This window comes from Bradyrhizobium sp. AUGA SZCCT0431, from assembly GCF_018131065.1.
In the GTDB taxonomy this organism is placed as follows: Bacteria; Pseudomonadota; Alphaproteobacteria; order Rhizobiales; family Xanthobacteraceae; genus Bradyrhizobium.
Window position 1 is genome coordinate 1 of the sequence record NZ_JAFCLR010000024.1, and the last position, 57,671, is coordinate 57,671.

50 protein-coding genes and 2 pseudogenes (1 of these 52 running past the window's edge) are annotated in these 57,671 nt (G+C 57.8%); 30 read left to right on the top strand and 22 right to left on the bottom strand.

What is annotated here, in order from left to right; translation table 11 throughout:
* The first annotated feature begins 687 nt into the window (after positions 1-687).
* Positions 688-2,046 (top strand): integrase arm-type DNA-binding domain-containing protein, encoded by a 1,359-nt coding sequence (locus JQ567_RS22780; RefSeq protein WP_212440867.1) that lies wholly within the window; start codon positions 688-690, stop codon positions 2,044-2,046.
* Positions 2,047-2,894: 848 nt separating this feature from the next.
* Here the strand turns inward: JQ567_RS22780 and JQ567_RS22785 are convergent.
* The 9 genes from JQ567_RS22785 to JQ567_RS22825 all read right to left on the bottom strand — a co-directional run bounded on the left by JQ567_RS22785 (position 2,895) and on the right by JQ567_RS22825 (position 15,089).
* Positions 2,895-6,818, bottom strand: a complete 3,924-nt coding sequence (locus JQ567_RS22785; RefSeq protein ID WP_212440868.1) for an NACHT domain-containing protein — start codon at positions 6,816-6,818, stop codon at positions 2,895-2,897.
* A gap of 160 nt (positions 6,819-6,978) precedes the next feature.
* The gene (locus JQ567_RS22790; RefSeq protein WP_212440869.1) at positions 6,979-8,337 is read right to left on the bottom strand and encodes a hypothetical protein; all 1,359 of its coding nucleotides are present in this window, start codon (positions 8,335-8,337) and stop codon (positions 6,979-6,981) included.
* Positions 8,338-8,635: 298 nt separating this feature from the next.
* On the bottom strand, positions 8,636-9,862 hold the full coding sequence (locus JQ567_RS22795) for a DUF2235 domain-containing protein (RefSeq protein WP_212440870.1): 1,227 nt from the start codon (positions 9,860-9,862) through the stop codon (positions 8,636-8,638).
* A gap of 27 nt (positions 9,863-9,889) precedes the next feature.
* On the bottom strand, positions 9,890-11,266 hold the full coding sequence (locus JQ567_RS22800; RefSeq protein ID WP_249165634.1) for a hypothetical protein: 1,377 nt from the start codon (positions 11,264-11,266) through the stop codon (positions 9,890-9,892).
* 22 nt (positions 11,267-11,288) lie between these two features.
* On the bottom strand, positions 11,289-11,699 hold the full coding sequence (locus tag JQ567_RS22805; RefSeq protein ID WP_212440871.1) for a hypothetical protein: 411 nt from the start codon (positions 11,697-11,699) through the stop codon (positions 11,289-11,291).
* A gap of 272 nt (positions 11,700-11,971) precedes the next feature.
* Positions 11,972-13,099, bottom strand: coding sequence for an SAVED domain-containing protein (locus JQ567_RS22810; RefSeq protein ID WP_212440872.1), 1,128 nt, complete (start codon positions 13,097-13,099; stop codon positions 11,972-11,974).
* On the bottom strand, positions 13,092-13,541 hold the full coding sequence (locus JQ567_RS22815; protein ID WP_249165635.1) for a hypothetical protein: 450 nt from the start codon (positions 13,539-13,541) through the stop codon (positions 13,092-13,094). Before JQ567_RS22815 ends, JQ567_RS22810 begins: the two co-directional genes overlap by 8 nt.
* Positions 13,542-13,549: 8 nt before the next feature.
* Positions 13,550-14,731 (bottom strand): nucleotidyltransferase, encoded by a 1,182-nt coding sequence (locus JQ567_RS22820; RefSeq protein WP_312017448.1) that lies wholly within the window; start codon positions 14,729-14,731, stop codon positions 13,550-13,552.
* 136 nt (positions 14,732-14,867) lie between these two features.
* Positions 14,868-15,089, bottom strand: a complete 222-nt coding sequence (locus JQ567_RS22825) for a DUF2188 domain-containing protein (RefSeq protein ID WP_212440874.1) — start codon at positions 15,087-15,089, stop codon at positions 14,868-14,870.
* A 179-nt stretch (positions 15,090-15,268) separates the two neighbouring features.
* Here JQ567_RS22825 and JQ567_RS22830 point away from each other — a divergent pair, with 179 nt between their 5' ends.
* From JQ567_RS22830 to JQ567_RS22885, 12 genes are all read left to right on the top strand, one after another.
* Positions 15,269-15,484 (top strand): ribbon-helix-helix protein, CopG family, encoded by a 216-nt coding sequence (locus tag JQ567_RS22830; protein WP_212440875.1) that lies wholly within the window; start codon positions 15,269-15,271, stop codon positions 15,482-15,484.
* A 3-nt stretch (positions 15,485-15,487) separates the two neighbouring features.
* Positions 15,488-16,120 (top strand): GNAT family N-acetyltransferase, encoded by a 633-nt coding sequence (locus JQ567_RS22835; RefSeq protein WP_212440876.1) that lies wholly within the window; start codon positions 15,488-15,490, stop codon positions 16,118-16,120.
* A 20-nt stretch (positions 16,121-16,140) separates the two neighbouring features.
* Entirely contained in the window at positions 16,141-16,644 is a 504-nt protein-coding gene (locus tag JQ567_RS22840; protein WP_212440877.1) for a helix-turn-helix transcriptional regulator, read from the top strand.
* Positions 16,645-16,647: 3 nt separating this feature from the next.
* Positions 16,648-17,574: an ImmA/IrrE family metallo-endopeptidase gene (locus JQ567_RS22845; protein ID WP_212440878.1), complete on the top strand. Its 927-nt coding sequence runs from the start codon at positions 16,648-16,650 to the stop codon at positions 17,572-17,574.
* A gap of 338 nt (positions 17,575-17,912) precedes the next feature.
* Positions 17,913-18,536, top strand: a complete 624-nt coding sequence (locus JQ567_RS22850) for a hypothetical protein (RefSeq protein WP_212440879.1) — start codon at positions 17,913-17,915, stop codon at positions 18,534-18,536.
* The gene (locus JQ567_RS22855; RefSeq protein ID WP_212440880.1) at positions 18,518-18,844 is read left to right on the top strand and encodes a hypothetical protein; all 327 of its coding nucleotides are present in this window, start codon (positions 18,518-18,520) and stop codon (positions 18,842-18,844) included. Before JQ567_RS22850 ends, JQ567_RS22855 begins: the two co-directional genes overlap by 19 nt.
* 361 nt (positions 18,845-19,205) lie before the next feature.
* Positions 19,206-19,925, top strand: a complete 720-nt coding sequence (locus tag JQ567_RS22860; RefSeq protein WP_212440881.1) for a hypothetical protein — start codon at positions 19,206-19,208, stop codon at positions 19,923-19,925.
* A 137-nt stretch (positions 19,926-20,062) separates the two neighbouring features.
* Complete coding sequence (locus JQ567_RS22865; RefSeq protein ID WP_212440882.1) at positions 20,063-21,556, top strand: hypothetical protein; 1,494 nt, start codon at positions 20,063-20,065, stop codon at positions 21,554-21,556.
* Between the two features lie 243 nt (positions 21,557-21,799).
* Entirely contained in the window at positions 21,800-24,118 is a 2,319-nt protein-coding gene (locus JQ567_RS22870) for a TerB N-terminal domain-containing protein (protein WP_249165636.1), read from the top strand.
* Positions 24,115-25,431, top strand: coding sequence for an ATP-binding protein (locus tag JQ567_RS22875; RefSeq protein ID WP_212440884.1), 1,317 nt, complete (start codon positions 24,115-24,117; stop codon positions 25,429-25,431). The genes JQ567_RS22870 and JQ567_RS22875 overlap by 4 nt, the downstream gene beginning before the upstream one ends.
* On the top strand, positions 25,400-27,634 hold the full coding sequence (locus JQ567_RS22880) for a DEAD/DEAH box helicase (RefSeq protein WP_212440885.1): 2,235 nt from the start codon (positions 25,400-25,402) through the stop codon (positions 27,632-27,634). The genes JQ567_RS22875 and JQ567_RS22880 overlap by 32 nt, the downstream gene beginning before the upstream one ends.
* Before the next feature lie 55 nt (positions 27,635-27,689).
* Positions 27,690-31,088 carry a TM0106 family RecB-like putative nuclease gene (locus JQ567_RS22885; RefSeq protein WP_212440886.1) on the top strand — a complete coding sequence of 1,133 codons (3,399 nt, stop codon included), beginning with the start codon at positions 27,690-27,692 and terminating at the stop codon, positions 31,086-31,088.
* Positions 31,089-31,395: 307 nt separating this feature from the next.
* Here the strand turns inward: JQ567_RS22885 and JQ567_RS22890 are convergent, their stop codons facing one another.
* The 7 genes from JQ567_RS22890 to JQ567_RS22920 all read right to left on the bottom strand — a co-directional run bounded on the left by JQ567_RS22890 (position 31,396) and on the right by JQ567_RS22920 (position 37,494).
* Positions 31,396-32,064, bottom strand: a complete 669-nt coding sequence (locus JQ567_RS22890) for a hypothetical protein (RefSeq protein WP_212440887.1) — start codon at positions 32,062-32,064, stop codon at positions 31,396-31,398.
* Between the two features lie 99 nt (positions 32,065-32,163).
* A complete protein-coding gene (gene dinB / locus JQ567_RS22895; RefSeq protein ID WP_212440888.1) occupies positions 32,164-33,267 on the bottom strand; it encodes a DNA polymerase IV in 1,104 nt (367 codons plus the stop codon).
* A complete protein-coding gene (locus tag JQ567_RS22900; RefSeq protein WP_212440953.1) occupies positions 33,264-33,989 on the bottom strand; it encodes an SOS response-associated peptidase in 726 nt (241 codons plus the stop codon). Before JQ567_RS22900 ends, dinB begins: the two co-directional genes overlap by 4 nt.
* 56 nt (positions 33,990-34,045) lie before the next feature.
* A complete protein-coding gene (locus tag JQ567_RS22905) occupies positions 34,046-34,390 on the bottom strand; it encodes a thermonuclease family protein (RefSeq protein WP_212440889.1) in 345 nt (114 codons plus the stop codon).
* 96 nt (positions 34,391-34,486) lie between these two features.
* Complete coding sequence (locus JQ567_RS22910) at positions 34,487-36,550, bottom strand: ATP-dependent helicase (RefSeq protein WP_212440890.1); 2,064 nt, start codon at positions 36,548-36,550, stop codon at positions 34,487-34,489.
* Between the two features lie 61 nt (positions 36,551-36,611).
* Complete coding sequence (locus JQ567_RS22915; protein WP_212440891.1) at positions 36,612-37,061, bottom strand: hypothetical protein; 450 nt, start codon at positions 37,059-37,061, stop codon at positions 36,612-36,614.
* 37 nt (positions 37,062-37,098) lie between these two features.
* Complete coding sequence (locus JQ567_RS22920) at positions 37,099-37,494, bottom strand: hypothetical protein (protein WP_212440892.1); 396 nt, start codon at positions 37,492-37,494, stop codon at positions 37,099-37,101.
* Between the two features lie 145 nt (positions 37,495-37,639).
* Between JQ567_RS22920 and JQ567_RS22925 the strand changes: the two genes are divergently transcribed.
* From JQ567_RS22925 to JQ567_RS22935, 3 genes are all read left to right on the top strand, one after another.
* Positions 37,640-38,572, top strand: coding sequence for a Ku protein (locus tag JQ567_RS22925; protein WP_212440893.1), 933 nt, complete (start codon positions 37,640-37,642; stop codon positions 38,570-38,572).
* A gap of 164 nt (positions 38,573-38,736) precedes the next feature.
* Positions 38,737-39,351, top strand: coding sequence for a cell envelope biogenesis protein TolA (locus JQ567_RS22930; RefSeq protein ID WP_212440894.1), 615 nt, complete (start codon positions 38,737-38,739; stop codon positions 39,349-39,351).
* A gap of 324 nt (positions 39,352-39,675) precedes the next feature.
* A complete protein-coding gene (locus JQ567_RS22935; RefSeq protein WP_212440895.1) occupies positions 39,676-41,982 on the top strand; it encodes an NACHT domain-containing protein in 2,307 nt (768 codons plus the stop codon).
* Positions 41,983-42,375: 393 nt separating this feature from the next.
* On the opposite strand, the gene JQ567_RS22940 is transcribed toward JQ567_RS22935, so the two are convergent.
* A complete protein-coding gene (locus tag JQ567_RS22940) occupies positions 42,376-42,555 on the bottom strand; it encodes a DUF3072 domain-containing protein (protein ID WP_249165638.1) in 180 nt (59 codons plus the stop codon).
* A gap of 95 nt (positions 42,556-42,650) precedes the next feature.
* On the opposite strand from JQ567_RS22940, the gene JQ567_RS22945 reads away from it, so the two are divergent.
* From JQ567_RS22945 to JQ567_RS22965, 5 genes and pseudogenes are all read left to right on the top strand, one after another.
* Positions 42,651-42,944, top strand: coding sequence for a hypothetical protein (locus JQ567_RS22945; RefSeq protein WP_212440896.1), 294 nt, complete (start codon positions 42,651-42,653; stop codon positions 42,942-42,944).
* 153 nt (positions 42,945-43,097) lie between these two features.
* Complete coding sequence (locus tag JQ567_RS22950; RefSeq protein WP_249165639.1) at positions 43,098-43,286, top strand: hypothetical protein; 189 nt, start codon at positions 43,098-43,100, stop codon at positions 43,284-43,286.
* A gap of 323 nt (positions 43,287-43,609) precedes the next feature.
* Positions 43,610-43,828, top strand: a pseudogene (locus JQ567_RS22955) (ATP-dependent DNA ligase); the annotation flags it as partial.
* Between the two features lie 55 nt (positions 43,829-43,883).
* A pseudogene (locus tag JQ567_RS22960) lies at positions 43,884-44,378 on the top strand (TrbI/VirB10 family protein); the annotation flags it as partial.
* A gap of 7 nt (positions 44,379-44,385) precedes the next feature.
* Positions 44,386-44,628: a DUF2274 domain-containing protein gene (locus JQ567_RS22965; protein ID WP_212440898.1), complete on the top strand. Its 243-nt coding sequence runs from the start codon at positions 44,386-44,388 to the stop codon at positions 44,626-44,628.
* On the opposite strand, the gene JQ567_RS22970 is transcribed toward JQ567_RS22965, so the two are convergent.
* The 4 genes from JQ567_RS22970 to JQ567_RS22985 form a co-directional block, all read right to left on the bottom strand.
* Entirely contained in the window at positions 44,601-45,560 is a 960-nt protein-coding gene (locus JQ567_RS22970) for a LysR family transcriptional regulator (protein WP_212440899.1), read from the bottom strand. The genes JQ567_RS22965 and JQ567_RS22970 overlap by 28 nt on opposite strands.
* A gap of 101 nt (positions 45,561-45,661) precedes the next feature.
* Complete coding sequence (locus JQ567_RS22975; RefSeq protein WP_212440900.1) at positions 45,662-46,294, bottom strand: acyl-homoserine-lactone synthase; 633 nt, start codon at positions 46,292-46,294, stop codon at positions 45,662-45,664.
* Positions 46,295-46,358: 64 nt separating this feature from the next.
* Positions 46,359-47,123 (bottom strand): LuxR family transcriptional regulator, encoded by a 765-nt coding sequence (locus tag JQ567_RS22980; RefSeq protein ID WP_212440901.1) that lies wholly within the window; start codon positions 47,121-47,123, stop codon positions 46,359-46,361.
* 198 nt (positions 47,124-47,321) lie between these two features.
* Positions 47,322-47,717 (bottom strand): hypothetical protein, encoded by a 396-nt coding sequence (locus JQ567_RS22985; RefSeq protein ID WP_212440902.1) that lies wholly within the window; start codon positions 47,715-47,717, stop codon positions 47,322-47,324.
* Positions 47,718-48,095: 378 nt separating this feature from the next.
* Here JQ567_RS22985 and JQ567_RS22990 point away from each other — a divergent pair, with 378 nt between their 5' ends.
* Both JQ567_RS22990 and JQ567_RS22995 read left to right on the top strand, forming a co-directional pair.
* Positions 48,096-49,088, top strand: coding sequence for a zinc-binding dehydrogenase (locus tag JQ567_RS22990; RefSeq protein ID WP_212440903.1), 993 nt, complete (start codon positions 48,096-48,098; stop codon positions 49,086-49,088).
* 94 nt (positions 49,089-49,182) lie between these two features.
* The gene (locus JQ567_RS22995) at positions 49,183-50,088 is read left to right on the top strand and encodes a phosphate/phosphite/phosphonate ABC transporter substrate-binding protein (RefSeq protein ID WP_212440904.1); all 906 of its coding nucleotides are present in this window, start codon (positions 49,183-49,185) and stop codon (positions 50,086-50,088) included.
* A 304-nt stretch (positions 50,089-50,392) separates the two neighbouring features.
* Here JQ567_RS22995 and JQ567_RS23000 read toward each other — a convergent pair whose 3' ends face one another.
* Positions 50,393-51,409, bottom strand: coding sequence for an Ldh family oxidoreductase (locus JQ567_RS23000; RefSeq protein WP_212440905.1), 1,017 nt, complete (start codon positions 51,407-51,409; stop codon positions 50,393-50,395).
* 217 nt (positions 51,410-51,626) lie between these two features.
* Here JQ567_RS23000 and phnC point away from each other — a divergent pair, with 217 nt between their 5' ends.
* The 7 genes from phnC to JQ567_RS23035 form a co-directional block, all read left to right on the top strand.
* Positions 51,627-52,418: a phosphonate ABC transporter ATP-binding protein gene (phnC, locus tag JQ567_RS23005; protein ID WP_212440906.1), complete on the top strand. Its 792-nt coding sequence runs from the start codon at positions 51,627-51,629 to the stop codon at positions 52,416-52,418.
* Positions 52,342-53,211 carry a phosphonate ABC transporter, permease protein PhnE gene (phnE, locus tag JQ567_RS23010; RefSeq protein WP_212440907.1) on the top strand — a complete coding sequence of 290 codons (870 nt, stop codon included), beginning with the start codon at positions 52,342-52,344 and terminating at the stop codon, positions 53,209-53,211. The genes phnC and phnE (JQ567_RS23010) overlap by 77 nt, the downstream gene beginning before the upstream one ends.
* Positions 53,136-53,996: a phosphonate ABC transporter, permease protein PhnE gene (gene phnE, locus JQ567_RS23015; RefSeq protein ID WP_212440908.1), complete on the top strand. Its 861-nt coding sequence runs from the start codon at positions 53,136-53,138 to the stop codon at positions 53,994-53,996. The genes phnE (JQ567_RS23010) and phnE (JQ567_RS23015) overlap by 76 nt, the downstream gene beginning before the upstream one ends.
* Before the next feature lie 207 nt (positions 53,997-54,203).
* Positions 54,204-55,073 carry a phosphonopyruvate hydrolase gene (locus JQ567_RS23020; RefSeq protein ID WP_212440909.1) on the top strand — a complete coding sequence of 290 codons (870 nt, stop codon included), beginning with the start codon at positions 54,204-54,206 and terminating at the stop codon, positions 55,071-55,073.
* Positions 55,074-55,122: 49 nt separating this feature from the next.
* Positions 55,123-56,406 carry a histidinol dehydrogenase gene (gene hisD / locus JQ567_RS23025; RefSeq protein ID WP_212440910.1) on the top strand — a complete coding sequence of 428 codons (1,284 nt, stop codon included), beginning with the start codon at positions 55,123-55,125 and terminating at the stop codon, positions 56,404-56,406.
* Between the two features lie 39 nt (positions 56,407-56,445).
* The gene (locus tag JQ567_RS23030) at positions 56,446-57,261 is read left to right on the top strand and encodes an SDR family NAD(P)-dependent oxidoreductase (protein ID WP_212440911.1); all 816 of its coding nucleotides are present in this window, start codon (positions 56,446-56,448) and stop codon (positions 57,259-57,261) included.
* A 90-nt stretch (positions 57,262-57,351) separates the two neighbouring features.
* On the top strand, positions 57,352-57,671 hold the beginning of the coding sequence (locus JQ567_RS23035; protein WP_249165641.1) for a Na/Pi cotransporter family protein. It continues 1,369 nt past the right edge of the window; only the first 320 of its 1,689 coding nucleotides appear in the window; the start codon lies at positions 57,352-57,354; the stop codon falls past the right edge of the window.

Below are 57,671 nucleotides of genomic sequence, written 5' to 3' on the forward strand. Positions count from 1 at the left end.
CGGTGACAACGAGCACGGCCCGACCGGGGAGATCGCGTTATAAGCCGTAAAGCCATTGCGCAGGGAATGTCGGATGCTCTCCGCTGCCCTGTATGCTCGTGTGCAGCTTTCTATTGCACAATCGCACACGAGACCGCGGGTGCAGCGCGCATCCGGCATTCCCTGCGCCCTCTCATTTTCGAGGGCGAAACGATCCTTACAACTCGGGCGCTTCGCGCCGCGGGAACGTGAAGGTGTGTGTGGGCGTCATTGCGAGCGAAGCGAAGCAATCCATCCAGCCGCGCGAAGAAAGAATGGATTGCTTCGCTTCGCTCGCAATGACGGATCGGCGAGGGGATGCCTGGCTGTCTCAAATTCAAACCTGAACTCGTCCCGTCAGGACGATGGTGGACGCACAAGGGATCGAACCTTGGACCTCTCCCGTGTGAACCACAATCCGTAGACCATAGCTAACCTAATCAAGCCACAGTTTTGTTGTAAAAGTCCTTGCAGCGCAGGGTTTTGTGGCCATGTTGGCCCATCGGAGGCCATAGCTGGCCTTGCTACATTTTGTATGCCCCTGCCGTGCCCTTCATGAATTTTCCCGTGGGGCACAACAGAGCTGGGAACGTGGAGGGAACGGTTTGTGATCCGTTTCTTGGGTCTCCCTCGACGTGTCCCAGGGCACAAGGAGTAAGGGCACAAAGGATGGAAAACAGCGAGAAGGGTCTCAGAGCCGAAGTGACGACGAACTACCTGAGGCTCACTGACACAGCGATACGTGCAGCCACGCTGCCGCCAGGCAAGTCGCAGTACTATCTGCACGACACAGAGCAGCCGGGGCTTGCCATCAGGATGCGCGCGACTGGTGGGCGGACCTGGGTCTTCCTGTTCACCAAGCCTGGGACGAGAGGCACCCAACGCAAGACGCTGGGCGCATGGCCCAAGTTCAATGAGAAGGCCGCGCGCAAGGCCGCCACCGTCGCCGCCGGCGAGGTGGTCATTGGGGTCGATCCGAACGACGCCAAACGCGAGGCAAAGCGGCAGCAGCTGGCAGAGAGGCAGTGCACCACGCTGGCGACCCTGATCATTGAGGGCGGCCCCTACGAAACGTCCCTGACCGGACGCGAGGTAGTCAATTGGAAACCGGCAATGTCGGCGCTGCGACGCGGTCTGAAGGATCATTTCGATCTTGCCATCGGCGAGCTGACGCGACGACAAATCATGGCGGCGGTGGACAGGATCACCAAGACCGGCAAGCGCGGCGCAGCCAAGGATTTGCGGAAGCACACGCACACCCTTTTCGAATGGTGTGTCGGCGAGGGTTATGTCGAGCACAACGTGCTCGCCGGCTATCGCGCGCCCAAGGAAACCCGTGCGCAGAGAGTTGGGCGCCGAACGAAAGGCCGCGCGCTGACCGATGAGGAGATCGTCAAGGTCTGGCACGCATCCGGCAAGCTCGGGGCTTTTGGGCAACTAGCACGCATGTGCCTACTCGGTGGCCCACGCCGCAGCGAGCCAACCATGATCGAGTGGCGAAAGCACATCATGGAGGACCGCATCACCTTCGATGCGGCATGGACCAAGATGGGCCTGCACCACGACGTGCCGCGGACCCATCTCGTTGACGAGGTGCTCGCGGCCGTGAAGCATTTCCAGCGCGCGACGTCCGACTACGTCTTTCCGTCACCGAAGACAGGCGGCCAGATGTCGGGCTTCACCAAGATGGTCAGCCGTCTGATCAAGGAAGCGAGTGTCGCCAAGTTCACCATGCATGACTTAAGGCGCAGCTTGAGAACGATCATGTCGCGCTGCGGCTATGACAACGAAATCCAGCGGCTGTGTGTGGGGCAAAAGCCGCGTGGAATCGATCAGATCTACAATCACGACGAACAGTGGATCATCCGTAAGATGGCGTTCGAAGCGACTCATGACTACATCGCCCAGTTGGTCGGGGCGGAACGGGTCGGCAAGGTGGTGCGGCTGCAGCGGACGAATCCGCTCGACTCCATCAAGGCCGAGCTGCTCGGCCGTCTCCGCGAGCATTACGCGGCTGGGGCGGCTTAGTCTTATCGCATCTGGCCAGATAGTCGCGCACCGCATCGACACGATAAAGCGGGCGGCCATCGACGTAGCGCCATTTCAGCGGGTGGTTCGGATCTCGCCGCCACTGCTCCAGCGCTCCGGGCGTGCGCCGGATGACAGCGGCCGCCTCTAATGCCGTCAAATTAGAGCTGCCCGGCAGCGTATCGACATCGAACGTCGCGGGCGCCGGCATACCACGGTTCTTGCGATGGCGCTTCGTGCCACGTGGCATATTCCGACTTGCTGGCGAACCTATTGCCTCGATCCGAGTCTTTTCGTCCTTGCCGTTCATGCGTCTACCCCGAACCATGATCGGTTTTGAGGCAATAAGATCGTAAACGGCTCCAGTAAGAAAGAAATCTAGAACGTAGGTATGGGTGCTGGGTGGCTGTGGCGTACAAATAGGACGAATCGCAAGATTCTTCGCCGACAGCTAGGTAGATCAGTCGTCACTATTCTGGACCTTGCGATGGTAATGACCCGCCGAAGGACTGTCGCTTCAGAACAGCCGAGCTTCGACAATGTCACATGGACGGAGTAACAGGTGTCGTTCGACCCACGGACGCGAACGATAGTTCCTGACAATACGGCGGGCGAATGTCGAATGTTCCTCGCTATCGTCGATCAACCGGCAAATATGTTCGAAAAGATCGGTGAATGCCTTTTCTCGAGTTCGAGTCTTCATCACTCTCGACCTGCAAAACAAACCTACCCTGTCTTCGCTCAACCCGTTGAAGTTCGAAACACCGCGGATGAATCGCAGCTCGTTAGTGAGATCATGCCCAGAAGATTGCGCTGTGCCGTCGCAGACGTTGTCTTCGATGATGCGGCTATGGGAACCATTCTCCTGTGTCCTTAATTGCGCGCCAAACGGCAAGCAAAGTTGCGCCTTCCGACATCGTTGCCAAAAGCGAGTATTGCGCCGGAAACTCCTTCAAGACTTCGCGACGAAGACGTCCATCAGACTCGTCCAAAAACCTCCTAAATGCCGGCAATGAGTGGCTTTCTTGTTCGTCGGTCTCCCTGACTGTTTGTTTCGATGTAGCAAGCGATCTGCGTCTAGTAGACTCGAACTGAGCAGCATTGGGTGTCGCACCGAACCTACCTTTTGACGCATGATACAATTTTCCGCGTTCAGTTGTTCGCAGGGGTTCCGGCAGATAATCAAGAACCTTCGCGCGCAATGCGGTGTCATCGATTGAGGACACTAATGGTAGCAATTCGTGCATCTGCGACGGAGACAACTCATCAATCATCACGAATGCGAGGTTCGCACGATCCCTGTCGGCAAGCGATGCGTTTTCAAGGACAAACTCCAATACTTTTCTCAAAGCAAACGGCACAGTCAACTTTAAGATATCGGGCAGAACCTTCCTGCTTGCCAACTTTGTGAGTTGAAAGCATTCCTCTTGCTTTCCCGGCAAATAGCGTCCCAAAGCAACTAGCGCTATAAGTCGCTCGTCTGAATCGCCGATCGTTCTTGCAGCGAGTAACGCTGCCGCAATGTTACTTTCATTGTGAATTCGGTCGAGCTTGATCGACCGCATCGCTCTCTCGCGAGACGCGCCCTGCCTGATTGTCGTCGCTATTGCTCTTGCCTCTGCGATCAATTCAACGGGTAGGTGCGGGCCGAGCGCCACCAGCGCCTCGCTCTTGGCGAGCGTCCACTGCATCGCTGCTACAATCTTAATGGATTTTCTGAAATGATTGAGAGTACCAAGAGTGGGCGCCAACGTCGAAATTGCGAGTGTGCACGCATCTTCATCTCGAAGTGTTGCTGCCGTATCTAGAGCGTCGTCCAGAATGGCGTCGCGGAGTTCTGGAAGAGAAGCAGCTGCGACATCGCAAAGAGCTCGAACTCTCTCACTTTGATCGACCTCCCGAGCGGTTTGCAATGCTTCTACCAAAACTGAAGTTCTTAGGTTTACGCTTAGGCCCCGTGCCAATTCGGCTAGCCCTCTTGCACGTAGTTGCCCGTGTTCAATGGAGCGTGCAGATGCCAGTCCTTCAGCTGCGATAAGATCGTGAACTTCGACTGACAAATGCGGAATTAGGGCTGCCAGCAATCTTGTTCTTAGAACTGCTTCGCTAACCTGTCTTGCATGGAGAAGCACTCCGCCAATCATCGTGACAGGAATGTACTGAGATATTCTCGCCATCGTCTCCGCAAAAACCGGCTCCGCGCTGATCTTAGATGCGGCCGCGACTAGGGTGGGCCGTAAAGTTTCAGGAAGGTGAGGCATGATGGCGACAATGCATCTCGCGCGGAGGTGCTCTTTGTTTAGGGTGCCAAATATCTCGAGCGCTTTATCAATTGATGTCTTCGGTATGCGCGGGGCTAGTGAGACTAGCGCTGTTGCTCGCCAGTCTTCGTCAACGAGGAGTTCAATTGCATCAAGCATCGCCGGTATCAAGTGTTGTGGGAAGCGTGACGCGAGTGCCACATATATTCGTGCGCGGCGATGCTCACCCTTGAGTGCGCGGGCTGCGAGAAAGGAGTCGATAATAAGAGATAGCGACAATCGAGGCGCGAGTGCAACCATCGCCTGAGCGTGGAGCTCCTCGTCGTCCATGTCGAATGCGCGAGAAAGTGCCTCTTCGATCAACGGTTCGGATAAATGAGGAGCAAGTCGCGGGAGAGCCGAGACGTAATATTCGTCCGCCATAGACGATGTAAAGTTGAAGGCTTCCCGCGGACTCATAAGGCCGCACTCGACTGCCGCGCAGCACAGTGAGGCTGGTATATTGGTGGCGGCGTTTCGAATTGAAACTAAGCAGAGAGCGCATCTAATCTGGTGCGCAAGACTAACAGGCGAGCCATTGATGCCATCAGCTAATTTCGCAACATTCCAAGCGCGAGCCACGTCGGCCGAAAATCCGCCAAGACCACCTTCGAAGTGTTTCCAAGCCATGAGCCAGCCGCTCTCAACCATCTGCATATAGACGTCCAGCGGCGCGTGAGCATCGTCGAGATGTTGGCCATAGAACTGAAGTAAGTAGGGCGGTACGCTATGAGGTTGCGTAGTTTGCTCATTTACCCGGCAGGCCTCCTTATGTCCCCAAGCGACAAAACCTCTTACGGTTGCGTCAACGGTTGACTTATCAAGATAGTCGGTCCGTAAATAGCTCGCGATTTTAGGATGACTTAGTACGTACCCACTTTCTATGTCGCCTCGGCCAATGACAAAGCGCCGCAATGGTTCAAGGGATCCGCGGGTTGAAGGACCAAGCTTTATGCCGTGAATGTCTTCGCAGAGTTCGGCCAAGTGCTGTCGCTCAAGGGGACCAAGCGCGCACGCGAGTACGGCCAAGATTGCGTCAATCGATTTTTGATCAACATTCAAACCCTGTTCTCGCCAAGTTCGGCGTTCGAGGTCCATCCAACGATCAAAGAATCCTCCAAAGCCAGGTTTGATCGTTTCCAACTGATCCGGCCCAAACGATACGTTTGATGCGTTATTGGTCCAGAGGGATTCGGCGTAATACCTAAGAAGGAGCGGTTCACCTTCCGTGAGGTATTGGAGCTTGGCGACAACTGATGGCTTATTGCTCAAGCTATCTAGGGGGCTTCCCATTCTTTCGAGAATATCAGCAATCCCATCGGCCATTATTGGCTCAATCCCCATCGTCTCGACACGAGCGGTCCGGTCCCAATTCAATCGTTGCAGCCAACCACGCGGCCCATCGTCTCCTTCAAGCAGCCTCGCCGATAGCAGGACCTTTAAGTTAGGCGTAAGACGAGGTGGGAAAATGCTCGCGTCGAATTGGCAGCCAAGTGCCTCATCGATGCCATCGATAACAATCAGAATACGCTTCTCTACCGAGCCTATAAGGTCAATAAGCTCGGCAGCCTGATCAGAAAAATGAGCCGAAGTAGCGCTTCCGGTTGTGTGGAGCGTCTGGCCTAGAATCTCTGCAAGTCTGGAAGCGAGAGCTTCATAAAAAATAGCAGGATGGTTGGTGCCCGCTCGGATGCTGATTGGAACAAATACAACCTCCAATGAGGCCGTAGCGCTTTGTTGTTCCAGCGTCCGATTTTCCTGGAGGGTGGAAATCCAGTGGACAAGCAACGCAGTTTTGCCGCGACCAGCCGGCGCCGTAATGAGCAATCTTGCTGGTCGCTCGGAGTCGGCCAACCAATCACTTAACTGCGCAAGCTCCCCTTCTCGGCCTCCGAACGGTACAGGTCCATTCTCCGATTCGAGATATTCTTGAAGAAATCGCTTGACCTTACCTCTAAATTTCGACGCTGCCGTCGTGTAGCTAATTCTTACGCTAAGGTCGCGTCCGACCGAGAGATGCTCGAGGTCGGTAGCGATCCGACCACAGAGGATGTCCGCCCAAACCGGACCCAAAAACCTCGTAGTGATCGCGCGATGGTTTTGTAGTTTCGAAACTATTTGCTCTGGACCCCAAACTTCATAGTCTATTCCGAGTGCGTGAAAACGTTCTTTCTCGAGATCGATTTGATTTCTGAGGGCGTGGCTCGTGATATTGCGCGATGCTGTAACAAGAATAAACCGGCGTACCGCTTTATCCCACCAATAGGTATGCCAGTTGCTTAAGAACTCCTCTGACCAATCTCCCAGATCATGCGCGCGAACAGTTTGGTAGCACTTGCAGGAGCCTACTTCTATTCCGGTTCCATCTTTGCGCTTCGCGATTATGTCGATCCCATACTGCCGCTGGCCTCCAATGCCGAAAAGATCCGCCCCACTAACGGAAGTCTCGAGTCGGATCAGATTTTCTGTCATCCGCTCGAACCGTTTGGGATGCTCGCTCATCTCGTGAAAGGGAGGAGGGAGCGAACTATCTACTGGCGGCGTTAGCGGGGGGCAGGTCATTCACATACCTTAGATGAATATTTAAAATGCTGCATCATCCCGAAATAACGATTCGTAGAAGCGCAAGGCGCTAAATCCAATCGCCTCTGTTCAAATCCCATCTTCTACGTTTGGCTGACCACGGTCTGCTATGGATATAGGCGAGCCCGTCGCCCTGCATGACAAACTCTCGCCCTGGCAAGTCAGAGGGATCAGTTATCGGCGCAATTGCAAGTTCGACCGTGCGCGGCGGCGCGCTGCGGTTGTCTGCAGCAGATTTAAGTATCGACTCAGCAGATGGCTCATAAATTCCGAATTGATATGGCCACTCGCGAAGATCTCCCGTGAGAATCGGGTCGAGCGAGTCCAGAACCCAAAAATCCTGAAACAGCGTGTCCTTATGGACGGCGTCTTCGGAGACGCCAGAAAGAATGCGTCTTAAGAAAGCGGCAGCGTTGATTGCACCGCAGAGTAAGAAGACATTCTCATAATTTGCGAACGCGATTCGGCCGCTTGGTTGTGCTCGTTCACCTTCGCGGCGCCCTTCGCCGCCATCGCCACCGCCGCCGCTCCTTCGTACTTGCTGCTCGGGTATATACTGCCGTGTATGAACCTGTTGCGTATAAACGTTCTCCACCCCTGGCTGTTGCTTTTGTTGAGCTTGAGCCAGTCGCAGAAACCTAGCGCCACCGACAGCCGCCGCAGAAACGGAGACGGGCTGACGTCCCACTGGTACAGTCTGGGGGCTGGCAAGTGCAATTCGCGAAGTTTGTGTCCCGGGCACCGCCCCAAAGGCGATTGCAAATCCAGTTACAACGGATAGCCCTTGCGTTTCAGTCCCGACGAAATCTGCAACTTGCTCCTTGTAAGCCGAGCGCGCGCGGCGATTGACCGGCCCTTCTAGCGCTTCCCTTGCTGAGAGGCTTCCTTTTGCCTCGACGATCACGACGCTCCCGGGTTCGAAACCATGCCGACCTCCCGGATCGTAAACATAATCCGGTGTCTTCTTCTTTTTCCTGTCCGGGCTGGCGTCGCCGGCAGCTCGCAGTTTCAATTCAGCCGCGTTCGCACGCCAATGAAAGCCGAGCCTTTCCATGACCAAATCAGCGACAGCCGCGCCCACATTGCCTGCAAGCGACGGCCGTTCGTCATCTGGAAGCATGTAGAGTCCATCGCTGAACGAGAATTCTTGTGTTGTCTCATCGACATACACGTCTATCGCGTCTGCGATGCGGGCGCCGTAGCGTGTAAGGCGTTCTCGCTTTTCTAGAGATATGCCTTCGACCTGCGCCTGCATGCCCCGTGTTCGAGTTACGGACAGCACGAATTGCTCCCATCCGAACTCGACTTTCTCGGGTAGCGCGACGCCGCTTATTTCCCTTGCGATCTTTTGGTTTACACGGATCACATTGACGTTCAGGATGAGTTTCCCAGCCGGGGTCCATACCATCTCTCCCTCCAATCGCCCTCGCGCAATGCGTGTATCTCGTATATAGCGCTGCGGCTTGATTGTCACAATCATCGCTAAGTCATCCAGCCTAGGCGCCCATGCCTTGCCTCAGCCCCCGCCCAACAGCTCTAAACAGCGAGAACTAGCTGGGCGGCTTCGATCCCTAGGACAAGTTGGGCTAGCCCCAACGGCGGAAAATTCGGCGAGTATTGCAGAATCTGAACCTGTGCAGCTCGCCTCAAGTCCTGATCGCGCGGACGGAGCCAGCTGGTACCGAAGGCCGCGGCAATCACGCTAGTTAAGTTATCGCCTCAGCAGAGTCAGCTGAGACGGCTCCCACGAGACAGGCCGGATCAACCTGCATGAGAGTCGCCCAGGCAGCTAGATTCTGCGGACGATAAGCCGCATCGCTACGCCATCTGTGAAACACCGAAGCGTCGATAGTCTCATTGACCGATTTGACGTATCCAGGTGGCGACGCAACGTCGAAGCTGCCGGAACCGATCGAACGAAGATGTCGATGTCCGAACGTCGCGAGCTTATACAACCCGCCAGCAAATTGGGAGTATGAGTCCGCGACGGGGTCTCCGAACGAACCCGGATCGATTCGGACGGGATATTTGAAACTGAGGCCTGTAAGGGTCGCCTTTTCTACCAGCCAGGCGAGTGGTATTTGCGCGAGACGATCGTCAATATAGCCACCGCCGATGTTCGCGTGTGCGCCCGCAAACCAACGTTGCTCCACGAGCGGTTCAAATCTGGGTGTTCGAATTTGAGCTCCAGTTTGTAGTGGAGTGAATTTCGTCCAGATCGCCGGCGAAAAGTGGCGTCTATGTTCGTCAATCGCTAATGCCTGATAGGTCCGACGATAAAGATTGCTCAATCTGGTATGATGAAATTGAGAACGCTTGCTGGAAAACCAAAAATTGCCAAATGGAACACCCAACGAGCCTACGGTATCGAATACACCCGTGAATTCTATGTTGATTCTTTGTGAGTAGATAAGCAACCACTGTTCTTCCCGCGATGGCGGGAATATGGGCGGCTCGTCTGTTGCACTTCCGCCTCGCTTGAGGCGACGGCTCAGCTCGCGTTGCTCGAATTGCAATTGATAAATCGGGCGTATTGCTTTGCTGTCGATATACCGTTTGAAGACCTGCTCGACTGAAAGGGGAGCGCCTGGTTGGAGTAAGCCACACTTTGCAATCAAGCCGGTCAAGCTTCGGGCTGTGAACGCTCCCCGACTGAATCCAAATACAAAAACATCGTCGCCAGGCTCATAGTTCTCAATGAGCCAGCGATATGCAGAAATGACATTTGAATCGAGCCCGTAGCCAAACATGCCACCTCGAAGTTTCTCGCCTTTGCGAGATCCAACGCCTGTGTCGTAATAGACAACCTGCCGTGCACCATCGGCGGATTGCTCCGCGCAGAGGGCTCGCAAGCGCCAAACGTTTGTGTTGTCCCGCACGGTGTTCCACGTGCCGTCGAGAAATAACGCGATGCGTTTTGCGCCGGGTCGCATTTCCGGATCTCCTTGGTCGCCGCCGCACTATTCTTGGCAAACAATATAACCGAGCGCGTTCATTTCCGTGCAAGCAGAGAAGAATGACAGTAGCAACCAATACAGCTGCACAAAGTAGGGGTCGGGTGCGCGGCCGGCAGCGATGTCGGCTAGTGCGCGTTCGACGGCCCCGCGGCTCAATGAGGACGTGACGATAAAGACTCGACGAACCACATCCGGGGCACTCCGCGCGCGTTCGAATTCCCTTGCGAGCTCGCCGGAATTTCCGCGCGAGACGCGCGGGATCGATGTCTTCACACCACCATTGACATAATTTTTCTTCCAGCCTCGAATTTTTGCCGCCATCGCTTCTGCAGGCAAGCTCATCCGTTGCAAGTTCTTTATCGCCTGGCTCACCGAAATGTGGAATGGGCCAGCGCCTAGCGACAAGTTGCCATGCTTCGCATGGTAGAATGTGATGCGCGGCGGGCTACTTGTATTATTGAGGCCGATAAAGTCTGCCCACTCGTCGCCCAGATCGTCGCACACGAGCACCTCATCGCCCTCGGCTATCGCCGCTTCAATGGTACCGAATGTCGAGTCCGCATCGAATGTACGTTGCCTACTCTTGAAGGTTCCCTTTTCATCAGTTACTTCCGCAAGCAGGGGATGCGGGCGCAAATAGCGCAGGAAGGACTTTCCGCCATCGGCTAACCCATCATCACGAAACAGAGTTCCGTCGATATATGCGAGGGAGAGAGCGTCAAATAGCAAGATGAATCGGTTCTCGCGGTCGATATAGCGCCGAATTGACATCCGAGCTGGGTCTTGTCCGAGTGCGTATTTGGTGCTTTCTACCTCCACATTCACGGTATGCGGAAGTTGGAGATCGCGCAAAGCGACGCGGGATTTGTTGATTGCAATGGATCCCACCCTGACGTCTCCGGCACCAGTATGGATATCCATGATGTGCCCGTCGCCACTGATCTTGAGCACAGTATCAAGCTCTGCGAGCACCAAGTCACTTTCAGCTTTGGTCAGCGTAATAATTCGATCGCCGTTTTTACGCACAAGCCTTATCTCGCGGCTTTCATGCAATTCGTCAGTTAAGCTGGATACGTCTACGGCGAAAGTTGTTGGGCGTGCAGAGATGCTAGCCAAATCAATGGCACGAGCGAATGTACGGATGAAGGGCGCGGGCGGCTTCCCCCCATCGACCAGTTCGTTGATTACGCCCTTGGCGTAGTTGACCAAGGTAAGGTGATCGACGCGGTCCGAACGCTGAGCGATTCTCCCAGTGCTGGGAGTAGTCGAATAATGTTCTGCCCCCGACTGGACTGCGTAAGCTTGCGGTACATAACGATTTGCCCCCGCGGGACCAACGACCTCCCGCAGGTCATTGGCCTCGAACATCTTGTTTCGCATCGCGTGTTTCGACACTGACATGTTACGCAGGCGAATTTTTTGAAAAACGGCGTTCTTGTTTGGCGATCGCAATATCGATGCGTTCCGTGGGCACGCGGCCAAGATATCGCGTCACAAAGCCGGCGGGCATGTCGAGCTTCGACCTAAAGACTGCAATGTAGTCACGATGTTCGACCAAAAGCAGAAATCCACAGATCCGCTCGCGGACAGCGGCTTCTTCTAACAGAAACGCGGGCGAGCGAGCGTAGAGAAACGAGATTGCCGACCAAACAGTGTCGCCTTCTCGCTCACGTCGGTGGTGAAAAAGATTCTGAGATGCAGATGGTTGGGCTGAGCGGATGTGACGGAAAAGCTCATCCACGGCGGCATTGCTTAGTGCACGTTTCAGTCTATGAAAGTTGGCGGTTTTGCCAACGCGCAGATTGTTAATCAAACGCCATTCCTCCCGTGGCCGATTCTGACCCTCTGGCAGAGACTGTCGGATAGCATCTTAAGCCTTAGAAAACCGGGTAGAGTATTGTCGTTCAATGTAAGGTAGAATATATGCGTTCTACGCCGAGCTCTCGGCGAGCTCAATAGTCCTCAATGCCGGGTGAATGCCCCTATTGGCCGTTTACGCGCTTCTGGTCTTCGTTAGAATAGCCCGGATCTATGATCGCGAAATTCGTCTCGGGTCATTTGGTGCATACCCCAGGGTAGCCGTGCTCAGGGAACGTCAAAAGTCGGAATGAAGCCTCGGGATCGGTTGTTATCATAAAGGCGGAGCGCAAGATCCGACTTAGGCATCCACACGCGCCCGACCTCGACCGCGAGCGAGGCCGGAAGCGCTGGAAATACATGCAGTAGCGTTTCCTCGCCATGGCGAGCTTTGACGCGGTCGTAGAGATGTCGGAGGTCTCGGCGAAATGCTGCTTGGTCATCCGCCCGACGAAGAATGTCGTTGTGCGGCTGATCGGCGCAAAACGACCAGATTGCGACATCGGCTCCCAGCACAGCCTGCAACCTCGAATCAGTCACAGTCGCGCTGAACCCAAGTTTCAGGGCGACCGGGCCGGACAATTTGACATCGGGCTCTGTGATTCGAAAGACAATGGGCGGCCCATCGGAGGCCCAACGCCAGCTTGCCGGCTCGCGATGGCGCTGGTGAACGGTGGCAGGGACGATGTCGCCGAGCAATCTGCCGAGCTCAATAAGCAGGGGCTGTGGCGCGAGTGCAAAAACGCTGAGATGCCTGATCTCCTGGCGCTCAACGCGGCCTCGTACCTTGGCCTCGAACTGTCGTCTCAGATTCTCGCGCTGAGTACTCCAATAAGCCGGCTCGTCATCGCGAAAGGCGCACCCCACCATCTCGAGGTCCAGGGTCTGGTTGCTGGCAGGATGACGCTCAGGCGGCATCGCGGAAAAGATCGCCTGCGTCGATACGAGCGCCTCGTTGTCGCAGATGGTGGCGCCGAACCTGATGACGTGAGATGCGCGGTCAGCGTCGATGCCGGCGACGACCGCGATCCGAGCTTCATGCTCGGCCTTCATGGCCAGAAGAACGGGTTCGGGATGATCGGCAACGGCATCGAGATCGATGAGCTTATGGTGTCGCGCGCACATCAGCATGAGGTTCTCGAGGTTGCGGGCAAGGTGGGGAGATCGGATAGGATCGCCACGTGGGCCGCCCTCGACGTCCGCGACGATGTGCGCGATGAAGCCGAATATCCCATCCTGGCGGCCGGCGACGAGGTCGCCAACCAGATCGGCGTTGCATCCTCGGTATTGGCAGCGGCCCGCCGTGCGGGCCCACAGGGCCGATTGGATTTTCTGCGGGATACTGCTTTTAGACACCGGCGCCTCCCGCCTCAACGTGGCGGCCGCTCGCCGTCCATCGGCCCGTGGCGCGCCAACCTTCGTAAGCCGCGAGCCATTCGATTATCCAGGGCACGGTCGTATGCGCCAGACTGTCAAAGGGCGACCAGTCATCGGCATCGGGGTCGAGCATGCACAGCCTCACGTCACCATCCGAGGTGTAGTAGACGTGGGGAAGGGTTCCCAATGGATCGCCCGGCCGCCGCCTCAGCGGCGGCGACAGGACCCGTACCCGCGGCTGAAGGATGCGTACATCGAGCTGCTCGATGATGAGAGGCGCGCGATAGGTGATGTCCACCGCGAACGTCTGAAGGAGGGGCCGGACGGGCCCCTGCCAGGATGCGGTCGGACCGTCTCGGGCGGTTAGCCTGAACTCTGACCACACGGAGGCCATGTCCGCGATCTGGGCGTCGATGGTCATCACCACCTTCAGCGCCGCTCGCCCATGTTGGTGTGTGCACGGGCGGTGACCGGCGCCAAGCCCGTTGCCGTGCTGATGATCGCCGGCGCGGCCGGCGTGAACAGGCCACCCGAGCGCGTATAGCCGTGCTGCCTCCCCTGAACTTGACGCCCAATCCTTTGGTTGAATGCCTTGATCGAATGCGTGACGACGCGTTCGCCAAACTGCTCGCGCAGCCACTCCTGAAGATCTTCGAGTTGCACATTGCCGTTGCGGGCCGCCTCAAGGCCGTTTGCGAGCTGATGCAGTCTCCGGGAATAGGCGGTTTGCTGCACCTGCGACTCGGGCCAGCGGTCGGTGAACCGCTCCGCCGGAAACTCGGGGTTGGGAACCGACAACAACCGTCCTTGCTTTGCCGCAGCGTCAATCGCTCGAGCGGTCCAACGCGCTTGCCGGATCACCATGTCGGCCAGACCCAGGCCCGGATTGCTGGCATGACCGGCATGGCAGGACAGTACCACTGACGGCGGAATGCGGCGCGTTTCGTTGGCATAGGCGATGTTCCGATGCCGCTTGATGAGTTGCAGCGCCACCGTGGTGACACTCTTGATGATGAGCGGCGTTTGCGGCGGTACTTGTTCAACGTCTGCGGCTGCGAAGGCGATGCCGGCCTGCTCATAGAGCCGCTGGTTCAAGGCGAGCGCGAACCGCTCCTCGGTGGGTGTCCGGGCGCAATACCATTTGGCAAAGCCGTACGAGTTCATCGGCACATAGCGAGGCGGGTCGCCGGAAGCGCCCTTCTTCGCATGTGGGATGTCGCCCTCTTTCTCCTTCGGAGCCCGGCGCCGCGACGGAGTGACGTCGAGGTGCATGCCGTCGGCGTAGTAGAGCGTGATGCACCTCGTCTGGCGCACGATCCGGCTCACGGGGTAGCCTTCTAGCGCCGCTTCAAGATCATCGAGCAATGCCTCTGGACCGAAATCGGGCCCATCGATCTCGGCGACGAAGTCGAGATCGTATTCGTCGTCCGTGCCGCGCGTCGACGTGGTGGCATCGATCGCCATCGAACCCTGTGGGTAGAAGCAGGCGACCCGTTCTTCGAGCGGGCTTCCCGGCCGCTCGATGTAGCGCCGAACGGCTTCGTAGCGGTCGATCGCCTTGGTATGCAGTCCTGGTGGAAGTTGGATGTTGACGGCAATCTCCGCAAGCACTGCGTCAAGCGGATCGGCGAACGGGTCGCGGGGCTGATTGCCGGGGCGCGAAGGCTGAGACTTTGTCATCGATGATAGTCCTCTCGTCATCAACGGGATGCGCGGACAGGCTGCCTGAAGGCGGCGGCCCGTAGCGTTACCCTTTCGGCGGAAAGGGGTCGTTGCCGTAGGAGTTAGCGTCCCGGATACGACCGTCAGGGCGGTGGATGACGACTTCACCGTGCTCGCGCAGTGCGGTGTTGCGCGCCGCCTCCGTCGCTTCGGCTTGGGTGTGATGGGTGGATCCCGCGCGCGCGGCACCTTCGCGGCGCGTTGCCCATCCGGATTCGTGCGGCACAACATGGATACGCTTCGACATTTTAGTGTTCCTTCGACTCGCCGCGGGCCTAATGCCCGCCGGCCATTTCGTATGTGTGTGACCGTGCATATGGATATAATAGCTATTTTTTCCATAGTCAATAGCTATAACATAGCTAAAAAGTGTTGACACCCTCTCTCCGAAACGGTATCAATCCCTTATTCCCACTGGTGATTCCCATGATTGAAAAGCGAACGATGACGCTAAATCTCAGCGCCCACGAAATGGACGTGGTCGAGCGGCTGGCTGACGAAAAAGGACTGTCGAAGACAGCCTTGGTGCGCCAAGCCCTGCGTCTCTATCAGTCGATTTCGAGCCGCCTGGACAATGGAGAGAAGGTGTTCGTCGAACACCCAACCACCAAGGAAAAGGCTGAGCTCATGGTCTTGAGCTGAGCGATGAGCGGCGCTCTCGGAGCCTATCCGCTCAAAGACCGACGTACCGGCAAAGAAGTCGACGCGATCCTTTGGCAGTCGATAGAACAACGGCACGTCGATGACGTTATCAAAAAATGGAAACCAATCTTCGATGCCCGGTTGACCGAGCTTCGCAGTCGGGGCGCGGTGACGGCGGAGATTGCGGCCGAGCACAATCTCCAAGATGCTTGCTGGCAGTGGGCAGAGAAGGTTGAAGAGCGGAAGGGAGAATTGGCTTGGGCCTCATTCGCGGTTGAGGCCGAAGGTGTTACCCAGGGACTCATGTTCACACGCGTGGGGACGGACGTGCGCGCGCGAGAGGCATCTCAGCGAAATCAATATATCGTCGAAATCGACCTGCTTGCGATCGCTCCATGGAATCGGTTTCGGCTCGTGCCTACTCCGCAATTCAAGGGGATCGGTCGTCTGCTTCTGGCGACGGCCATAAGCCTAAGTTTTAGCGAAGAGTTCGCGGGCCGGATAGGACTGCACGCACTTCCACAAGCGGACACTTGGTACAGGGACGTCTGCGGAATGACTGATCTTGGGGTCGATAACACGAGAATGAGGTACTTCGAGATGACCGAGGCGCAAGCCCGCGCGTTTATTCAATAAGCAGCAGAAAGGAGCGACAAATGGAAATGCTAATCTCTCCGGACTGGCTCCGGCGCAAAGTTGAATCGGATCCGGACGTGGACACTGATGCGGGCCCGTCCATCAAGCTGTTGGAAGCGATCGGCATGTTTCTTCCTGCCGAACTGATCCCGGTCGAAGAGAATAAGGTTGTTCGCGTCGTGGAGGCATTTGGCGTACTCGCACGTCAGCTACGCCGTCAGAAGCAATGGACAATCGAAGAATTAGCCAAGAGGGCTCGGGTCGATGCCGAGGATTTGCGTCAGATCGAGCGCGATCCCCATTACAGACCGCGTCCTCGCGTCGTTCATCAACTCTCCGCGGTATACGGAGTGCCGGAACGGCCTTTGATGAAATTGTCGGGTGCAACCATAACCACGGATCATGATTTCGAAGAAAAGGCCATGCGCTTTGCCGCGAAATCCGACGATATGTCCAAGCTCAGCCGAGAAGAGCAGCAAGCCTTAAACGAATACGTAAAGTATCTTATCGAAAAGGCGACTTGATCTATGATCAACGAGGGGATTGGCGAGTACGAAGCGGACGATATCCGTAAGATCGTAACGCGGATCCTCCAGGACCTGGGCAATCCTGAGCCCCCTCTCAGCCTTGCCCACGTTCGCGCTCTTCTCGATCTCAACATCGGCTACTACAGCACGGCTAACACCACCCTGCTTCAAGACGTTGCTGCACGCATGAAGGTGGCAGGTAAGCAAGTCCTGCAGCGGCCGATGCTATTGGTCGAAGCGGTCACGAAAGCTAAACTCTCGGCGCTGTGGGTGCCCGACACGAAACGGATCCTTATTGACGAGGCCGTCCCCAAACCGAAACATCGCTGGATCGAAGGGCACGAAGTCGGTCACAGCGTCATTCCATGGCACCGGGAGTTCCTGTTCGGCGACAACGAGTATACGCTCGACCCTGTCTGCCACGCGATTGTCGAAGCCGAAGCAAACTATACTGCCTCGCAGCTGCTGTTCCTCCAGCAACGCTTCTCGCAGGAAGCTCGCGATGGGTCGCTAGAATTCAAAGCGATCAACGCAATTTCAAAGCGCTTTGGCAACACTCTGACGACCACATTCTGGCGCATGGTCGAAGATCGCGATCCCGATTCGCCGGTATTCGGAATGGTGACAGCTCACCCGCACTACCCGGAAATCGGTACAGGAGAGGACGGCAAGTCCATCCGGTATTTTATCCGTTCCCGCGCATTTCGCGAGCGGTTCGGAGGAGTTGTTCCTGAAGCTGCCTACGCGTTGATTCAGCGGAATGCGACGCGTAGGAAGAGGGGACCCGTTTTCGACGCGACCGATGTGCTGCCAAACTCAAATGGTGAGCAATGCGAATTCCGGCTTGAGAGCTTTTGCAACACGCACGCCTTGCTAACATTCGGCGTGTTCGTCAGGATAAAACCAAGCATGGTTATTCAATTTTAGCAAAGCGTTGCTGCCGTATCGCCAGCAGGCCGCCGACGTAGTCAGCCCGCACACACGGTCAGACAGGTGGTCGCGCTGGTCGAATCCCTTCACCCGAGGCCGTGGGGGGTATGGTATGAAGTGGCTCTGGTCTACGGCAATCCTCGTTGCAGGCATTTCACCGTCGTTGGCGGCTTCCGAGCCGCTACCCGAGATGCTGGACGAAATCATTGCCAAATATCGATCGGCATCGGGAGAGATTTGATTGGACCCGCCTTAGGCTGGATCTCGCTGCCCGCACGCGAGCTTCGGTCGAAAGCCGTACCGTCGTGAGCAGCGCGGGCCCCGCGGATCGTCCGTTGGCACCCAGGGTCAGCCTGGCGCCGGTGGTGCCTCTGTCGTTCGACACGCGTCCGCATGGCGTCCTGCTGCTCCGCGATGCTTATTCGAACCAGACCTTCATTTCAGAGCAAGACAAGCTCAGCGACAACGGCGCCTCCCTGACTTACACGGGAAACGAAATCGCAAAGACTCATGTCATTGCGGGGAAGGGAGCCCTGTTGTACGCGATGGATCAATGGTTGGCGCCGACCACTATCGATCCCAACGTGATACGATTGGCCCATTACAGCTTGGTGCCGGGCCTCGAGTGGGACATCAAGTCCCAGAAGAGGATCGACAATTTCGGTGGCTCCGTCTCCGCAATGTTCGGAAGCGAGTTCCTGGTCCGGACTCCGTGGTTCGATGCTTCGGAGCTACACCACCGACGTTTCCTCCGGAAAGGCGCAAGTGTACGGCAGCGAACTGACGTGGCAGCCCGTTCTGCTCAACAAATAGCAACGACCAGGCGACTCAACCGCCAACTGGACATGTGGATGCAGTTCGTCCCCACGCTCAACGCTAATTTCTCCCATGTGGGTGTCAGTGGAGATTTCGCCAATCTGGTGCAAGATCGAGATTACTTGTGGCCGGCACCGAACTAAGCGGGAGACTCTTTTTTCAAAGCGGACCCTTGGCACCCTACAGCCTCTTCGCGAAGTACTATTTCCTCTACGACACCCTCCATCGTGGCGCGCAGAACATCGATTATACGCAGGTCGGCGGTTCGGCGAAATTGCTGAAATGGCAGAATCCGGAACGAGAAACGGAGACGGCTGATCTTTCGCTGACGGTTCGGTACACCAAGGGTACGTCGCTTCGGACTCTCGAGAGGAACGATGAAGTCTATGCCGGACTGACGTTGAAGCTGGGTAGTCTTCCCACAGCGCCGGAAGTAAAAGCGGGCAACTGAGATCGACATCGTCGGTAGGAGAAATGATTCGGTGAAGTAGTGAAGGATGCACTCGCATCAATGATTCGTATCATGAGATGGTTGCCTGCATCGATGACCGCGCGTATACGCGGTTCCCCTGTCGTGTTTTGAGCGAATCGGCCTCGACATGAAATCTAGACACTGGAATACGGTCAGCGACTCGCATCTACTGTCGGTCGAATTGACGACGGACGATCCCGAGTTGCTCGACGACTTGGTCACTTTCGTACCGAGGGGCGATGGCGTCCCGTTCGTGGAATTCGCGTACGACCTCCGTGGACTCGAGAGAACGAAGCTTCGGTGCGCCCATTGTCACCAGCGGCACCTTGCAGGGGTGGTCGTGAACAAGACGGGCCAGCGCTTTCTCGTGGGCCATGTCTGCGGAGCCCACATCTATGGCACGAACTTCGCATTCTTGAAGAAGGACTACGACGCGGCCGTTATTCGGCAGGATATTCTGAGGCGGATGGCGAGCATCCGTGGCGTCTTGTCTCCGTTTCTCGATTGGTTGGAAGTGTTCTCGGCGTCGGGAGTGTTCGAGCGATACGACAGGTTCAAGCAGCAATTCGGCCGCAATATGCCGTGGCTGCGAGATCAGCTTAAGTGGCACACGAACAACGCGGGCGGTCAGATTGGGGAAATTGCGCTTCCCGCGACGCTGTTCGACGGTTTCACCGATCCTCACCTCGGATTCAAAAATTTGGCGGCGGAAGTTTCCAAGAACGCGCTTCTCGCGATCGGGAAGATAGAGATCGAGAAGGATACCGCGGTGGTGATCGAGCGTTTGCAGTCCTTACTTGCGAAAGTCGAACCAGCAGTCGATCAACTCCGGGAACTTGAAGATTTCTTCCAGCCGGTGCTGCTTTCGTCGATTTGCGAGTGGGGCACCCGCAAGGACGCGAAGGGTCGCTACGAGCCCGGTTTGATGAGCATTGCGCGGCATGAAGGCAAGCAAACCGCGATCGTCAGAATGCCCGGAGGGTATTCGTTGCCGGATATTTCGGCCTTGATTGCGTTTCGGGCGGCGATCTCAGGCCTCTCGCAAAGACGAGATAGGTAGACTCGCTAGGAGGCGGTATGATGAGAGCTCTGTATCTGACGGTGATGGAGCGCCCGGAAACATTCAATCTGGTGCCGCAGCAGCTTTACGCGATTATCTCCGCACGGAGCAGCAATTGCTTTAAACTGGCGTAAATCATGGGTTCAGCCAAGGCGAAGAGAAAACAGCGAGAACAGGATCACCTGCTTTCGAAGCCGATCCCGCTGGCTCGCTTCGATCTGTATGCTCTGGGAACGCGCAAGTCGATAGCCCGGGTATTGTGCGAAGAGCTTTCCTGGTGGTCCGATGCCAATGAGCGGATCGTCGGCCTGGTATTTCGAGATACACAGGATAACGACTACGGCTGGCAGATTCTGGCGCGCGACAGAGTAGGGCGGTTCCGTTCGGTCAAACTCGAGCACAGCCTTCGCAGCCAAGAATACGCTACCGTCGGACTTCGCGATACAATCGCCGTGACGCTGAAAGACGACGATATCGACGAACTGGGCGATCAAGGTGACGAACCCAATGAGCCGGTCGACTTATTGAGGATCCCCATCGATGCAGACCCGGCAAAACGGCATCCTTACTTCGTGGAGCTTGCAGATCGTCCCGGCCGCGCACCGGCGCGTGCCGTGGCAAAGGAAATCGGTCCGTGGCTCGCTCCATCCGACCCGCATTTCGTTCAGGAATTCCAGTTCAAGCAATTCGATCAGCGGCTTTGGGAGCTATACCTCTGGGCCGCCTTCCGCGAACTCGGATTCGACGTCACTCAACTGGAGAGCCCTGACTTCAAGTGTCTTGCGCCGGGAATCGAGTTTACGGTCGAGGCGACGACCGTGGCTCCCTCCGAGACCGGTCCGCTCGCCGTCCATCCCGACCCGCAGACGCCTGAGGAGATGGAAGCGTTTCTCACCGGTTACATGCCTATAAAATTTGGCTCCGTCTTGATGAGCAAGCTGAACAAGACGGATGCTCAAGGCCGCCACTATTGGGAGCGGGAAGAGACCAAAGACAAGCCGTTCGTGCTTGCCCTTGCGGATTTTCACAAGCGGGCGGAGCAGGACCGGCCAGGCTCGATGACGTTCAGCCACGCCGCTCTTTGGCCCTATCTGTACGGGCATAGAGTGGAATGGGAATTGGTTGATGGCCAATTGAAGACGCAGGCTATCAGGAACGGAACGCATACGTTCGGCATGAAGACTATTCCTTCCGGCTTCTTCGATCAGCCTGGGGCGGAGAATGTTTCCGCGGTTCTCTTTTCGAACGCCGGTACCATCGCGAAGTTCGATCGAATTGGCGTCGTTGCGGGTTTTGGCGCAGCTGCACATAGGTACTACCGCATGGGCTTCAAATATGATCCTGATCCGAATGCCGTGCGAGGCAAGCCTTTCCACGTCGATGTCGCCTCGCCGGAGTACTCGGAGGGGTGGTCGGATGAACTGCAGATATTCCACAATCCGAACGCCAAGATCCCCCTCGACCACGCCTGGCTCAGCGGACTCGCGCAATTCTACTTCAAGGACGACGAGGAGTTTTCGCTCATTCCGGACCATCACGTGTGGTCGTCGCTGACGATGCTGGTAAGGCTTATCGGAGAGAAAGCCGACGACGACCAAGAGGGCTTCGAAGACAAGTCGATCATCTCGTGAGTCCTGCCGACAAGTCTCGATCCGGGTTCCTCCCGGCGACTGCTCGACCATTTTGGGGTCAACGCGGGATCCGACGAACTTTTCGTTTTTTCGTAGTGATTCCTACCACATACAACGTTTGCTCACGGTTGTGGGCCGTGCAAATATCGCGCGGTGGCGCTAGGGCGGCGCCGGAGGCTGGAAATCACGGTTCGGGGCATGGGGCGGCGGCGGGGCAAATCTTCTCAGGATGGCACGATCTTTTTGGTCGTTTTCGTTGCTTTGGTCGCTGCGGTCGGGGCGGTCTATCGGTTTATTGTCTACCATGCCCAGGCGATTGCCGCCTTCGCCCTTGTTTGCTCTGGCATTCTTCTCCTTGCCTATGTCGTTTCAAGGTTCAGATCCGGAAAGGCAGGACTCCCCCAGAGGACGCCGGAACCGCGACTTGTCGCCAGCGCGGGGAGAGCCTCCGACCGCCCGTCGCGTGCCAGCGACAAGCCTGCCGTCTGGATACCCGCATCCGAACGAGTGAAAGTCGGAAGCACCGAAATCGGGGGCGGGCTTTTTTATTTCGGCGCCTGGATACCTCTTGATGGCGCCGGCACGGACCAGTACGCGATCAATCCAACTCTTCCGGCGTCCAGCAGGACTGCGGATGTCGAAGGCCAGACAATGTCGTATTGGCCGTCGTATGCAAGAATGTCTCCAGATGCACGCCGTGCCTTTCTCGATTGGATGGCCGGCGGAAGGCGGCATCCGGCCTACGGCATCGGTCATGTCTTCATGTTCTTTTATGGACTTGAGCATCGCGTATTCGTCGAACGAGGCGACGATGCGTCGTTGCTCATCCGGGAAGTCGAGAGACTGCTTGCCGTCTACGGCTCCAACAATTCGTTCCGAACGTACGCGACCAATTTCCTGGCCCTAGCAACGATCGCTAGTGGAATGCGTCCTGAACTTCCGGCGCTGTCTCCGGAGCGAGCTGCAGGCCCGGAAATGGACGTCGCCACGCAAGTTCATCTTGGCGAACGGCTTGCCCAATCGCCAGCGTTGTCCGCCGAGGATGCGTTGCGATGGGTCCTTGCGACGCCGGACACGTACCTTCGCACTCCCGCAGTTCGTTGCTTCAACGAATTCGTCGAGCTTTGGGGATTGCGGTTCGAGCAACGATTTGTCGGAGGGCTCGTCATTCGTCCGACGGCAGGCATTTCGTTGCGATACCGGGCCGCGAGCGCAGCATTCGAGGTAGAGGTCCGCGGCCCGCACGAAAGGCACGGAGACATCAGCACGGTAACGGAAGTGCTGGCGGACCTGCGCACGATGATCGCCGATTGCACCGATGAACTGGATGCATTCAGCCGTTTGGTCGGCCGCAAGCCATCCGCGCGGAACTCGATGGCGGCGGCCGCTCTACTCCCCGCCGACATGCAGCGTTCGACGACTTCTGGTCCCATCGCCGATTTTCGGGAGCGCGTCGAGACGGTTATGGGCAGCCAGGGCCGCGGAAGCAGCACTGCTCAAGTGTTCTTTGAGATGGCGGGCATCGACATTCCCGCCGACGGCAAGATCCCTGCAACGTCGGCCGACGAACTCGGGCGGGCGCTAGACACCATAGGGGTGGCCATCGAACCGGACCGCCGATACGGCAGCACCGTTCCCCGCGCAGATGAGCAGGTATTCGTATTCAAGGCTCCAAACGGAGGTCCGGTCGATCCGACGCGATCTCCGTTTCGCGCAATGAGGGCGCAGGTCGAAGTCGCGGTTCTTGCCGCTGCGGCCGACGGAGATGCTTCTTACGAAGAACTTCAGCGCGCAATTGCGCGAATTCGCGACGATACTGATCTTTCTGGAGTGGAACAGGCGAGACTGATCGCATTCGCCGTGACGACTTTCAATAGTCCGCCGAAGCAGGCGCGCGTGATGCGCAAGCTCGCTGAAACCAGTCAGAGCGAACGCCAGGCGATCGCAGATGCCGCCGTCTCGGTGATAGGAGGCAATCCGAATGTCGATGCAAGCGAGGTCAAATTCCTGGAGCGACTTCACAAATCTCTCGGCCTGCCAAAGGAGAATGTCTACGCGAGCCTCCACCGGGTCACCGCTGCGAAGTCGGACGAGCCCGTCTCCATCAGCGAAGAAATGCGGATCCCGGGCATACCCATACCAAAGAGCGAACCGTCAAAGGCGCCGCCATCCTCCGCAAGTCGCATCAACATCAATGCTGCACGATTGGAACGGACCCGTCGGGAAACCGAGGAAGTATCGGTATTGCTTTCCGGCATTTTTGCCGAGGAGACGGTCGCGGTTCCGCCGGCGGCTACGTCCCAACAGGTCGCCGCATTCGAAGGACTAGACGGGCCGCATACCGAACTGGTGGAGTTGCTGGAATTGCGCGGGTCGATGACGCGGTCGGAGTTCGAGCGGCACGCAAAAGAGATACGATTGCTGCCGGACGGCGCCATCGAGCGTATCAATGATTGGTCGTTCGACCATTTCGACGAACCGCTGATCGAAGACGGCGACGAAGTGGTCGTTAGCCCGCATCTGCGCGGACGGATCGCCGAGATGAAAGAGAAAGCTGCATGACCAAGTCGGCCAAGACCATCCGACCCCGGGAACGGGACACCATCATCCAGGCATTGTCGGCCGGCGTCGTTCCGCGCGTGGGATTGGCGCATATCCAGGTCGGACGCGCCGGGGAAATCGCGGCAATGCTACGCGACATCGACCGGATCGCAGATGCAGGGGCGGCGGTGAGGTTCGTCATAGGAGAGTACGGCGCTGGCAAGACGTTCTTCGCGAGCATCGTCCGGCTCATCGCTCTCGAACGCAAGTGCGTGACAATGCATGCCGACCTTTCGCCGAACAGGCGGATACATGCGAGCGGCGGCCAGGCGCGGGCGCTCTACGCCGAAGCCGTGAACAATATGGCCACGCGGAACAAACCCGAAGGCGGCGCGCTGCAGAGCGTAATCGAGCGGCTAGTGACCGACGCTGCGAAGGAGGCCGGGGAGAAAGGAATGCCCGTAGAGAGCCTGATCGATCAGAAGCTCGCCCCGATTACTCAATTCGTCGGGGGGTACGACTTTGCCACGGTCTTGAAGGCGTATTGGCGGGGCAGCGAGGAATCCAATGATGCCTTAAAGGAAGCCGCGGTACGTTGGATGCGCGGGGAATACTCGACCAAAACGGACGCCAGAAAGGATCTTGGCGTGAGGACGATCGTCGACGATGACAACGTTTACGATTGTCTCAAGTCGTTGGCCTGCCTGGTTCGGGTTGCGGGATATTCGGGCCTCCTGGTGATGTTCGACGAGATGGCCAACATCTACAAGCTTCAGAATTCCCAAGCTCGAAAACAGAATTACGAACAACTCCTCGATATCGTGAACGATTCACTCCAGGGGACCACGTCCGGGCTCGGGTTCATCATGTGCGGCACACCCGAGTTCCTGTTGGATACCCGTCGCGGGCTTTTCAGTTACGAGGCGCTCCAGTCCAGGCTCGCGGAAAATACATTCGCGAAAGATGGACTCGTCGATCTATCGGGGCCCGTCATTCGGCTCCAAAGCCTTACGCCGGAGGACCTACTCGTGCTGCTCGGCAATATCAGGATGGTATTTGCGAGCGGCGATCCATCCAAATTTCTCGTTCCCGATGAGGCGCTCACCGCCTTCATGGAGCACTGCGACAGCAAGATCGGAGAGGCGTATTTTCGTACTCCGAGATCCACGGTGAAGGCATTCGTCCACATGCTGTCGGTGCTCGAGCAGAATCCAGGCACCCGTTGGCATGACCTCCTCGATCGAATTCCGATCGCACCGGATGCTCCGGACCAAGCGGCTCCCGAAGAGAACGGAGACGGCGATGAACTCACCAGCCTCCGACTCAACTCTTGAACGCGCGTATGAAAGACTTCATCCGACGATCCGCCGCTGGATCAGGGATCAAGGTTGGGACGAACTGCGGGAAATCCAGGCACGCACCGTCATCTCGGTGTTGGACGGCGATCGCGACATCCTGATTGCAGCGACGACTGCAGCGGGAAAAACGGAAGCGGCGTTTCTACCGATCCTCACCAGCGTAGCGGACAGGAAAGAGCCTGGCTTTTCGGTTCTTTACGTAAGTCCGTTGAAAGCCCTGATCAACGATCAGTTCAAGCGATTGGACGACCTGTGCGAGAATATGGCCATTCCGGTCGTGAAATGGCATGGGGACGCCCCGCAGTCCGAAAAGAAGAAGGCGCTGTCCAAACCGCAGGGCGTGGCGCTCATTACGCCCGAGTCGATAGAGGCCATGTTCACGCGACGCCCGGCCGACGCGAAGCGTCTCCTGTCGGGAGCAGCTTTCATCGTGATAGACGAAGTCCATTCCTTTCTGCAGGGGCCGCGGGGCCTTCACGTTGCCAGTCTCCTTCGCCGGATCGACGCGATGTCGCAACGACCGGCCAGACGTATCGGCCTGTCGGCAACCATCGGCGACCTTCCGCAAGCCGCCGCATGGCTGCGTCCTGCGACGCCTGAAGCCGTTGAAATTCTGGAGGCGAGATCCGACGCTCCCGAACTGCGGCTCCAGGTCAGGGGTTACGTGGAGCCTCCGGAATTGGACGATCCAGATCATGCTGAAGGAGCAGCAGGGGCCGAGGAGGCGCCCAGAAAGATAGCTCTCGACGGTATTGCGGATCACCTCTTTGAGACGCTTCGCGGGACAAACAATCTGGTCTTTGGAGGTTCACGTCGGACCGTCGAATCTGCTGCGGATCGGCTCAGGAGGCGGTGCGAAAAGGCCAGCGTACCGAATGAGTTCTTTCCTCATCACGGTAGCCTTTCGAAGTCGCTGAGGGAGGAACTCGAGGATCGCTTGAAGGACGGGAAACTGCCCACGACGGCCATTTGCACGTCGACCTTGGAACTCGGGGTCGACATCGGCTCTGTGAAATCCGTTGCCCAGATCGGAGCGCCAAGATCGCTATCCTCGTTGAAGCAACGCTTGGGGAGAACGGGTCGACGAAGAGGCACGCCTTCGGTTCTTCGGGTGTACCTTCGCGAACCAAATATTGATCGCAAGTCCGGAATTCTGGACCGGTTACGGCCAAATACGATCCGCTCGGTAGCGGTCGTGCGGCTGCTCCTCGAAAGATTCGTCGAACCGGCCAGCCAGAGTCCCGAGGTCGCATCGACGCTGATCCATCAAATACTGTCCGTCATCGCCGAGCGTGGGGGAATAAGAGTTCGACCTTTGTACGATTTGTTGTGCGGTCCGGGTCCGTTCTCCTCGATTTCGACGGCGGAATTCGCGGACCTCCTGCGGAACCTTGCGTCCCAGACAGTTCAGTTTATCGAACAGTCGCCAGACGGGATACTCATGTTGGCGGAAAAAGGCGAACTGATCGTCCAGTCGCGCAACTTCTTCGCCGTTTTCGAGTCGGCCGATGAATGGAGATTGACCGTCGGCGGTCGAACGCTGGGTACGCTGCCAATCTCGTTCCCGGTCCACAAGGACAGCCTGGTGGTCTTCGCGGGCCAACGCTGGATAGTGCAGGACCTCGACGAAAAGACTAATACGTTGTTCGTGGCGCCACATCCCGGCGGTGTAGTGCCTCGGTTCGAGAGGGCCGATGGCGAGCGCCTGCATGACCGGTTGGCGCTCGAAATGCGGAAGGTCTATCTGTCTTCGGACGAGCCTCAATACCTCGACGACAAGGCGAAGGAGCTGTTGGCTGAGGGACGGGAGACCTTCCGCACTCTCGGCCTCGAAACCGTGAGGGTAGTACAGGAAGAAAAAGATATGCATGTTTTTCTTTGGCGCGGATCGCAGGCCACTGCGGTTTTCGGCGCCGCCGCCGCGATGGCGGGACTTCCGGGCGCCGTCCATGATCTCGGGCTCACACTCGCGAAGACCAATGCGACGGAAGCTTTACCCAGATTACGAGGGTTGGCGGCGGAAAATGCTATAGATACCGCAAAGATCGCCGCGTTCGTGGAGAACATAGCAGCGGGCAAATTCAGAGAACAGGTTCCGCAAGGCCTCGCCAGATCGCTATGGGCCAGACAAAATGCCGGAGAAATAAGCGAAGTATCCGCGATGGCGCGAAGCTTATAGCGGTGTCTCCACAGGACAAAGGCGGCGTCGAGGGCGCTGAAATACAGGGAAGCACATGCAACGGTTCGGAGCGGAACTTAACCTCAGTGCCGGCGACTTGGTGGGACATCTCAACTGTCGCTACTTGACCGAACTCGATCTCAAGGTAGCGAACGGCGAATTGGAGAGGCCCAAAGTATGGGATCCCGCCCTGGAAGTGCTGGCCGAGCGAGGCGAACTTCATGAGCAGGGGTTCATCGAACACCTCAAATCGGGTGGCTCGGCCATAACAGTCGTCGAAGGGATAGGCGTTGACGCCAAGTCGGTCGCGGCGACGATCGAAGCCATGGGCCGGGGCGATGCCATCATCGTTCAAGGTGCGCTTCAAGCCGGCAGGTGGAATGGTCGGGCCGATGTCCTCCGTCGAGTGGATACGCCCAGCTGGCTCGGAGCATGGTCCTACGAAGTGATCGACACCAAGCTCGCCCGGGAAACGAAGGGGAACACGATCCTGCAGATATCCCTTTACTCCAACCTCTTGGCGGAAACACAGAAGCTCGATCCGGCTTCGGCCTTCGTGGTCACGCCAGGTACGAATTTTGTGCCGGAAGCCTATCGGATCGCTGACTACGCAGCATATTACCGACACGTCCGAGGAAGCCTTGAACGGGCGGTGTCGTCGGGCGCGGTCGCTGGCGGCGCCTATCCAGACCCGATCGAGCACTGCGAGATCTGCCAATGGCGCCGCCGCTGCGACGAGAAAAGGCGAGGTGACGACCACCTTTCCCTTGTCGCGGGCATCAGCAAAACCCAGATCGCGGAATTGGCAAGGCGCGGCGTTCCGACTGTGGCCGCTCTTGCCGTGCTGGCCATTCCGCTCCCCTGGCGGCCCGATCGCGGTGCCGTCCAAAGCTACGAAAAGGTACGGGAGCAAGCGAGAATACAAGTCGATGGCCGGGCGAAGGGTCTTGTCTTGCACGAAACCCTGCCGCCGGTTCCGGGATTCGGTCTTGCACGTCTTCCCGAACCGTCGCCCGGCGACATCTTCTTCGATTTCGAGGGCGATCCATTCGTGGGTGACGGCGGTCTGGAATTCCTGTTCGGCTACGTCTACCTGGGAGCCGATGGATCGGAGCGGTACGTGGGTGACTGGGCCTCGAACCGACAGCATGAAAGAGCAGCGTTCGAGCGGTTCGTCGACTTCGTGACCGAGCGACTCAGAACCTTTCCCGATCTGCGTATCTATCACTACGCGCCATACGAACCCGCCGCCATGAAGCGCCTGATGGGCCGGTACGCCTCCCGCGAGAGCGAGGTCGACAATCTCCTGCGCTCTGAAACGTTCGTCGATCTCTACGCGGTCGTTCGGCACGGTATCCGCGCGAGCGTGGAAAGCTACTCGATTAAGAAGCTTGAGCCGCTCTACGCCTTCGCGCGGACCGTGCCATTGGAAGACGTCGGTGCGGTGATGGCGAGGACGCAGGCGCGTCTCGAAATGGCCGACCCGGACGGTATCGCGGAAGCGGATAAGGTTGCGATAATAGGCTACAACCGCGACGACTGTGCTTCCACGCGAGCATTGAGAAATTGGCTGGAGTCGGTCCGAGCCGAGCTAATCGCGGGAGGGGCGACGATAGAGCGGCCGTCCGCAGCGGCGGTAGAAATCAGCGAAGAGCTCGATGATTGGCAGAAAAGGGTCGCGGCGCTCGTCGCGCGGCTAACGGACGGCGTGCCCGACGACGTCGCCGAGCGAACAAGCAATCAGCAGGCCCGATGGCTCCTCGCTTTCATGTTGGATTGGCACGGTCGTGAGAACAAGGCCGTCTGGTGGGAGTATTTCCGTCTCCGCGATCTTTCTTCGGAGGATTTGCTGCACGAGCGCGCAGGCCTAGCCGATCTTACGTTCGTCAAACAGGTCGGAGGTACCGTCAAGGTGCCTATCCATCGCTATCAGTTCGCTCTGCAAGATACCGACATCCGAGCCGACAGCGAGCTTAGGAGCGTCGGGGGTGAAAAATTTGGCCGCGCCGTCGCCGTTTCATTCGATGATCGGACGATTGACGTCAAGAAGCGCGGCGATACGGCAGACTTTCATCCCGACGCGGTCTTTGCCCATAGCTTCGTGAATACCAAGGTACTTGCCGAGTCGTTGATGCGGATCGGGGAGTACGTGGCCGACCACGGCATGGAAGGTGACGGGGAGCATCGCGCCTGCCGCGATCTACTGCTCGCCGTCGCGCCGCGTCTTCGGGGGCAAGAAATCCAGTGCGATGGCGAAGCGATTCTTGCGACCGCGATCCGGATCGCCCGCAACCTGGATCGAAGCGTCTTCCCGGTGCAGGGACCACCCGGTGCAGGGAAAACGTTTACCGGCGCGAGAATGATTTGCACGCTGGCCGGAGAAGGCAAGAGAATCGGAATCACGGCCAATAGTCACAAGGTGATCCGCAATCTTTTCGACGGGGTCGTCGTGGCAACCGACGAGCAAGGGTTAAAGATCAAGTGCATTCAGAACGTGCCCGACAAGGAAAACGACCTTCCAGGTCTGCGGTTCACGACCGACAATTCTACCTTCTTGCAGGCTCTCGGTGCGGACTGCCAAGTGGGGGGCGGTACGGCATGGTTCTGGGCGCGACCCGACGCCAGGCTGTGCGTCGATGTCCTGTTCATCGACGAAGCTGCCCAGATGTCGCTGGCGAACGTATTGGCGGTATCGCAGGCCGCTGAAAGCGTCATTCTGCTGGGGGATCCGCGGCAACTTGAGCAGCCGATCAAGGGCAGTCATCCCGACGGTGTGGACGTTTCTGCGCTGGATCACATCCTCGGCTCACACGCCACGGTGCCGCCGGAACGGGGACTTTTCCTCGAGCAAACCTGGCGACTGCATCCGTCGATCTGTGCGTTCAACTCCGAGCTATTCTACGACGGTCGTCTGCGCGCCCAGCAGGGTCTCGAGAATCAACAGATCAAGTCTACGGGAAGGGTGAATGGCAACGGGCTCCGCTACCTCGGGGTAGATCATTCCGGCAACCAAAGCTCCTCGCCGGAAGAAGCCGACGAAGTTCGCGATCTGGTCGCGGAAATTCTTGGTACCGGCACAACATGGATTAACCGCAGCGGCGGAGAAGCGCCGATCGCATTGGACGACATATTGATCATCGCTCCCTACAATGCACAAGTGTTCGAGCTGCAGGAAAGGATACCCGGTGCTCGCATAGGCACGGTGGATAAATTCCAGGGCCAGGAAGCACCGATAGTGATCTACTCCATGACGACGTCGAGCCACGCGGACGCGCCTCGCGGCATGGAATTTCTCTACAGCGCGAACCGTTTGAACGTCGCGACGTCGCGAGCGAAATGCATCTGCATCGTCGTGGCCTCGCCGCGCTTGTTCGAGGCGGAATGCCGGACACCTAGGCAAATGCAGCTTGCGAATGCATTTTGCAGGTACCTGGAGCTCGCGGCCGAACTTTGAGGGTAGGCCAGCTTCAGTCGGTCGGCAGTTGTTCCATTAGATCGCTCCGTCCGATAGAGGCCCATGCTTGGCGAGCGGAACGCACACGCACAACCCTTTCCTTGCCAGTACGCATCTCTGCGAACCGATGGTGGATTTGGCCGATTCCAAGTGGATCATGACGGCCCATGCGGCAGAGCTGACGCCTCTGCTATTGGGCTTTAGCTCTGTCCGCCCTGCTCATTGCGGCCTGCACTGGCCGGTCGTGCTTCGCGACTAGTACCTGTCGCGGCGGGATAGACCGCCCGGGCGGATTTCCCGGGTAGTCCTATTTCTGAAACCGGTCGAAATATGAGCGCACTTGCGGTCTTCCTCTGATCCCAAATGGCTTCGTCCACTCTTCAAATTCGTGCGCCGGCAAGACGGGAAAAACGACGGCTGATTTATTCCTCAGCCAAACCTGACTGGGCGGATCCGGAGGGTTCGGCCGCTTGTCCACCTTCAGGAGGTACAGGAAGCTTCCGACGCTAAAACGGATCAAATTGACGCCGGACTGCCGATCCGGCAGCGGCGTTCGATAGAAAAACACCTCATCGACGCCAGCTTGCATATAGATCATGGCGAGATCTATCGAGTCGGGAATGGCCTCGTCCGAGAAGGCGACATTCGCCAGGATATCCCCGTAGGGTCCCACGTTGATCCTGCCGAAGCCTGGCTTCGCAACGGAGTATTTCCAAGCGATCCCCGCGGCAAATCTTACGAATACATTTCCGTCGTCGATTGGCGACTTGGCGAGTGTTCCATGCTTCGGAAATTGTGCCCGGACCTTTCTCATCGTCTCGATCACGTAGTTTTCATTCTTTCCCAAATGATTGTCGCAGGACCCGCAGAGAATGTCTGAGTCATAGAGGCCGGTGTTTGTGCGCCGGAATTTATCCGACGCCGAATAGGCAATGATGTGCTTTTCACCGGTTTTCGATGCGACCTCATTGGCCATCGCGCGAGGAATGAGGTGGGCGTCAATCGTATGAGAGTTATCGCATCTTAGGCAAGGCATGGCGGCTGATTCGGTAAGCAGGTGAGTGAGTACGTAATGTTACAGGGAAAGGGGGAGCTGCGCAGCTTCCTCGTTCTTCCCGTTGAAGTTGGAAACCGAGACGCCGAGCAACCGCACAGCTTTCGGAAAGGGCATCGACTTCTCTAAAAGCCTGACGGTAATGCTCGCGAATTCGTTCCGAGAGGCCGCAGGCACCGCAAGCGACTGGCTGCGGGAAATGATCTCGAAATCAGAAAACTTGATCTTGAGCGTGACGGTCCGTCCCCGATTGCCCGCGTTTTCACAGTGGCTCCACACCTTGTCGACCAGGGGCTCGAGTTCTGCGACCATCTCATCGAAGCGCGTCAAATCACGGGCGAATGTATTCTCCGCGCCGACGGACTTCCGGACGCGATCGGAACGGACGGGGCGATGGTCGACGCCGCGTGAGATCCAGTAGTAGTAGCTTCCGGATTTTCCGAAGTTGGCTTCCAGGAATTCGAGCGCCTGATTGCGTATGTCTAGGCCGGTTCGTACGCCGAAACCCTCGAACCTGGCGGCCGTTGCGGGACCAATTCCATGGAATTTGCCCACCGGCAGCGGTTCGACGAACGTCGGCCCCATCTCCGGCGCGATCACGTACTGACCGTTCGGCTTGCGGTGGTCCGAGGCGAGCTTGGCCAGAAACTTGTTGTAGGAGATGCCGGCCGAAGCGTTGAGGCCGGTTACCTCCTTGATCTTCGCACGGATCGCGAACGCCACGTCTCGCGCCAATGGAATGCCTTGCAGATTTTCGGTAACGTCGAGGTAGGCCTCGTCCAGCGACAGCGGTTCGATGATCGGTGTGTGCTCTGCGAAAATCTCACGGATCTGCTGGGAGACCGCCTTGTAGACCTCGAAGCGCGGCTTCACGAAGATCAGATCTGGACACTGCCGCTTGGCGGTTACCGAGGGCATGGCCGACCGGACGCCGAACTTGCGGGCTTCGTAACTCGCGGCCGCCACGACGCCCCGTTCCTGGGACCCACCGACTGCGACCGGCTTGCCGCGGAGATCCGGATTGTCACGCTGCTCGACGGACGCGTAGAAGGCGTCCATGTCGATGTGGATGATCTTGCGTTGGCGGGGCGAGGGCTCGGCCTGGTCGTCGTCCTCGTCGGTCATGTTGTCTGCCCAGCGGGATCTTCCTTGACGCCGCGGGCGACGATTTTGAGCGACCCGTCCGAAAGCGGCCGCTGCAGGGTCAAGACCTCGTCCGGAGGAGCCGTCATCCAGGTCTCGACTTCTTCCGACGTCGTCAGGATCACGGGCATCGCCTTGGGGTGGACGGCGCCGACCTCGGCGTTAGGCTCCGTCGTAAGAAAAGCGAAGAGGTCGTTGTTAGTCTCGCCTTCCTTGACCTTGCGGACGGAGGTCCAGTTGGTCCAGATGCCGGCGAAGCAGGCGAGGGGGCGGGAGTCATTGAATGCGAACCAGATATCGCCGCCTTCGACCTTGTTGAACTCGCTAAAAGAGTTAAACGGTACCACGCAACGGTTCTCGACGCCGAGCCAGCGGGTCCAGTGTTTGCTCTTCACATTGCGGATGTTGGTCGTGCCGCCGTCCGGCTCCATTCTAAGCAATTCCTTGAAGTCGACCGGCTTGCCCTTGGCTTGCAGCTTTTCGGCTCGTTTTTTGGTGGCGTCCATCAACGCCTTTGATGACGATGGCATGCCCCACCGCGCCGTGGCGAGTTCGCGGCCCCCGGGTCCGTTGCGCACGATCGGTGCCTTGTAATCGGGAAACACGCCGGGCATCGGCGCTAGGTTACCGACGTATCGGTTCACGACGCGGAAGAGCGCTATTATGGCGGCTTGGTTGGTGGTGATCGAGTAGAGATTGCACACGGGGTGTCTCGTCTGCTTTGGCGGCCGCACGAACGGCCCTTGAACGGCGTCGAATCCTATTTGCGCGAGCAGGTGGTGTCGCTGATCTTGTACCTGCCGCCGGAGAATTTGGACCAGTCGCACGCGGTGCCGGCCCTGGTCATCTGTTCGGCGATGTCGACCTTGTCGAGGAAGCACTGTGCCACGATGCGGTCCCGGCTGGTAGGTCGGGACCGCCCGTCGCAGACGGTGCCTTCCCCGACTTGAAGGCAATGGACCGTTCTTCCCTCGATCATGCTCGACAGCACGCCGGCGGCCTGTCCGTAACCAGCTTGCCCGCGTTCGGGTGCGTCGATTCCGCAGATCCTCACGCGTACCTTGGCGCCATCGGCTTCCATGGTGAAGGTGTCTCCGTCCGACACGGCTAGAACCTTTCCCAGGTAGTCCGCCGCTATCGCTGGCGAACAAACAAATGCGGCGACCATTGCGGCGAGTAATCTCATTTCGGAGTCTCCCGGCTACCGCCACATTCCCCGCATGCGGGCGCCTATATCCACCTTCGGCCCTTGGCCGAGGGTGCGCGCCGCCATACCGGCAGGCACAATCGGCCAGGAAGTCCGCTCGAACAGTTCGAGTAGCTTTTCAGGAATGAAGCGCGTCCTGGAGGCATAGAGATGGCGATCGCCCTGTGCGTGCTGGCCGTGGACGAAGAACCGCTGCGGCACGACCAGATGAAGGTCGTCCTTGGCGCGGGTCATGGCGACGTAGAGCAGGCGACGTTCCTCTTCGATCTCGGCCGAGGTGCCGGCACCAAGGTCAGAAGGCATGCAGCCATCGACGGCGTTGAGGAGATAGACTGACTTCCACTCCTGGCCCTTGGCGGAGTGGATCGTCGACAGGATGAGGTAGTCCTCGTCGAGCAGGGGTACGCCGGCCTGGTCGCTGGTCGCGTCGGGCGGATCCAGCGTGAGCTCGGTCAGAAAGCGTTCCCGCGAAGGATATCCGGAAGCGATCTGCTCGAGCTGGAGCAAATCACCCCGCCGGGTCTCGGCGTCTTCATGGATGCGATCGAGATGTGGTTCATACCACAAGCGAGCCCGTTCCAGATCGACAGGCCATTCCGAATATCGGAGGTTGCCCAAGGTCTCGACGAAGCCCTTCCAGTCATCGCCGGCGCGCGGCGGCGTCGGTATGTCCGCGAGCGCCGTGATCGGGTCGGCGGCCTCCGCCATGCGGTCGAGCACGCGCTGGGCGGTTGCGGAACCGATGCCGGGCAACAGATGTAGCAGACGGAATCCGGCCACGCGGTCGCGCGGATTTTCGACGAACCGCAGCAACGCCAGCATGTCCTTGATGTGGGCCGCGTCGAGAAATTTCAGTCCGCCGAACTTTACGAACGGGATGTTCCGGCGCGTGAGTTCGATTTCGAGCGGACCGCTGTGGCTGGATGTCCGGAACAGCACAGACTGCTCCTTGAGGAGCGTGCCGGACTCGCGGTTCTCCAGGATGCGCTCGACGATAAAGCGGGCCTGGTCGGCCTCGTCGCGGACGGTGACGAGTTGCGGCTTGGCTCCGGTCGTCCGTTCCGTCCAGAGGTTTTTGGTAAAACGCTCCTTCGCAAGACCGATAACGCCGTTAGCGGCGGCGAGAATTGTCTGCGTCGAGCGATAATTGCGGTCGAGCGTGATGATGTTCGCAGGCGGCGAGAACTGGTCGGGAAAGTCGAGAATGTTGCGGACGGTCGCGGCGCGGAACGAATAGATCGATTGGGCGTCGTCGCCGACGACCGTCAGGCCTCGGCCGCCGGGCTTGAGCGCCAGCAAGATCGAGGACTGCAGGCGGTTCGTGTCCTGATACTCGTCGACCAGGACGTGATCGAAGCGGCCACCGATGTCGTCGGCCAGCCCGGCGTCGCCGACCATCTGCGCCCAGTAGAGAAGTAGGTCATCGTAGTCGAGCACGTTCTGCTTTTGCTTGGCCTCGACATAGGCCGCAAACAATTCTTTGAGTTCCGCCGCCCATCCGGCGCACCAGGGATACGACGTGCCAATGACCTGCTCGATCGGCATCTCGGCATTGACGCAGCGCGAATAGATGGAAAGGCAGGTTCCTTTGGTCGGGAAGCGACTTTCGGTCTTGGAGAATCCCTTTTCATGCCTGACCAGGTTCATGAGGTCGGCTGAGTCTTCGCGGTCGTGAATCGTAAAGGCGGGGTCCAAGCCGATCTGTTCGGCGTACTCGCGCAGTAGCCGGGCGCCGATGCCGTGGTAGGTGCCGGCCCAGGTCAGCGCGTCCGTCATGATCCCGGCGTTGTCACCCATCACCTTGCGTGCGATGCGTTCAACCCGCTTGGTCATCTCGGAGGCGGCACGCCGTGAAAACGTCATCAGCAGGATCCGGCGCGGGTCGGCACCTTGGACGATCAAATGCGCCACGCGGTGGGCGAGGGTGTTGGTCTTTCCGGACCCAGCGCCTGCGATGACCAGCAGCGGTGACGCCGCCAATCCTCCCGCAGCCCCGTGCTCAACCGCACGCCGTTGCTCAGGATTAAGGGTTTCGAGGTAGGCGGTTGCCGTCTGCACGTTGGGGGTCCGTTCATGGTTGGAATCAACGACGGTCGATGATTCCTGCTTCGATCGCAACCTAGACCTCCGCTCGAGGGTGACGCGGCTGCCAACCAAGTTGGAGCAAGCTCGCGGAGGGGCGCCGCCCGGCCTTGGCGCACTTGCGACAGCGCAGCCGGCTCGCAAGATCGTGCACGAAGGTGGTCGGCGGACGCTTGAGGGCTGCCAGATCGACATCGTTCGGGGTCTTGCACCGTGAACACTGGATTTCCAGCCAGGGAAAGCCGCCGTTGATAGCCTGGTCAATTGTTGGCGAAGGGTCGATCGGTTCGCCATCGCTCCACATCCGCTCGTTCCAGCTTTCGCAAAGCAACCTATCGGCCTGCTGGATCAGCGCAGCGCCCTTGGCTCGCATGTCTGCTGATTGCGCAGCCAGAATGCCGGTCATCGCGCGTGCTTTCCCCAATTCCTTCGTCAGAGCCTTTCGGTCTCCGCCTGACAGCGGCGTGGGGTGGTGTTTTGGCGCCATCCGGACATCCAAGCGCGGACCAAACTCGGGGTGCCGGCTAGGTCATGTCAAATCCCGGCCAGCACCCGTCTTCTTCGTGTCTTCCGGTGCGCTGCTGGCAGGTGTTGTCAAGCAGTCGCTGCGCGACGTCCTTCCAGAATGCGTTGCCGCCATACAATCGGACTGCATCGGCGGTCTGGATTTCGACGGTCCGCTCGCAGCGGCGGCAGGAGATGCGCAGCACGTGGCGCTGGATTTCCGAAAGACGTCGCAGCCGCAGCTGGGCTCCGGTCGCATCGACGCGAGGATCTTTGAGGACCGATTCCCAATATTCCGCCGGTAGGGGAGCATCCGGAGCCGCAGCCGAGGGGCCCGGCCTACGGGCGGCTTCAGCGGCCAGCTTTTCCATCTGTTTTGGGGTCGGCATGCGCCAGCTCGCGGGTCGGTCTGTCATTCCCAACTAGAACATAAAGAGAACAAAAGTCGAGTCTGATCGAGGCTCCTCCGTGAAAAAATCCTCCTGTCGGAAGGGTCGCAATGTCGGAACCAAGCCGGGCCATTCGTCTTGAAACCAGCATCAGTATTGGAGTTCCCCGCCTATGGCCCCCCGCGCTAACTGGAAAGGCTTCCTGCGTCTTTCCCTCGTCACCTGTCCGGTAGCGCTCTATCCGGCCACGTCGGAATCCGAAAAAGTCACCTTTAACCAGCTCAACCGGAAAACCGGCCATCGCATCAAATACGCCAAGGTCGATGCTGACACCGGCGAGGAGGTCGCCAACGAGGATATCGTCAAGGGCTACAAGGTCGACACCGACACCTTCATCGAGGTGACGAAGGAGGAGCTCGAGAACGTCGCTTTGGAATCGACGCGGACGATCGAGATCGACGAGTTCGTCGACCGCAGCGAGATCGACCCGAGGTACCTGATCCGTCCCTACTACCTGGTGCCGGACGGAAAGGTCGGTCACGACGCCTTCGCCGTCGTCCGCGAAACCATCCGTGAGATGAACAAGGTCGCCATCGGACGGGTGGTGCTGACCAACCGTGAGCACATCATCGCCCTCGAGCCCATGGACAAAGGTCTGATGGGAACGCTGCTGCGCTATCCTTACGAGGTGCGTTCTGCAGACGAGTATTTCGACGACATCCAGGACGTCAAAGTCACCAAGGACATGCTTGATCTCGCCAGGCACATCGTCAACCAGAAGGCGGGCCACTTCGAGCCGGACAAGTTCGAAGACCAGTACGAAACCGCCCTTCTCGATCTCATCAACCAGAAGCGCGCCGGCAAACCCATCACCGCGAAAGCGCGTCCCCGCGGCGAGAACGTGGTCGACCTGATGGACGCGCTGCGCAAGAGCATCGGAGGAGCCACGGCGGCAGCGACAGAGGCGGCGAAGAAGCCAGCCAAGAAGGCGCGCAAGGCGGCGGCCGGGCAGAAGGAAATGCTGATGCCGATTGCCGGCAAGAAACCGGCCAAGGAGTCCACGGCAAAGAGGCCGGCCGCCAAACTGCAGCGGAAGTCGGCTTAAGGTATCTTTGCGGTCGGTTCACGGAAAGCTCGCTCCGACAAGCCGGATGCGTCGAGATACTTCCCGGTCCGGCCGCTCGTTCGCCCGCTTTGGAAATTCTCTGCTCGCGAGGTAAACAGCCGAGCTGATTGCACGGCAGCGGTCAGTGGGCGGGGAAGCGTCTCATGGCCAGAAAACTGAAGACCTACCAGACCTCGCTGGGCTTCTTCGATCTGGCGATCGCCGCGCCCTCCATGAAAGCGGCTCTGGAAGCGTGGGGCGCTGACAGCAATCTCTTCCATCAGGGTGCGGCGATGGAGAGTGATGATCCGGAAGTCATTGCCGCAACCATGGCAAAGCCCGGCGTCGTTCTCAGGCGCCCGGTTGGCACCGACCGACCTTTCAGCGAACATGCCGAGCTGCCCACCGATCTTGGCGGCGGCGGTCCAACGAAATCCGCCCGCAAGTCGAAAGGTCATAAGGCGAAGAAGCCTTCCTCTCGCCCCGTCGATAAGGTTGCGGAACGAAAGGCCGCTTTCGACTACGAACGGGAACGGAGGAACCGCGAGCTTGAACGGACGAAGGAAGAGGCCGCCAGGCAGAAGGAGCGTGAACGCCGTCGGCAGGCCGTCGACAAGGCGCAGGCTGCGTTGGACAAGGCCGAGCAGGAGCACGCGAAGCGGGCCGCTGCCATCCAGGCCGAGGTCGAGGCTCTCGAGAAGAGATCGCAAGCCGAAAAAGCCCGCTGGGATAAGGAGAAGGAGCGATTGGAAGCTGCGCTGCGGCGTGCGCGGGGTTAGTCTAAACTTGCTGGACTACAATAAGGATCGTCCCGTTTGTTCTGAGGGCTTCCATGGGCTTCCAGTTAGCGTTCCTGAAGATTCTTGAAGTTCGCGTGCCGGTGCGTGCCCGGCTTCGTCGGTCGGATTCTACGCACTGCGCTCAGCGAACCCGCAGATCCGTAGTCGGGATGCCGATCTCGGCCATTAATCAAGCGCCGAAGAAGATTGCGACCCCGATCCGGCTGAAAGGGTGCAGCGTGAATCCCATTTTGCGGCGTGCCAGTACGAGTTAATTGCTATTGTGCTGCCCAGCGACTCAAATCCGCCCTGGATATCCAATTCATGACTGGCGACGAATTCCGAGATCACATCGCTGCGCTGCTCCGCACTCGGTATGATAACGTCCAAACCGAGGTGAAGCTGACGGCCAAGAAGGCCGATATCTGCTTTGAGATTCAGGCAGGACCGCGGAGACGGATCAAAGCGGCCGCCGAATGCAAGCGTTGGGGGCGGGCGCTCACACGCGATCATGTCAAAGACATCCTCGCGGACTATGATCCGGCACGTCAGAACAAGGAGATCGACGAAATCTGGATCATATGCGATCAGACGCCGGCCCCGGGGGCGCGCGAGTTCGTCGGAGCCTACGATTACTGCCAGCTCATGACGGGTATCGAGTGCGAGCAGGAGATCGTCGATTTTCGCCCGATGATTACCTCCCTGATCGAGTCCTACAAGGACGATCCAATCTCAAGATACTATATCTCGCCCAGCTTTTATGGCCCAGATGAAGCAAAAGTCGATCTCCACGCCCATGTCGAAAAATGGCTTGTGGACGATACGGCAAGACCGATCGCCATTTGGGCCGGCTACGGCATGGGTAAGACCAGCTACTCCAAATTCCTTGCATCCGTCCTTGCCCAGCGCTGCTGTGAAAATTACGGAGCGCGAATTCCTATTCTTATAAGCCTTGGCGAGTTTACGACGGCGCCCGATCTGGAAACGCTGATTACCGCTCAGTTGGCCAATCACTATGGAGTCAGATTTTTATCGGGCGCCGCATTCCGGTTGTTGAATACCGACCATCGTTTCGTCATCATCCTCGACGGTTTTGACGAGATGAAGTTCGCGATGGCGCCAAATGACTTCAATCACATCTCGGCCCAGATACGAAAGACGGCAGCCGTCAATTCCAAGCTGCTCCTATTGGGACGCCCCGGTTCCATAGAAAGCGAAGAAGAAGAGTCCCGCCTCACAAGTTCTCGCCTCCATACCATTCCTCTAAAGGCAGATAGCGCTCCTGATTTCGACAGCCTCCGCATGGCCTTCCTCTCGAAGGATGAATATCTCAAGCTCATCAGGGGCTTTCTGGCTACCGCTACCGATGCGGAATCTCATCGAAAACCATTAGGTCAGCTCATCGCAACCGTCGAATCTCTAGATCTCGGCAATATTCTGTCACGACCGGTTCAAGCCAAGATGTTGGCCGAAGTCGCCGCTGATCCGGATGCAAACCTGTCGGACATCTCTCGTTTCACACTCTACGAACTCTTCATCAAAAGCATTCTCAGGCGCGAAGAGGAAAAGGCCGCGAGACGGCACCTCGGCACCGCTCAGCGGATTCACTTTATGCGCCTGCTGGCATGGTGGCTTTGGACCGTTAAGAAAACGCGGACCTTTACCGCTCACGAAATCCCATTGGAGATCATCCAAAAGTTCCAAATCCCGAACGTCTCGCTCGAAGGCCTTCGTCGCGAGTTGCTCATTGGTTCCGTGCTCGAAGAAAAGAACATTGGCTATTTCCTCGCGGAAAAGGACGCGGGCATCTTTTATTTTCCGCATACCTCATTCACCGAGTTCCTGGTGGCGGACTACATTATGTCGACGGATTTCCTTAACATCGACGTGGATAAGTTGCCGGACGCTCTGTATGGCGAAGTGCCAACATTTCTGGAGGAGCACCCATCCAAAGACGCCACCTTTGCCGTCTACAAAAGAATGAAGGCGGCAAGGATCGCAATGACGACCGAGTGCATGCAAATTCTTCTGAATAACTTCACCACGCGTATGCATGTTGAACTGGCAAGTCCGACCAGCGCCGATCCTTGGGACATCTGTATGCATTACTTCGTTCTGCACGCGGACAACAAACCAGTGGACGCGCGAAATTTCCTGTTCGCCTGTCTCGATACCGGCAATCCCTCCACTGAACTGGCGGCAATATACTGCATCATGTACGAAGACGCTCTCGCGGCATCGAGTGTGGATCCCGCGGTCGCGCGAATGATCGTTCACATATTCCGGCGGCTCGGTCTCTACGATCTTATCTCTGCCGTGGAAAGGGGCGAGACGACCGCACGCTCGTCGAACCTCAATCACCTCGCGGAGGTCGTCACCAATTCCATCAAGCTCACGCGGGGCATGAATGTGATCTTCGACTTCTCCGGATTCTCTGCTGTTGCTCTCAATTTCATTGGGACATCCTGCTCGGTACGCGACGTGATCGAACGTATTCCAAAGACGTTCAGCATTCCGGCAAACAACCTTTTGGCTCTCGCCGCGGACCCTGCCGAACGGGCGCTGCTATCCGATTTGTTGCGTCGCGAGGGCGTCATCCGTGTCATCCCAACCATTACCACTCCCGCATAAAGCGGTCTGACGCATCGGTAGTTCTAGCTGAAGAGAGCTGGCGTGCCCGGCTACGCCGGTCAGGCTCTACGCGCTACGCTTTCCGAGCCGCAGATCCCGAAACCGGGATGGTGGGTCTCGGCGATCCGGTTCCGATCCCTTCTGTAATCCGAGGTGCATGGTCAAGCTCATTTTGTCCAGGGGCCCGGGATGCCCGGTTTCAGGGTAAAAGCGGCCACCCCAAGATCGAGTGCGGAGGACCCACTTTGGGGCATAGGGGACTCTAGTTTGCGAGCATGAAGAGGCCGCTAAAGAGCGCGCCAAGCAGTTAAGTGGACGGGCACGACATAGAGCTATGGCAGCTTGATCGGGAAAATAGCGACGTTCACGCGCAACCAGCAAGGCCTCGGTTGCTCAAAATTGATTGGCCAAATCAATCTCTGCCTTCAGCGCGTCGATACGGCGCGAGGCTTCCTTGGCCGTCAGGTTCGGCTCGAAGAGACGCGGCTGATAAGCCTCAACGCTGAGGGAGCGCAGCGTTGCCAACTGGCGCGGGGTCATCGGGGCGTCGATCTGGTCAGGCAGGCGGGACATGGGAACTCCGAAGATTCTTTGGCTGCCCTGTATTCTTAACTTGAAGTTTGTTCTTTATTTGTTCTCTATAGGCTCGACCCGCAGGGAGGTGAGCCATGGACAACCGAATTAATGAAATCCGCAAGAAAATCAGGGCATTAAGGGTGAGCATGCTGGAGGCTGAGGCCATTATGCACGAGCAGATCAACCGGGATGAGGAATGCTCGGAAATTGCCGGGGAGATCATGGTGATGCGTGCCGCCATGAGCTTGCTGGTTCAGGAGCGCGCCCGGCTCGGTGACCGGGAGCCGATCCTGGTCAACAGCTTCTTCATTCCCAGACGCGCTCCGGCGGCACCAAGACCAGTTTCTGATAGGCCGACCAAGCGGCGCTTTGGTGCGCGGGCCTGAGGATGAGCGCGCGCAAGAACCGTGAAATCGAAATCCTGTTCAGACGGCTCCGCTTCTACGACCAGCTCGATCGCCGGGCTGAAGGCCTGTACCGACAAATCCAGAGGGCATTGAAGGATGGACCTAGAAAGCGTGCGAAGGGAAATCGAGCACATGCGCGTCCAGTCCGGAAGGCAGCGCAAGGAAATCCTTCAGCTTCAGCGCGCCGGTATACCGACCGCCTCCGCTGAACTCCTCCTGTTGAGGATGCAAGACAAGATCGACCAGCTTTGCATCAAGCGCGAGGAGTTGAAGAAGGAAATGCCGGTAGAACGGCGGGTACTGGGAGGCCGCAAATGGTGAGCCAGCCTCCGAGGTGGTACGACGAGAGTGTCACTGACCCTTTTCTGAAATCGCTGGCCGAAACCCGACGCCTCGCTGCCCGGCAGGGGTGGTGCTACCAGCACGTCCAGGCTCTCATGGTTGCGATCGACCAATACGCCGAGGCCGCCACCGGCAACCGCTCCTATTTTCTGGATAAGCCTCATAGCATTGGCGGAAGCCGAAGGAACAGCGATGTCCCTTAGGCGTTAAAGACTCGTGGGAAAAGCGTGAGTAGACTGCCCGTCGTTGGCCCCCTAACGGCGGGCTTTTTGTGAGTTGCGTTTGTGGCAAAGCGATTGGAGATGCCGGGGTTCATTAAGCCCCAGCTTGCGACCCTGAAGAGCAAGGCTCCTCAGGGCGAGCAGTGGATTCACGAAATCAAATACGACGGCTACCGTGTCCAGCTCCATATCAACGCCGGAAGGAAGCGCGTGTTTACGCGGAACGGCCTCGACTGGACAAAGCGGTTCTCCACTATTGCCGGCGCCTTCGATATCTCCGGCCAGGCCATCGTTGATGGGGAGGTGGTCGTCGTCCATGAAGGCCGGACCAACTTCTCCGAACTCCAGGCCGAACACCGCGCAGGTAACAGAAAACGTCTTCGATTCGCCGACCGGGCGCCTGCTGCTCGTCCCGCAGGGGGCGCGTCTGATCGGCATTTACGACAGCCAGATCGCCTTCGGGCAATCGCGCGTGCTGCTGGTCTGGACCCGCCTTATCATGCCGAACGGCCGTTCGATCGTTCTCGAGCGGCAGCCGGGTGCAGACGCGGCAGGATACGCCGGCCTCGAAGACGAAGTCGACAAGCATTGGGGCGAATTGCTCAAAGCCGCTGCCCTTTCGACGCTGCTTGCTGTCGGCACCGAGCTCGGCGCGGGCTCTGACACCAACAGCAATGACAGTGCGATCATCCAGGCACTGCGGCGCGGGGCAGGGGATTCACTGAATCAGACCGGCCAGCAGGTTGTCCGTCGCAGCCTCAATATTCAGCCGACGCTGACCATCCGTCCGGGATTCCCGGTCCGGGTGATCGTTAATCGCGATCTCGTTCTCGAGCCATACAGAGGGTGAGGGAGTTATGGCCAAGCTCAAGATTGGAATGCTGCCCGACGACAAGCCCGTTAAGATCAATCTTGAATTGCCAGCATCCGTGCATCGAGATCTCGTCGCCTACGCCGAAGCCGTTGCCCGTGAGACAGGCCAGAAGATCAGCGATCCAGGCAAGCTAATCGTACCAATGGTGGCGCGGTTCATGGCCACGGATCGGGGATTTGCGAAGCTGCGGCGTGTGGCTTATTCGCGAGAAACCGGTGAGGGATAACGCTCTGCCAGTAATTTCAAAAAGCCGTCTAGTGCGGGATTCTCGTTATCAGCTCGCCAGTGCGCAGAAAAGCCAACGCAGGTGGACCCTGTTCCGTCGCGCAGCTCGCGGTAGACCAAGCCGGCAAAGTTCGCGCCAATATCCGATTCCATTACGAGGCTAAGTCCAAGTCGCATACTGACAAGGTTTTTGATGATACCTCGACTAACCTCGTGCCGTTCGATCTTGGGACGGTCTTCCGGGGACACTAGCTTCGATATGAGAAGATCCTCGAATTTGGGGCTGGGATCATTTTGGCTATGCAAGACAGTCTCGTTGCGTAGATCGGTCCAATAAATCACATCGCGTGCTGCCAACGGATGATCTTCGGGTAGGGAGACAAGGATGCGCTCGCTCCAGAGCTTGAGGTTCTTGGTATCCAATGACGGCAAGTCTCCTGTGACGATAAGAACATCGAGCGTTCCGCTTCTGAGAGCGTTCATCAAAAGAACGTGCGGTCGCTCAACCGTTGCTAGTTCAATCTGCGGAAATCGTCTTTTAAAATCGAGTAGGGTGGCCCGCAGATTGCCCGCGGAAATAGAAGTGCAGAAGCCGACCGAAATCCGGCCTGCCTCGCCCCCACCATTGGATCTTCCTATTGCGACAAGCGCGTCGACTTGGTCCAGTATTATTCTCGCGATCCGTAGGACACTTCTCCCGGCAAGGGTAGGCCTCACCCCACTGCTCGATCGCTCGAATAAAGCTACCCCAATTAAATGCTCAAGCTGACCGATGGAGCGGCTTAGCACTGAGTGTCGGACGGAGAGCAAGTCGGCCGCCCGCCGAAGACTTCCACAGTCTCCAGCGACAACGGCAAATCGCAGGTGGTGGAGGTCGACGGCTGGCGTCCGCGTGACAGGTAGCTCATCATTTTGATTGCTGGTTGCCGCCATGCTCGGTTCTCGATGGATGCTGCTCGTTAAAAAAAATCATGCAGGTGTTGCTGCGAAGCGCAGAAGCTTTGCCGAGCTTCGTGCCAGCGTTGCGAGTCGTCTCAAGCGGCCGCCAACATGACTGGCGCCCAGAGAACGGGCTCTGAGAGGCCGCCCGCGTTACGAACCGCTGTCAATATCTGCATCGAAACCTGGAGGTAACCCGCCACTGCCAAGGTATTTCCGAGCTTGGCAGGTTTGCCGACGCGCTGCAACATCCAGCCAGTTCGACGCAGAATGCGCTCCATCCGGGCGTCGGTCACCGTAACAATTTCGGACAATTCACGCGAAAGCCCGAATTCAATCACGCCAGCCAACAACTCGTACGTTGCGCAGGCAATGCCGTGTTCGCCCTTGGGTGCGCCCGGCGCGACATCAATAGCGAATCTGCTACTTTCCCATACCTGATTGCTGGAGGGCGCCGGCTGGCCGGCGAGTAGCACGGGAAAGGTGTCCCGCAGCATGGTTGGGCCGGTGGTCGGTAGCAAGCGCGCACACCCCTGTATCCTCCCATCGTCGCCGCGCTGAAGAAGATAAGCCGGATTAAGTGCGTCGAATTCGTCGACCTCCATGTCACCGCTGACAGTAACGTCCCAGTCGAGGCGGTTCCTAAACACGCGGTGGCGCAATCGATGCATCTCGGCGAGTGCAGGTGCCGATTGCCCGTAGCTCTGTTGTACGATGAGTTGAATCACGATCGCCTCCTCAGGTGAATGACTGTGCTTCACTGAAAGCGATCTTGTAGAGGGACGCAGCCCCCTAACCTTTAGGGTATGTAGATGACAAAGTTTTAACGCAATTGTCTCGCAGGCGACCTGACGCGGCCAGGCGCGCTGCAGCCTGCACTATAGTGCGGACACCGAATTTCGCCTTTGCGTTCTCAAGATAGAACGCGACGGTATGGCGGGAAATGCCAAGAATTCGCCCGATCTCCCAAGTCGTTTTTCCTTGTGCGGCCCATTCCAAGCATTCGAGTTCGCGAGGAGATAGAACTACGCCACCAATTCTCCGATCCCTCGCGAGCTTACGCCGAACATGAGCGTGGAAGTACATTGCCATAAGCTGCAGCACTCGCGCATGCGAGTTAGTGCAGTTTTCAAATTGCGATCGTCGTTGGTCAGTAGCGAAGGTCAATGCAGCGATGGGGCCATGACCATCATGAATAGGGACCGTAAATCCGAACCGAATCCCGAATTGGGAAGCTTCGTCGAGTATTTCTTGTTGCGCTCTTGAAATGCTTTTCGTGGACAAGCCAGAGCCCCACTGGAATGGTTCTGGGTTTTGGAGGGCTCGGATGACGACCGGGTCAAGACGCTCATAACGATTATGCAGATAACGCGCGGCCCAGTTGGCGGGGTATGTTGAGATTACAAGTGGTTCGTTGTCCAGTTGATGCGGAAGCGCGAGATACGCAAAGCAAGACAAGTCCAGCGCTGCCGCAGTCTCAGCCATAGTCTCGGAAAAGGCTTTGGTATCTTCAGCGCTCGACAGAAGATCAATGAATTTCTGAAAAACGCGATGCATCGCAGACTCTACATCACGCGCTGTTGAAAATAGGAAGAGACACTTTCCGTGGTATAAACCTGCGCTAGCTGGCCCTCCGAGCTAGGTGCCATGAACGGCGCGCAGCAACGCAAGATCGCTGGGTACTATTGCCTGATCGCAAAAATGACCGGACCGGTATCGCCGCGACCGCCCATTTGACTTGTTGAGTCACTCCGTTCAGTTATCCGATTGAAGTAACGCAGACGGCATTGGGTTTGTGTTCAGTTCAAATCGATTTCCATCGTAATCGCAAAACCTAATGGAGCGAACTTTCTTTTCGGTGTTTTCCGATATGTTTGCTACTTGCAAATCTCGCTTATTGATTTCTTCCAGATACCAATCGAAGTCTGACGGATGAACATTGAAAGAAATCAGAATTGTTGCCTTTGAACTAACGTCGTCAGACTTTACGATCTTTAGCCACACGTCGCCAATACGAAGAATTATTTCCTGCGGGTCGCTTTTTGGGCATGAAGGAATGACTTCGAACGCTCCTAATAGTTCGACGAGCAGTTTTTTTGTCCTGTCCAGATCGGATGCACCTGAAGCAAGATAATTTAACCCCTGGATCATTTTTGTTTCTCTCGAAATCTTTGACGTCTTGCTACCGTGTTCTCCTCATGAGAAATGTGGAATGAGAGCGCACTGTTGCCGTTTTCGTCAATCCTAGCTCAGCCATGCCTGCGGTAATCGCGTCATTGCCATCCGACAAGCCCGCGGAAACTCCACGTTTGTCTTCTGCCGCAAGCGAAACCAAAGAAGCACCCAGTACGTACAGCGGCTGTAATTGTGCTCATCATCGTTTCTCTTTCTAGCTCGCATAGCTCAGGAGACAATGACGATTGCTGACCGTCCAATATTTGCTCGTTATATGGCGTATAACCGATAGTTACTTGCGTTTGTATGGCGGCGGATTACTGATCGAATAGCGGAATTAGTTAGGAGAGCGTGATGAAGGCGCTGGTTTATACCAATAAACAAGCTCTCAGTTTTCGTGACGAACCCGATCCCGAGCCGTTAGCAGATGAAGTGGTTGTCAAGGTCGAAGCCGTTGGGATCTGCGGATCCGACATGCATGCCTACAACGGAGAAGACGAGCGGCGGCCGGCTCCCCTCATTCTTGGCCACGAAGCCATCGGCCACATCGTGGGAGGTAAGTTCGCAGGCCGTAGGGTCGCCATCAATCCGCTGGTGACGTGCGGCACGTGTGACTATTGCAAGCGCGGGCAGGAGCACATTTGCGCGGATCGCCAGATAATTTCGATGAAGCCGCGTCCCGGCGCGTTTGCGGAGTTCGTACGCATTCCGTTGCGGAATACTTTCGAAATCTCCAGCCAGCTTCCGGTGTCTCAGGCGGTCCTTGCGGAACCGCTCGCCGTTTCGTTTCATGCCGTGAATCTGGGACTAAAGTTATTGAACGTGCAGGGGTCGATGGCGCGTTGTGTCGTACTCGGCGGCGGCCCCATCGGGCTCACTGCCGCCTACGCCCTGGGATTTTACGGCATCGCAAATATCCTGATCGTTGAGAACAATGTGCAGCGGCGCACCATGATCGGGGAGCGGCAAAAATTTCGTGCGGTTGCCAGCGTGTCCAGCGAGCTTCTGGAATCCCGTGCGGATCTGATCATCGACGCCGTTGGGTCCGCTGCGACAAGAGCGCTGGCCTGTCATCTCGCGCGGCCCGGCTCGGTGATCGTTCACGTCGGGTTGCTACATCGTTCGGACGGCATCGACGTCAGAAAACTGACGATACGTGAAATTCATTTTACCGGGAGCTACTGTTACACGCCGTCGGAGTTCGAAGCTGCTGTGGTCGCACTCGAGCAACGACGCTTTGAGAATTTCGACTGGACAGACGAACGAAGCCTTCAGGATGGTCCCGCGACGTTCCACGATCTCGCCAATGGGCGAGCCGATGCCATAAAGATGATCCTTCGCCCCTGATGGTCGAATGAGGTTATGTTCAACATAACGATTAAGTATTTGACCGCGCGCCTCTGCCAATCAGATTGTCACGGGACACCAAAGGGAGGTTGACATGTTCAAGGCGGTTAAATGGATTGTCGCTTCGGCAATGGCCGTAAGCGTCGCCTCTGCAGCAGTTTGCGATGACATCAAGGAATTGAAGATCGGCCTGCTGCCGATCCCAGCTGAAAGCCCGGAAGCGCTGGCGCAGTCGTTCCAGAACATGGCAGACAATCTTGGGAAGCGGCTCGGCGTTCCCGCAAAAATCTTCGTTTCGCCCAGTTTCAACGCGCTCATCGAAAGCCTCGCGTCGAAGCGGCTGGATATGGCGTTCTTCGGCGCGGAAGGATACGTCGCCATGAAAGAACAGGGGATGCAGGTTGTCCCCATTGCGAAGGCGATTCATTTCGGCCGGGTGCATTACAAATCCAGCATCATTGTGCGTGCGGACAGTGGCATCAATTCAGTCGCAGACCTCAAGGGTAAGACCTTTGCGTTTGTAGCCCCGACATCGACGTCAGGCGGGCTGGCTCCCTTGTACATGCTTCATCAGAATGGCGTGGCGACGGCTGACCTGAAGCGGATCCTTTATACCGGCAACCAGGAAGCATCGATGCTTGCCGTGAAAAACGGCAAGGTGGACGCCGCGGCGGTCGCCGATCATTACTGGGAATACTGGAAGAAAGCCGGCTTGATCTCGTTCGACAGCTATGATGACAAGAGCGACAAGATCGTCAACGGCGACTTGAAAATCATCGCCGCCATGAGCGTGCCTGAAATGCCGATGGTGGTACGTTCCGATCTCGACAAAGACTCCATCGAGAAACTGAAATCCGGCTTGCTCAGCCTGCCTGAAGGAACGCTGGGAAAAACCGGCTTTGCCGGCGATATTAGCGGTTTCGCGCCAACGGCGGATTCGGACTACACAATCGTGGAGGACATGAAAAAGATCGGCGCGAAGAATTCCGCGAAAAAATGACAACGAAAGGGGCGGCCCGATCGGCGGCCGCCCCTTGTTTGCCGTGTACCTGATGCCGGCGCGCCTGGCGGATCGGTTTCGCCATCGGGGACTGCAAGGCCCGGCCTCAACTCAATAACCCATTCCATTGAGAGACCGTAGTACGGGACAAGCATTCACGCTTGCCCCCTTTTTCCAATTGTCCGGTCGCGTCCTGCGGACGTGCACATATCCAACAGGCGTGACGTCCGAGCCCAAATAGACTTGTCCGCGCCATCGTCAGGGATGGCGCGCGACGAACACCGGATGGAATCTGGAAAGCCGGTTATGCGAGCGAGTCGATCTCGCGGAAAAGTACCTCGTCGATAACGATTTCTTTCGTGCGGCGGGCCTTCTCTTCGTGCTCGAAGTCTCCCGGGACCATGACCTTGTCGAAACCCTTCGCCGGCCGGGCCGCCCGGATCTGGGTGCGGAGATCCTCGACCTTCTGAGTGAACTTATCATCGCCGACGAAAACGCCGGGATTGATCGCCAAGAAGAAGTCTCCCTTGGTGCTCCTATTGCTCATGTTCATCGTTCCAGCGACGCCTTTACCGACTTCCGATCCCGACAAGGCCCCGGACAGGATGTCGACGAAGACGGACAGACCGGATCCCTTCGGTCCGCCGACCGGGAGCAACGCGCCGTTGAGGGCCTCGGTCGGGTCGGTGGTTGCCTGTCCTGATGCGTCGATCGCCCACCCTTCGGGAATAGACTTCTTAGCGCGCTGGGCCAGCACGATCTTGCCGCGTGCGACGACGCTCGTCGACATGTCGAGCACGATCGGCCGATCTCGCGTCGGGCAGGCGAGCGCAAGGGGATTGGTTCCAAGCAGCTTGTCCACCGCGCCGTGAGGCGCGACGCCCGGTTCGGTGTTCGTCGTCACCAGCCCGATGAAACGCGCATTGGCCAGTTTTTCCGCGTACCACGCCAGCATCCCGATGTGGGCCGAGTTGCAGACGCTAATCGCGCCCAGTCCGAAGCTGCGAGCTTTCTCCATGGCGAGCATGATCGAGCGGTTGGCGACAACAGGGCCCAATCCCCTGTCGCCGTCCAGCACGCCGATCGCGCCGAAATTCGTAATCAGCGAGGGCTGGCAGGCGGGGTTGATGGCGCCGGCCTTGATGCCCTCGATCCATTTTGGCACCCGCACAACGCCATGGGAATCATGGCCGCGAAGGTTTGCCTCCACAAGGACGTCGCTGACAATCTTGGCGTCTTCCTTGCTCACGCCGTGGTGTTCAAACACGCTTGCCGTGAGTTTTCTCAATGCGATGGGTTGGATAAGCACAGTTGGCCTCATCAAGAGTTTGCGCAGCTGGGCATACCCGCACGCCGCGACGTTGCCCCGTGGCAGAGACCATAACTTAAGCAGTTTTCGTCCATCTCATGAGAAAGAGATATACGCGACATAAGCGGATACAGCTTGAGTTTCAGCAGGAGTGTGGCCAGTTTTGACCAGCAAAGTATTTTGTCTAGTATCAGAGTCGTAAGAGAGTTGGGCTGAGGGAGGATGTCAAATGAAAGATCGTTCTGTACAGAAAGCTGACGATCCGATCGTGAGGATCGCTCATCTCCGAAAATCCTACGGCGAGTTCGCCGCCATTAAAAATATCAACCTAACGTTTCGCGAAGGCGAGTTCGTGGTTCTCCTGGGACCGAGCGGCGTAGGCAAGTCGACGCTGCTTCGTTGCCTGAATCTGCTCGTGCGCCCGAGCGAGGGCCAGCTGTGGATCAATGGAAGCGACCTTGCGAACCTGTCGCGAAGCCAGCTGCTGAAGGCCCGCAGGAAGATCGGCATGATCTTTCAGGAATTTCACCTGGTCGACCGTCTCTCCGTGCTGACCAACGTCATGTGCGGCCGCTTGAGCGATCTGCCGCTCTGGCGCGCGCTGGTCTACAAGTTTCCGGAAGAAGACCAGATTGCCGCTGCCAGGGCGCTTTGCCGGGTCGGCCTTGAGAGCGAGGAGCTTTGGCATCGGCGCGCTGACCAGCTGAGCGGAGGGCAGAAGCAACGCGTCGCCATCGCGCGGGCGTTGATGCAATCGCCGTCCGTGCTGCTGGCGGACGAGCCGATTGCGAGTCTGGACGTCATCATGCGCGCGCAGATCATGGAGTTGATCTCGGACATCGCTCGCAAGGACAAGATCACCGTGATCATGAGCCTCCACCAGATCGACGTGGCGCGGCGTTATGCCGACCGCGTGATTGCGCTCAACCAGGGCGAGGTTTGCTTTGACGGGCCGCCTGCGCAACTGGACGAAGAAGCGGTTGCCCGGATCTTCCAAAAGGCGCCGCATGTCGTCCATTGAAGTCGCCCGTCCGATGTCGCGCCAGAAGCGCATAACGTATCGCCGGGTTTGCTTCTTGGCGGCGGCCTTGTCGCTTCTCGGTCTCACGATCTGGTCGGCCATCGGAACAGAAGTGAGCCTCGGGAGGCTGGCGACCGGCGTGCCGCAGATCATGGCGCTGCTCGAACGCATGTTCCCGCCAAATCTCAGCATGTTGTCGAGCCTGCTGTGGCCGACGATCGAAACTATCGAAATGGCGCTGTTGGGTACGACGCTGCCGATTTTTATCGCTGTTCCTCTCTCGCTGCTGGCGGCGAGTAACACCGCGCCCAATCAGCTTATTCTGCTGTGTACGCGCGTCGTCGCGGCGTTCCTGCGCACCGTGCCCGATCTGGTGTGGGGCATGATCCTAGTCTCGGCGGTCGGCCTAGGGCCAATGCCCGGCGTGCTGGCTCTTACGCTTCACGCCATCGGGGGCATGACCAAATTATTCTACGAGGCCATCGAGAGCAGCGAGAAAGGGCCGATCGAAGCGATGCACGCCTTGGGCGCGGGCCGGATACACACCATTCTGTTCGGCGTGTTGCCGAATGTCCTTCCGTCGATGATTTCCAGCACATTGCTGTACTGGGAATACAACAACAGGTCGGCGGCGGTCCTCGGCCTTGTCGGCGCCGGCGGCATTGGTTTGGCCATGACCCAGGCGCTCGCGGATTTCCGCTACCGCGACGTTTCGATGTGCCTTTTGGTGATTGTTGTCATACTCGTCGCAATCGACTTTTTCAGCGCGAGCCTCCGAAAGAAAGTCATCTAGAGATGCCGACACAGAATCTGCCGCAGCGTCGTGTGCGACCTGTCAATTGGCTGATCGGTCTGGCCGCGATTGCTGTTTACGCAATTTCCATTCGCGGGACCGAATTCGAGCTCGAGGCGTTGAAAGACGGCTATCCCGCGATCCGCGATATGGTCCTGAAAATGGTTCCGCCTGACTGGAGCTATTGGCCGCAACTCATCAAGCCGTTGATTGAAACCATTCAGGTCGGGATCATATCGACAGTGTGCGCTTCCCTTCTGAGTATTCCGATCGCGGTGCTGGCTTCGCGGAATCTTACACCCAGCCTTTACATTTATTATCCGGTCCGGATCGTCCTGACCATCTTCAGGGCGGTTTCGGAAATCGTCTGGGCGTTGATTTTTGTCGTTGCCGTGGGGCTCGGGCCGTTCGCTGGCGTCATCGCCATCATAATTTTCTCGATTGGCGCGCAGGGCAAACTTCTGTCGGAAGCGATAGAGGCGGCACGGGGCGGTCCTCTCGAAGCGCTTGCGTCATCCGGTTGCCCGCGATGGAAAGCCTTCATGTACGGCGCCTGGCCTGCGGTATGGCCGAACTACATTTCGATCTGTCTGTATTTCTGGGATCACAACACGCGGTCGGCCGCGATCCTCGGCTTCGTCGGCGGCGGCGGCCTTGGCTACAATCTATTGTTCTCTCTTGGCTCTTATCAATTCCCGAAAGCGTCGCTCACGATCATTGTGCTCGTCGGGTTGATCGCCGTGATCGATCAGATCAGCCAGCGGCTTCGCAAGCAGGTTCTGTAATCATTGCCGATGCGAATGCGCGCGCGTTCGAGTCGCGTGTCTTGTTGCGCGACGCATCGTTGCGCAGCGCGTTGCTGGGGAAGCGTTTCGTTGCATCATCAAGCAATAACCTCGCGTTATGAGATCAATAACAAGATAGGCATTGCGACTGTACGCTGCAAAAAATAAAGCTATCAACAATCATTCAGTCGGAGTTGCGAGTTTCAAATGTCAAAGAATTCCATACGCGCCGCGTTCGAAGCTGACAGACTTTTCCACGCGATGGCGGCCCACAATCCGCTGAGCGCTCGGTTGGCGGAAGAGGCGGGGTTCAACGGTATTTGGGCAAGTGGCTTCGAGGCATCGGCGGCGGCCGGCGTGCCCGACGCCAGCATCATCAGCCTCGATCATCATTTGCAGATGACGCGCGCAATGGCATCTGCAGTTGCGATTCCCGTTATCGCGGATATCGACACCGGCTACGGCAACGCGATCAACGTCATGCATGTGGTGCGGGAGTATCACCGCGCAGGCGCGGCAGCCGTGGTGATGGAGGACAAGCATTTTCCGAAGGATACAAGTCTGCTGGCCGGAGGCCGCCAGGAGCTGGTGTCGATCGAGCAGTTTGTCGGCAAGATCCAGGCGGCGAAGGCGACAGTCGCCGATAAGGAATTTCTGCTGCTCGCAAGAACCGAGGCGCTGATCGCGGGTCAAGGCCAGGATGAGGCCTTGAAACGCGCCAGTGCCTACGAGAAGGCGGGGGCAGACGCAATCGTGGTTCATTCGAAGTCGCGCACTCCGGACGAAGTCATCAAGTTCGTAGAGGCGTGGAATGGTGGCGTGCCGATCGTCCTGATTCCGACGGCCTATCCTGATCTGACCGAGGCGATGATCGCGAAGCTGAAGAAGGTCGGCATCGTCATTTACGGCAATCACTGCGTGCGCGCGATGGTGACTGCCTTGCAGGATGTATTTGGACAAATCCGGGCTGACGGCGGGATTCACAACGTCGACAAAAAAATTGTGTCGGTCGAACGGATCTTTGAACTCCAGAACGTCGCGAAAATGAAAGAGTCCGAAAAAAAATATCTCAGATAACGACGAGCGGAGTCGCGGCGTCTGTCACCCTAGCAACCAGAGGAATGAAATGCGTAAATATCTCAAAACCAGAATGACGAGCGATCAGGCTGCGGATACCGGGCAGGTCGAAAAGGTCGCGCGCGACATCTTAAATGACATTCGTACGAAGGGTGACGCAGCTGTCAGGGAATATTCGCATAAGCTCGACAATTGGAACCCTCAGGATTTCAAGGTCACCGCAGACGAGATTCAGGGTGCGGTCAAGAACATGTCCAAGATATTCAAGGAAGACTTCGCGTTCGCGAAAAAGCAAGTCGTTGAGTTCGCGAAGATGCAGCGCGACAGCATGCACGAATTCGAGCGCGAGACGGAGCCCGGCATCCTACTCGGCCAGAAGCTGATTCCGATTGAGGTTGTCGGAGCGTATGTTCCGGCAGGAAAGTATCCCATGATCTCGGCCGCGATCATGAGTATTAGCACGGCGAAAACCGCGGGGGTGGATCGCGTCATCGCCTGCGCGCCGCCGCTGGCGGGCAAGGGTATCTATCCTCCGCAGCTGTTCGCCCTGCACATGGCCGGCGCCGACGAAATCTTCGCGCTGGGCGGCGTGCAGGCGCTAGGCGCGATGGCGTTCGGATGCGTCGGGATGAAGAAGGTCGATATGATCGCGGGTCCGGGCAACGCCTATGTCGCAGAAGCCAAACGGCAGCTGTTCGGCGAGGTTGGGGTGGATCTCCTGGCGGGACCGACCGAAATCGCTGTGATCGCCGATGAAAGTGCCGATCCAAAGCTGGTGGCGACCGATCTTCTCGGGCAAGCCGAGCATGGGCCGACCAGTCCGGCGTGGCTGTTCACGACGTCGGAGCGCATCGGTCGCGAGGTTATCAAGGAGATCCACGAGCAACTGAAGACGTTGCCGACGGCGGACGTCGCGGCCGTCGCATGGGAGCGTAACGGCGAGGTCATTGTGGTCGACAGCGACGATGAAGCGATCGAGGTCAGCGATGAGTATGCGCCGGAGCATCTCGAGGTCATGACGTCGCGCGACGACTATTACCTCAAGAATTTGAAGAACTACGGAAGCCTGTTTGTGGGTGAGGAGAGCACGGTTGCCTACGGCGACAAGGGCGTCGGCACCAATCATACGCTGCCGACGAACAAAGCGGCGCGGTACACCGGTGGCCTATGGGCCGGCAAGTTCATCAAGACAGTGACCTATCAGCGATTGTCCGCCGCTGCCAGTTTGCGGATCGCGCCGATCATGGGTCGGATTTGTGAAATCGAGGGAATGCTCGCGCACAAGATCACCACGGACGTGCGTGTGACGCGATATCACAACAGTCAGGCGTGAGGCTTTTTTGACCTCTTTTACTAACCGGCAGGGATGACAATGGATCAGATTGCCCCGGTGGTCTGCAAAGGGCAGCACACCACCATCGACAAGCTATTCTCGCTCGAAGGTCGAGTTGCACTCGTAACTGGAGCTTCGTCGGGGATCGGTCGCAGGATGGCGTACGCGCTTGCGGGCGCCGGGGCAAACGTTCTGTTGTTGGCGCGTCGTGCCGATCGGCTTCATGACGCGGTCGTCGAGATTCGGCGGGAGTACGGCGTCAAGGCCGCTGCCCTTGAGGTCGATCTGCTGGCGAGCCAGGATTTTGACAGTCTTGCCGCACGCGCGGCGCAGTTCTTCGGCGCTCCCGATATTCTCGTGAATTCCGCAGGCATCAACCTGCGCGAGCCTTGGAACCAGATCTCGGAAAAGAGCTGGAATGAAACACTCCGTCTGAACCTTTCGGTTCCATTTTTTCTTGCACGCTCGCTGGTGCCCGCGATGCAGGAGCGTGGGCAAGGCAACATCATCAATATTGGCTCCCTTCAAACGTACCGGGCGTTTCCCAACGGCATCCCCTACGGCGCATCCAAAGGCGGCATTGCCCAGCTCACGCGGGCGATGGCGGAGGCGTGGTCGAAGAACGGAACCATCATCGTCAACGCGATCGCGCCCGGGTACTTCCTGACGGAGCATACGGCGGTCGTGTTCGAGAAAGATCCGGCGATGATTGCCCACCACAAGAAAATGACCGCCGTTGGCCGGAATGGCGAACTTGAGGATCTGGACGGTGCCACGATTTTCCTGGCGTCGCGCGCCTCCGCCTATATTACCGGCCAAGTTCTCGCGGTTGACGGCGGCTATACCGCCAAATAGCGGGCGCGAAAGAGCGGCACGGCATCGAATGTCCGTTCTGTCGGAGCGGACATCGCATCAAGCGGGGAGTGCAGGCTCAGCGAGGACCAGTTGAATATCCTGATCATCGATCTATTCGGGATGGCGATGCTTCTCATGTGGGGGCTGCGCATGGTGCGAACCGGCGTGACGCGCGCGTTTGGAGCGCGGCTGCGCCACGCCCTGGCGGTCAGCACGCGCAACAGGGTCATGGCGTTCGTGACGGGTCTGCTGGCCACGTTGGCCCTGCAAAGCAGCACAGCAACGTCCGTGCTGACGACGTCATTTGCCAGCCGTGCTTATGTGACGACCGCCATGGCGATGGCGATCATGCTGGGCGCGAACGTTGGCACCGCCGTGGCCGCCAAAATTCTCAGTTGGGAGATCCATTG

Bases quoted from the DNA above. Each gene is read 5' to 3' on its own strand.
- JQ567_RS22995 (WP_212440904.1), top strand. From the start codon at position 49,183: ATGTTCAAGGCGGTTAAATGGATTGTCGCTTCGGCAATGGCCGTAAGC.
- JQ567_RS22970 (WP_212440899.1), bottom strand. From the start codon at position 45,560: ATGGCGGCAACCAGCAATCAAAATGATGAGCTACCTGTCACGCGGACG.
- hisD (WP_212440910.1), top strand. From the start codon at position 55,123: ATGCGTAAATATCTCAAAACCAGAATGACGAGCGATCAGGCTGCGGAT.
- JQ567_RS22845 (WP_212440878.1), top strand. From the start codon at position 16,648: ATGATCAACGAGGGGATTGGCGAGTACGAAGCGGACGATATCCGTAAG.
- JQ567_RS22825 (WP_212440874.1), bottom strand. From the start codon at position 15,089: ATGTCGAAGCGTATCCATGTTGTGCCGCACGAATCCGGATGGGCAACG.
- JQ567_RS22980 (WP_212440901.1), bottom strand. From the start codon at position 47,123: ATGCATCGCGTTTTTCAGAAATTCATTGATCTTCTGTCGAGCGCTGAA.
- JQ567_RS22985 (WP_212440902.1), bottom strand. From the start codon at position 47,717: ATGATCCAGGGGTTAAATTATCTTGCTTCAGGTGCATCCGATCTGGAC.
- JQ567_RS22835 (WP_212440876.1), top strand. From the start codon at position 15,488: ATGAGCGGCGCTCTCGGAGCCTATCCGCTCAAAGACCGACGTACCGGC.
- JQ567_RS22950 (WP_249165639.1), top strand. From the start codon at position 43,098: ATGCGCGTCCAGTCCGGAAGGCAGCGCAAGGAAATCCTTCAGCTTCAG.
- JQ567_RS22935 (WP_212440895.1), top strand. From the start codon at position 39,676: ATGACTGGCGACGAATTCCGAGATCACATCGCTGCGCTGCTCCGCACT.
- JQ567_RS23000 (WP_212440905.1), bottom strand. From the start codon at position 51,409: ATGAGGCCAACTGTGCTTATCCAACCCATCGCATTGAGAAAACTCACG.
- JQ567_RS23020 (WP_212440909.1), top strand. From the start codon at position 54,204: ATGTCAAAGAATTCCATACGCGCCGCGTTCGAAGCTGACAGACTTTTC.
- JQ567_RS22800 (WP_249165634.1), bottom strand. From the start codon at position 11,266: ATGCGAAACAAGATGTTCGAGGCCAATGACCTGCGGGAGGTCGTTGGT.
- JQ567_RS22790 (WP_212440869.1), bottom strand. From the start codon at position 8,337: ATGGTATGGACCCCGGCTGGGAAACTCATCCTGAACGTCAATGTGATC.
- JQ567_RS22920 (WP_212440892.1), bottom strand. From the start codon at position 37,494: ATGACAGACCGACCCGCGAGCTGGCGCATGCCGACCCCAAAACAGATG.
- JQ567_RS22830 (WP_212440875.1), top strand. From the start codon at position 15,269: ATGATTGAAAAGCGAACGATGACGCTAAATCTCAGCGCCCACGAAATG.
- dinB (WP_212440888.1), bottom strand. From the start codon at position 33,267: ATGACCGACGAGGACGACGACCAGGCCGAGCCCTCGCCCCGCCAACGC.
- JQ567_RS22965 (WP_212440898.1), top strand. From the start codon at position 44,386: ATGGCCAAGCTCAAGATTGGAATGCTGCCCGACGACAAGCCCGTTAAG.
- JQ567_RS22780 (WP_212440867.1), top strand. From the start codon at position 688: ATGGAAAACAGCGAGAAGGGTCTCAGAGCCGAAGTGACGACGAACTAC.
- JQ567_RS22915 (WP_212440891.1), bottom strand. From the start codon at position 37,061: ATGGCGCCAAAACACCACCCCACGCCGCTGTCAGGCGGAGACCGAAAG.
- JQ567_RS22795 (WP_212440870.1), bottom strand. From the start codon at position 9,862: ATGCGACCCGGCGCAAAACGCATCGCGTTATTTCTCGACGGCACGTGG.
- JQ567_RS22930 (WP_212440894.1), top strand. From the start codon at position 38,737: ATGGCCAGAAAACTGAAGACCTACCAGACCTCGCTGGGCTTCTTCGAT.
- JQ567_RS23030 (WP_212440911.1), top strand. From the start codon at position 56,446: ATGGATCAGATTGCCCCGGTGGTCTGCAAAGGGCAGCACACCACCATC.
- JQ567_RS22990 (WP_212440903.1), top strand. From the start codon at position 48,096: ATGAAGGCGCTGGTTTATACCAATAAACAAGCTCTCAGTTTTCGTGAC.
- JQ567_RS22925 (WP_212440893.1), top strand. From the start codon at position 37,640: ATGGCCCCCCGCGCTAACTGGAAAGGCTTCCTGCGTCTTTCCCTCGTC.
- phnC (WP_212440906.1), top strand. From the start codon at position 51,627: ATGAAAGATCGTTCTGTACAGAAAGCTGACGATCCGATCGTGAGGATC.
- JQ567_RS22945 (WP_212440896.1), top strand. From the start codon at position 42,651: ATGGACAACCGAATTAATGAAATCCGCAAGAAAATCAGGGCATTAAGG.
- JQ567_RS22890 (WP_212440887.1), bottom strand. From the start codon at position 32,064: ATGGCCAATGAGGTCGCATCGAAAACCGGTGAAAAGCACATCATTGCC.
- JQ567_RS22885 (WP_212440886.1), top strand. From the start codon at position 27,690: ATGCAACGGTTCGGAGCGGAACTTAACCTCAGTGCCGGCGACTTGGTG.
- JQ567_RS22875 (WP_212440884.1), top strand. From the start codon at position 24,115: ATGACCAAGTCGGCCAAGACCATCCGACCCCGGGAACGGGACACCATC.
- JQ567_RS22865 (WP_212440882.1), top strand. From the start codon at position 20,063: ATGGGTTCAGCCAAGGCGAAGAGAAAACAGCGAGAACAGGATCACCTG.
- JQ567_RS22840 (WP_212440877.1), top strand. From the start codon at position 16,141: ATGGAAATGCTAATCTCTCCGGACTGGCTCCGGCGCAAAGTTGAATCG.
- JQ567_RS22880 (WP_212440885.1), top strand. From the start codon at position 25,400: ATGAACTCACCAGCCTCCGACTCAACTCTTGAACGCGCGTATGAAAGA.
- JQ567_RS22815 (WP_249165635.1), bottom strand. From the start codon at position 13,541: ATGACCATCGACGCCCAGATCGCGGACATGGCCTCCGTGTGGTCAGAG.
- JQ567_RS22785 (WP_212440868.1), bottom strand. From the start codon at position 6,818: ATGACAGAAAATCTGATCCGACTCGAGACTTCCGTTAGTGGGGCGGAT.
- JQ567_RS22940 (WP_249165638.1), bottom strand. From the start codon at position 42,555: ATGTCCCGCCTGCCTGACCAGATCGACGCCCCGATGACCCCGCGCCAG.